Raw genomic sequence first — 56,761 nt, 5'->3', positions numbered from 1 at the left:
TCCAGCACCGATCAGCTGACAGGGCTGTACAACCGCGGTCATTGGGAGAGCAACCTGAAAGCCGCCTTCGCCCGGTACCAGCGCTACGGCCATGCGTTGAGCCTGGTCATGCTCGATATCGATCACTTCAAGCGGGTCAACGACACCTACGGTCACCAGGCTGGCGACAAGGTCATCGAGCACGTCGCCAGGCTGCTGCACGAACATGTGCGCGAATCCGACGTGGCCGGGCGTTATGGCGGTGAAGAGTTCGGCGTGGTGCTCTCGGACACCGACAAGGCCGGCGCACAGATTTTCGCCGAGCGCCTGCGCAAGGCTATCGAAGCGCTGGAAGTGCAGTTCAACGACCAGACTATCCGCTTCACCGTCAGCCTGGGAGTGGCGGACCTGAGCCAGCCCTCGAACGACCACGCCGAGCTGATCGCCAGGGCCGACCAGGCGTTGTATACCTCGAAGAAGACCGGGCGCAATCGGGTGACAGTGCATGATTAACGAACCCACTTTCTTCCAGGGTGACGGTGAGACTTGATGCCCCCACACCTCCCTTGTGGGAGCGAGCTTGCTCGCGATAGCGATGGTTCAGCAGCATTGAGGATGGCTGACGCCGTCATCGCGAGCAAGCTCGCTCCCACATGGGTTCATTGGCATTCACTCGCCAAGGTTTGAGGAAGTCTTGCCATACTTACCCAGCAACTTGAGCGTCACCCCATTCGTCCAGCCGAAGCCGTCCTGCAATTCATATTCGCCACCTCCCCCGCCGTCGCCCCGTCCGGACAGGTCGTATTTCTCCACCAACTTGTTTTCCTTGCGGTAGAGGTTCTCGACCTGCTGTAAAAAGCGGCCGCCTACCTGTTGCGCCAGCGCGGTGTGCCCGTAGCGATCCAGCCCTTCCACCGCGACCCATTGCAGCGGCGCCCAGCCATTGGGTTCGTCCCACTGCTGGCCGGTGCTGACCTGGGTGGTGGCAATACCTGCGGCACGCAACAGGCCATCACGGACCGCATCGGCGGTGCGATGGGCATGTTCGGCGCTGGCCAGGCCCGTGAACAGCGGGAAAAGCGTCGCGGCCGTGAGCTGCTGGCGTTGTTGCTGGCGTTGCCAGTCGTAGTCCACGTAAAAACCTTTGTCGGCATTCCACAGGTGCTGCTCGATGGCCCGCTGGCGCAATTCGGCGCGCCGGCCGTAAGCCTGGACGCACGGTGTGTTCTGCACCGTCTCGCAGGCTTTGGCGATGGTCTGTTCCAGATGATAGATCAGGCTATTGAGGTCCACGGGCACAATGGCCGTGGTGCGGATACTCGCCAGGTTCTGGCCATCGTCCAACCAGCGCGAACTGAAGTCCCAGCCACTTTCGGCGCCGGCGCGCAGGTCACGCCAGACTTCCTCCTTGGGCCGGTCCGGCGCCTGCTCGGCGGTGCGGACATCTTGCAACCAGGACTCCTGTCGAGGCGTCGGGCTGGCATCCCAATAGCGGTTGAGCACACTGCCATCGGCGAGTTTGACCACGTGCCGATCCGCAGCACCGGGCTTGAGTGCCTGGGCGCCCGCCATCCAATAGGCATACTCCTTCTGCAACTGTGGCAGGTATCGCCCATAGGCCTGGTCACCTTCGATACGCGCCTGCAACTCCACCATGTAGGCGAAGAATGGCGGCTGCGACCGGCTCAGGTAGTAGGTGCGATTGCCATTGGGAATGTGGCCGTAGGTGTCGATCATGTAGGCAAAGTTATCGGTCATCTGGCGGACCTGGGCCTTATCGCCGCTTTGCTCGAGACCCAGCATGGTGAAATACGAATCCCAGTAATACATCTCGCGAAAGCGTCCGCCAGGTACCACATAGGGCTGCGGCAAGGGCAACAAACTGCTGTAGGCCGGCACCTGGCTGTAGGATCGGCTCAGGATCGGCCAGAGGTTGTCGATGTGTTCCCGGATCGGAGCGCCGGGCTTGGGCGCCGGGCTTTCGGCTTGGCCAGATTCGATGAAGTTGGCTTTCACGAAAGCTTCGATATCGAAGCCGTCGTGGTCACGTCGGGCCAGGTAGTCGGCGCGGATCTGCGCCGGATCACGGTTGGGCAGTGCGTCCACGAAATGCTTCTGGTCGGTGAACACCTGACCACGCTGCACCGCCTCAAAGAGCTCGGGGTAGGCCTGGTCGGGGGGAAGATTGGCCCGTCCCTGGGCGTCGACGTAGCTCCAGGTGGCAGGCGGTTGGCTCGAACAGGCCACGCACAGCAGCGTGGCAAAGGAAAGGCTGGTGAGCTCAATAGGTCGCATCAAGGGGTCCGTCCTGTTTTTCGTTCCTGACGAACGAGTGACCTGCCGGGATGGACCTGGGTTCAGTCAATGATGCAGTGCCGGACGATGTCCAGACCAAACTGGTCAGTCCAATCTATATTTTTACTAATTGGTCTTGCCAATATTTTTTTCAGCCTGTAGTTTCGGGCCAAGGTCATGGGTGCAGGTCACCACTGGCCTACAACAAAAAAGAGAGCCCCGGTCCCGGCAGCCGCGCGCTCACAACCCTCCTCCCACCTGCTGGCAGCCACCGCCTGCAGGCCAGCCAAGGAGCATCGCCATGCTGACAGTCATCTGTAACGAACCCGGTTCGCTCACCCCCATCGAACGTGAACACCCCCTCAGGAAACCAGGGGAAATCCTGATCCGGGTCAAGCGTGTCGGGGTCTGCGGCACCGACCTGCACATCTTCACCGGTAATCAACCGTACCTCGAATATCCGCGGGTCATGGGCCACGAGTTCTCCGGGGTCGTGGAGGGCACCGACGAAGCCTGCGACCTGGCTGTCGGCGATGTCGTCTATGTGATGCCGTACCTGTCCTGCGGGACGTGCATTGCCTGCCGCCAGGGCAAGACCAACTGCTGCACCGCTATCCAGGTGCTGGGGGTTCACTGCGACGGTGCTTTCACTCAATACCTGAGCGTTCCCCATGCATTCGTGCACAAGGCCGTGGGGATTTCCCTGGACCAGGCCGCGATGATCGAATTCCTCTCGATCGGCGCTCACGCCGTGCGTCGCTCGAACATCCAGGCGCAGAAACACGCCCTGGTGGTCGGCACCGGCCCGATCGGCATGGCGGCGGCGATCTTCGCCAGCCTGCGCGGTGCGAAAGTCACCGTCCTGGATACCCGCGAGGATCGCCTGTCGTTCTGCAAGCAACACCTGAATATCCACGCCGCCGTGCACATCGGCGAAGGCGACAAGCAGGCCCTGGCCGAGCTGACCGAGGGTGATTTTTTCGACGTGGTCTTCGACGCCACCGGCAATGCCCGGGCCATGGAGCGCGGGTTCGAGTTCATCGCCCACGGCGGCACCTATGTGATGATCTCGGTGGTTCGGGACTCCATCACCTTCTCCGACCCTGAGTTCCATAAGCGAGAAGCCACGCTGATGGGCAGTCGCAACGCCACCCAGGAAGACTTTCGGCACGTCGAGCAATGCTTGCGCGACGGTTTGATTCCGGATGCGGCCCTGAACACCCACCGACTGACGCTGGCCGAGGTGCCCCACTCGTTCGCCACCTTGCTCGACCCCAAGCAAGGTGTCGTCAAGGCAATCATCGAGTGCTAGGAATCGGAGGACGCCCCCATGAACCCGCCTTCTTCTTTGCTTGTTCTGACACCCGGCGATGATGTCGCGGTGGCCCGAGGCGATATCGTCGAAGGTCAGCCGGTGAGTGCCGACGGCATCCGCCTGGTCGCCCGGCAGGCGATTCCGTCCGGCCACAAGATCGCCCTGCGCCCGGTGTTGGCCGGCCAGCGGGTGCTCAAGTACGGCCAAACCATCGGCCAGGCCACCCAGGCCATCGAGCCCGGCGATCACGTCCACGTGCACAACCTGGACATGCCCGCCAACACGGCCGAACACAGCGTACGGAACGTCTATGCCCCCACGTCGTTGAGCGAGAACCCCGCGACCTTCGAAGGTTACGTCCGCGAGGATGGACGCGTCGGCACACGCAATTACATCGGGGTCATTTCCAGCGTCAATTGCTCGGCAACCGTCTGCAAGCAGATCGCCAATGCCTTTTCTGCCGAGCGCTTGAAAGACTTCCCCAACGTCGACGGCGTCGTTGCAATCACCCATGGCAGCGGCTGTGGCATGGGTGCCCAGGGCGAAGGGATCGACATTCTCAAACGAACCCTGAGCGGCTATGCCAATCACGCCAATTTCGCCGGTGTGCTGTTGATCGGCCTGGGTTGCGAGGTCAATCAACTCACCCCGTTGATGAATGAACTGGCGGATCGCCCCGTGGCGCTCAAGGCCAGCCTGGTCATCCAGGACGAAGGCGGTACTCGCGAAGCCGTGCGACGTGGCATCGCCCACATTGAAGCGATGCTGCCCCTCATCAACCAATACCAACGGACGACCGTCGCCGCCAGCCACTTGTGCGTCGGTTTGCAATGCGGCGGCTCGGATGGCTACTCCGGTATCACGGCCAATCCGGCGCTCGGCGCGGCCGTGGACCTGCTGATGCAACAGGGCGGCACGGCGATCCTTTCGGAAACCCCGGAAATCTACGGGGCCGAACACTTGCTGACTGCCCGCGCCGCGTCTGCCGACATCGCGGCAAAATTGATGGCGCGCATCCATTGGTGGGAAGCCTACGTCCGCCACAACGACGGTGACATGAACAACAACCCTTCGCCGGGCAACAAGGCCGGGGGCATCACCACCATCCTGGAAAAATCCTTGGGCGCCGTGGCGAAAGCCGGTGCGACCGGGCTGATGGGCGTATACCAATACGCGGAAACGGTCGATGCCCGGGGCCTGGTGTTCATGGACACCCCCGGTTACGACCCGGTGTCGGCGACCGGCCAGGTGGCGGGTGGCGCCAACCTGATCTGCTTCACCACGGGCCGTGGCTCGACCTACGGGTGCAAGCCCACGCCCTCGTTGAAAATCGCCACCAACACCCGGCTGTTCCAACGCATGGAGCTGGACATGGATTTCAACGCGGGCGGCATTGTCGATGGCGTGGAATCGGTGGCCCAGGCGGGTGAGCGGTTATTCCGACTGATGCTGGCGACCGCGTCCGGGCACCGCACCTGCAGCGAGGAAAACGGCTTGGGCGATAACGAATTCCTACCCTGGCAGATCGGTGCGGTGATGTGAATGGGGGGAGTCGTTGCCCCCCCTTTCCCTGTGGGAGCGAGCTTGCTCGCGCCCACCATCAAGCGCCTATGGTAGCCTTTGCCGACTCTCCGATGGACGTCCACCCATGGTCTCACCGATCAACGCCGCCGAACGCAAGCCCTACCAGAAAATCGCCGATCAACTGCGCAACTACATCGCCCAGGGGGATTTCAAGGCAGGTTCCAGGCTTCCCCCCGAGCGCGACCTGACCCAACTGTTGGGGGTTTCCAGGCCGTCGCTTCGCGAGGCGCTGATCGCCTTGGAAATAGACGGCGACATCGAGATCAAGATGGGCTCCGGCGTGTATGTGCGTGCCCGGTCCAAGGACGGAAAAAACCCGAGCATGACTTTGGGCGAGAGCCCTTCGGAACTGATGCAGGCGCGTGCGTTGATCGAAGGTGAGTCGGTGATCCTGGCCTGTCTGCATGGCAAGAAAAGCGACTACCGCTATCTGCAGGACTGCATCGATGCCATGCGCGCGAGCATCGCCAACGGCCTGCCTCCGCTGGAGGATGACCGTAAATTCCATCAGCGCCTGGCCAAGATGAGCGGCAACTCGGCCCTGGTGCGGATCATCACCGCCCTGTTCGATGAACGACACAACCCGATTTCGGCTCACCTGAGCAAACACTCGGAGAATGCCCTGACGTGGGAAGCCGCAGTCGCCGAACACGAAGCGATCCTGCGCGCCGTAGCCCTCAAGGATGTACTGGGTGCCCAAACCTCGATGCGCCAGCACCTGAGCCGTTCGGAAAACCGCTGGCTGCGAGCGCTGGAGCCGGAAGACACGGGCGACTAGGCCTGCGGTCTTGAAATTTTGGTGGCCTGATCAAGTGCCATCGCGAGCAAGCTCGCTCCCACGGTTTGATCGGGGCGCACCTCGATTTTGCGACCAGCCCAAGCCTGCTGTGGGAGCGAGCTTGCTCGCGATGACGGCAGCACAGCCACCATCGCTGTCACAAGGCTTGCCAAACCTGATGGCCGGTCATACGTCCTCCGGCGAGTTCGGGAGCAATCGCCGACAAAATTCGTACGCCTTTGGCCACTGATACCACCCGCAAACCACCCAGAATCCAGTGGGTGATCGTCCACGCCAAAAGCAAATCAAAGCCTTGGTTGCGTTGCGCTTCGCTCTGCTTGGTCAGCGTCAAGCATTCGCAATTTGACACCACAACGCTGTCACCTATCGTTCCTCTCGAGACCGCACCCAGGGACCGGGTGGCCCGGACGCCTTTGCAGGCGCGGTCGTCAATGTCATTCCCTCAAGGAGCAACAAAATGTCTGGAGCGACCCAAACCATTGATGTGCTCGTCAATGTTGACGCCGATTACCTGCTCGCCCATCCCAACGACGTAGGCGGCGCGATTGCCATGCTGGTGACCCGCAGTGCCATCGACAGCCATGCCAATATCACCAGTGGCGAAGGCGAAGGCGGTAACGAGTTGTGGCTCGACGTAAAACCCGGTGACACCATTCGCTGGCGCGCCACCACGCTGTCGCGCAACTTCGACCGAATCGCCTTGATCAAGGACATCGAGATCGGCGACCCCCACCAGGGCGGCGATTACAAGGGCACCATTTCGAAGCCGACACCGTACAACATCCCCGGTATCCCCGTGCCTTATCTGGACAACGGCGCTCCCGGCGGCATCTCCAAAACCGACGTGACCTATACCTTCTGGCAGTCCACTGCGCTGAGCCCAGGAAAGCTCTGGTACAAAATCTACTTCGTTCTGCTGGACCGTAACCTGAACCAGATTGGCCCGACCAACACGTGGGACCCCTACATCACCGTCAATAACCAATAACTGAAAGGCAAACAGCCCTGTGGGAGCAGAGCTTGCTCGCGATTGGGTTAGCCAGTCGACAACGCCATTGCCGGTCTGCCGCCATCGCGAGCAAGCTTTGCTCCCACAGGTTTGAGGCTTATTTGAGGCTTAACTGACTGGCATTACCCTCCTAGGCCGCTTTTTCAAACTCCATCAATGCCGCCAACACCAACGGGTGCAGGACAGCGTCAGGATGTTTCGTTTGCCAGGCCATCAAGTCGCGACACATGGTTGGCGTCCAGAAGCTCTTGATGTGCTGGTACACACCCCGCACCGCCACCGCATGGTCCGGCTCACTGGCGAAATACTGACCGATCTGGTTGGCCATCTTGATCAAGCTGTCAGAACTCATCGACGCACCTCGGCTTTTTCGGCATGGCGGCGTTCCCTCAGCAGGCGGCCTTGTTCATCACTGAAGGCCTGGTAACGCTTCTGCCATTCCGAAGGCTGGCTGACCCGCACGACCTCCACCGCTGTCACCTTGTACTCCGGGCAGTTGGTGGCCCAGTCGGAGTTGTCGGTGGTGATCACATTGGCGCCCGATTCCGGGAAGTGAAACGTGGTGTAGACCACACCCGGCGCCACCCGCTCGGTCACCCTGGCGCGCAGTACCGTCTGCCCGGCACGGCTGCCGATACCCACCCAATCTTCGTCGACGATCCCGCGGTTCTCGGCATCGGTCGGATGGATTTCCAGACGGTCCTCCTCGTGCCACGCGACGTTTTCGGTGCGCCGGGTCTGGGCGCCGACGTTGTACTGGCTGAGGATACGGCCGGTGGTCAGCAGCAGCGGGTAGCGGTTGTTGACCTTCTCTTCGGTGGGCACGTAACCAGTGAGCATGAAGCGGCCCTTGCCACGCACGAACTGCTCGATGTGCATGGTCGGCGTGCCGTCCGGCGCGGCATCGTTGCAAGGCCATTGCAGGCTGCCGTGGCGCTCCAGTTCGGCGTAGCTGACGCGGGTGAAGGTCGGCGTCAGGCGGGCGATTTCATCCATGATTTCCGAGGGGTGGTTGTAGTGCATCTTGTAGCCCAGGGCATCGGCCAGGGCGATGGTGGCTTCCCAGTCGGCCTTGCCGGCCAATGGGTCCATCACCTTGCGAACACGGGAGATGCGGCGTTCGGCGTTGGTAAAGGTGCCGTCCTTCTCCAGGAACGAGCTGCCCGGCAGGAACACGTGGGCAAACTTGGCCGTCTCGTTGAGGAAGATGTCCTGGACGATCACGCATTCCAGCGCGGACAGCGCGGCCGTCACATGCTGGGTATTGGGGTCGCTCTGGGCGATGTCTTCACCTTGGCAATAAAGCGCCTTGAAGGTGCCGTCCAGGGCCGCTTCGAACATGTTCGGGATACGCAGGCCCGGGTCGGGTTGCAGGGTGACGTTCCAGGCCTGCTCGAACTCGGCGCGGACCGCTTCGTTGGAGATGTGCCGATAGCCTGGCAACTCGTGGGGGAACGAGCCCATGTCGCAGGAACCCTGGACATTGTTCTGCCCACGCAGCGGGTTCACCCCGACACCTTCGCGACCGATGTTGCCGGTCGCCATGGCCAGGTTGGCGATGCCCATGACCGAGGTGCTGCCTTGGCTGTGCTCGGTGACGCCGAGGCCGTAGTAGATGGCCGCGTTACCGCCGGTGGCGTAGAGCCGTGCCGCGGCGCGGATCTGCCCGGCAGGTACGCCGCAAACCGGGCCCAGGACCTCGGGGGAGTTTTCCGGCAGGCTGACGAAATCGCGCCAGCGGGCGAAGTCCGACGCCTCGCAGCGGGCTTCGACAAAGGGCTGGTCGATCAAGCCTTCGGTGGCAATGACATGGGCCAGCGCGTTGAGCATCGCCACGTTGGTGCCGGGACGCAGTTGCAAATGCAGTTCGGCGCGGGCGTGGGGCGAATCCACCAGGTCGATGCGCCGTGGGTCGATGACAATCAGTCGCGCCCCCTGGCGCAGGCGGCGCTTGAGCTGGGAGCCGAACACCGGGTGCGCGTCGGTGGGGTTGGCGCCCATCACCAGGATCACGTCGGCCTTCATCACCGAGTCGAAATTCTGGGTCCCGGCGGATTCGCCCAGGGTCTGCTTGAGGCCGTAACCGGTAGGCGAATGGCAGACCCGGGCACAGGTGTCGACGTTGTTGTTGCCGAATGCGGTGCGCACCAGTTTCTGCACCAGGTAGGTTTCTTCGTTGGTGCAGCGGCTGGACGTGATGCCGCCGATGGAGTCGCGCCCGTACTTGAGCTGGATCCGGCGCAGTTCGCTGGCGGCGTAGGTGACCGCCTCGTCCCAGCTGACCTCCTGCCACGGGTCGTTGATGTGCTTGCGGATCATCGGCTTGGTGATGCGATCCGGGTGCGTGGCGTAGCCCCAGGCGAATCGGCCCTTGACGCAGGAATGGCCATGGTTGGCCTGGCCGTTCTTGTCCGGGACCATGCGCACCAGTTGTTCGCCTTTCATCTCGGCGCGGAACGAGCAACCCACGCCGCAGTAGGCGCACGTGGTGATGACGCTGCGCTCCGGCTGGCCGATTTCCACGACGCTCTTGTCGATCAGGGTCGCCGTCGGGCACGCCTGTACGCAGGCGCCACAGGACACGCATTCGGAATCGAGGAAGTTGTCACCCCCGGCCGCTTCCACCCGGGAATCGAAGCCGCGCCCGCTGATGGTCAGGGCGAAGGTGCCCTGGATTTCCTCACAGGCACGCACGCAGCGGCTGCAGACGATGCACTTGCTCGGGTCGTAGTCGAAATACGGGTTGGAAACGTCCTTGGCCTCGTCCAGGTGGTTGGCGCCTTCGTAGCCATAACGCACTTCGCGCAGGCCCACCTGCCCCGCCACGGTCTGCAATTCGCAGTTGCCATTGGCCGAACAGGTCAGGCAGTCCAGCGGGTGGTCGGAAATGTACAACTCCATCACGTTGCGTCGCAGCGTGGCGAGCTTGGAAGTTTGCGTGCGCACCACCATGCCCTCGGTCACCGGCGTGGTGCAGGACGCGGGATAGCCGCGCATGCCGTCGATTTCCACCAGGCACATGCGGCAGGAGCCGAAGGCCTCAAGGCTGTCGGTGGCGCAGAGCTTGGGAATGGTGGTGCCGAGCAAGGCCGCGGCACGCATGACCGAAGTGCCGGAGGCGACGCTGATTTCGCGCCCGTCAATGGTCAGGCTGACCTGCACGTCGCTTTCACGCGCCGGGGTGCCCAGGTCGATGTCGGTGCTGGGATCGAAGATGGTAATCATTGGTCGGCCTCCGTGGTCGCCAGACCGAAGTCGGCGGGGAAATGCTTGAGGGCGCTGGCGACAGGGTAGGACGTCATTCCACCGAGGGCACAGAGCGAACCGTATTGCAGGGTGTCGCACAAGTCCTGCAGCAACAGGGCCTGTTCCTGACGGGCACCGGCTTCAGTGCTGGCGATCAAGCGATCCACCACTTCCACCCCACGGGTGGAGCCGATCCGGCACGGCGTGCACTTGCCGCAGGACTCCTCGGCGCAGAACTGCAAGGCGAACCGGGCCATCTGGGCCATGTCCAGGCTGTCGTCGGCGACCACCACACCACCGTGGCCGAGCATCGCCCCCATGGCGGCGAACGCTTCGTAGTCCAGCGGCGTATCGAACTGCGAAGGCGGCACCCAGGCACCCAACGGCCCACCCACCTGCGCGGCCTTCAGCGGGCGTCCGCTGGCGGTACCGCCGCCGTAACCTTCCACCAATTCTCGCAGGCTCAGGCCGAAGGCGCGTTCCACCAGGCCGCCGCGACGGACATTGCCAGCCAGTTGGAACGGCATCGTGCCCAGGGAGCGGCCCATGCCGAAGTCGCGATAGAACTGCGCGCCCTTCTCCAGGATGATCGGCACCGAGGTCAAGGTCAGCACGTTATGCACCAGCGTCGGCAACCCGAACAGGCCTTGCAGCGCCGGCAGCGGCGGCTTGGCGCGCACCGTGCCGCGCTTGCCCTCGAGGGATTCCAGCAGCGCCGTTTCCTCGCCGCAGATATAAGCGCCGGCACCGACCCGCACTTCCAGCTCGAACGCGCGGCCACTGCCGGCGACGTTCGCGCCCAGGTAACCGGCCTCACGGGCGATGTGCAGCGCGTCGTTCAGCGTACTGACGGCATCCGGGTACTCCGAGCGCACGTAGATATAGCCCATCGTCGCGCCTACGGCGATGCCGGCGATGATCATGCCTTCGATCAGCAGGAAGGGGTCGCCTTCCATCAGCATACGGTCGGCGAACGTGCCGGAGTCGCCTTCGTCGGCGTTGCAGACCACGTACTTCTGCGGCCCCTGGGCATCACGCACCGTGCGCCACTTGATGCCCGCCGGAAACGCCGCGCCACCCCGGCCACGCAGGCCGGAGTCCAGCACGCTGGCGACGACATCCGCGCCGTCCATCTGGATGGACCGGGCCAGGCCCAGGAAGCCGCCCCGGGCACGGTAGTCGTCCAGAGACAGCGGTTGCGTGATGCCGGCGCGCGCGAACAGCAGGCGCTGCTGGCTCTTGAGGTAGGGAATCTCCTCCACCGGCCCCAGGGCCAGTGGATGGCTGACAGGATCGCCTGCCAAGGCATCCAGCAGGCCCGGCACATCGGCCGGCGTGACAGGGCCGAAGCCCAGCCGGACGCCGGCGCTGTCCAGCTCCACCAACGGTTCCAACCAGTAGAGGCCACGGGAACTGGTGCGCAACACCGTCAGCGGCAGCTGGCGACGTTCAGCCTCACGGACCAACGCATCGGCCACCTTGTCCGCGCCCACGGCACGGGCTACCGAATCACGGGGGATACAGAGCGTCAGCATGCGCCCTCCTCCATGCAATCGTTCACCAACTGACGCAGACGCTCGGGCGTGATCCGGGCATGCAGCTCCCCGTCCAACTCCAGGGCCGGCGAGCAGACGCAGGCACCCAGGCAATAGACCGGCCGCAGGCTGATACTGCCGTCGGCGCTGGTGCCGTGATCGTCCAGCGACAATTGCTCGCGCAACTGCGCAGCCAGGGCTTCGGCGCCCATGCTTTTGCAGGACTCGGCCCGGCACAGGCGAAGCGTATGGCGCGCCGGCGGCGTGGTGCGAAAATCGTGGTAGAAACTGATGACCCCGCGCACTTCAGCCAGGCTGAGGTTCAGGGCGTGGGCGATCTCCGGGACGGCGCTGTCGGGGACATACCCGCAGCCTGCCTGGATGGCATGGAGGATAGGCAGCAAGGCACCGGGGGTGTCCTTTTCGCGCGCAAGCACGCTATGGATCAAAGGCAGGTGAAGCGTCTCATCGGGCATAAACGTACCTCGGCATCTCGAACGACACCGCCGCATGGCGGCAGCCGTCCGGAGTCTTGGCTGCGGCGTCCGGCCCACGTCACGGTAGCGTGGCACATCCGATCGCCATTCTCGCTCTCCGGCCAGGTGTCTTTGGCGCACCTGGTCCGGGGCATCTTCACAGCTTGCCACTCCCGGGGGTTGGCGATTGCACATGGACGACGAAACGTGTTCTGAAAGCGACTCCTTGAAAGCCGTCCCCGTTAATCAGCGTGCCTGAGCAAGTATAGACATACGCCGTATCCGCTTATTCGAACCGTCACTCCGCCTTAATGGGCTTGGCGCAATGCATTGGCAACCAGCGTAAATGCAGGCGAAGGTTGCCGCCGGCTGGGATAGTACAAATAGTAGCCTGAAAACGGCGGACACCAATCTTCCAGCACGCGCACCAGCCGCCCCTCTTGAAGATGGGGTTCAAACTCCTCCTCGGGCAGATAGGCAATGCCCAGCCCGGCCACCGCCGCCTGCACGATATGAGTCGACGTGTTGAAAATGAGCTGGCCGTCCACTCGCACGTTGACCTGTTTGCCTCGCCGTTCGAAATCCCAGACATAGAGCCCACCCGATGTCGGCATGCGCTGGTTGATGCAACGATGGTTCATCAAGTCGCGCGGATGCCCGGGAACGGCGCGAGTGACGAAATACGCTGGCGAAGCCACGGCCGCCATCCGCAGCGGCGGGCCGATCGGGACCGCAACCATGTCCTTGTCGATGGTATCGCCCAGGCGCACGCCCGCATCGAAACGATCCGCCACGATGTCTCGAAACCCGTAGCTGACGTCGAACTCGACATTGATATCCGGGTAGTCGTGTAGCAGCCCGATCAGTTTGGGTAGCAAGGTCGTGCGCAGGACATGGTCACCGCAGGTGATGCGTACAGTGCCTGCGGGTTTGTCGCGCATGTCCGTGAGCATATCCAGCTCGGCTTCTATCTCATCGAAGCGATTACCGATGGCCTGCAACAGCCGTTCACCGGCAATGGTCGGCGAAACGCTGCGGGTGGTGCGCGTCAGCAACCGGATCTGCAGGCGTGCTTCCAGGCCACTGATCGCCTGGCTCAGCGCCGATTGTGTGACACCCAGCACCCCGGCAGCTCGCGTGAAGCTGCCTTCGCGCGCCACGGTGACGAAAGACAGCAGATCGTTGAGATTTCTTTTGACCATGGCAAGAGCACTTCAAGCAGATTGATTAGCCCTGCTTATAGCCTTGTTAAGCACTCATTAGCTAGTCGCATAACTGCTCCCAGGTCACCATGAACCCCATGAACAGAAAAACATGCACCGTTGCGATGAGATGGGCCCGGCTTGGTTTGCTGACCGTAATGCTCGTGCCTGGCAGCTATGCAACGCCCAATGCTGCCGCGTCGGCATCTTCAAAAGGGGAGAACACGGCTATGTGGATGACCGTCGGCGAACAACGCTTCGCCATCGCCCTGGCCGACAACGCTGCCGCCCGCGCGTTTGTCACGTTATTGCCGCTGACGTTGCAGATGAGCGATCTCAACCGTAACGAGAAATACGCCCCCCTCCCCCAAGCGCTGCCTGCCGAAGCAAACAAGCCGGGAACGATCCGCACCGGCGACTTGATGCTGTACGGCACGGACACCCTGGTCGTCTTTTACACGAACTTCAACTCGACCTACGCCTACACGCGCCTGGGACAAGTGGACGACACCGCGAAACTGGCTCAAGCGCTGGGCCGGCGGGATGTGAAAGTGACGTTTTCCCAACATTGATTACCCCGCAACGACAGGATTCCCAATGAAAAAGATCATCGTTTTACTCACCCTTCTTGTCTGTTCAATCTCAGCAACAGGAGCCGATATGTCCAACGGCGCAGATAACTTTTATACCAGCGACGACGTGACCGTACAGAAGGTCAATTTCAAGAACCAATATCAAATGAACGTGGCAGGTAACCTGTTCATCCCGAAAAAACTCACTGGCAAGACAAGAAGTCCGGCGATTGTCGTAGGCCACCCGATGGGCGCGGTCAAGGAGCAGAGCGCCAACCTCTATGCCACGAAAATGGCGGAAAGAGGCTTCGTGACCCTCTCCCTGGACTTGTCATTCTGGGGCGAAAGCGAGGGGCGACCGCGCAATGCCGTCTCGCCGGATATCTATGCCGAGGACTTCAGCGCCGCGGTGGACTTTCTCGGCGCCCAGCCTTTCGTCGACAAGGAGCGCATTGGTGCCATCGGCATCTGTGGCAGTGGCAGCTTCGTGATCAGCGCAGCCAAGATCGACCCACGCATGAAAGCCATCGCAACGGTGAGCATGTATGACATGGGTGGCGTCAACCGCAACGGATTGAAGCACTCCCAAACCCTCGAACAACGCCGGGCGATCATCGCCCAAGCCACACAGCAGCGTAACGTGGAGTTCGCGGGCGGTGAAACGCTTTACACCAGCGGTACAGTGCATCAGTTGGATGAAAACACCCACCCTATCCAACGTGAGTTCTATGACTTCTACCGCACCCCGCGCGGTGAGTTCACGCCCTCCGGCTCGTCCAGAGACCTGACCACGCACCCGACGCTGACCAGCAACATCAAGTTCATGAATTTCTATCCGCTCAATGACATCGAGACCATTTCGCCTCATCCGATGTTGTTCATTGCCGGAGCCGATGCTCATTCCAGGGAGTTCAGCGAAGAGGCTTACAAGCTCGCCGGTCAACCCAAGGAACTTGTCATCATTCCTGGGGCTGGCCATGTCGATCTTTATGATCGGGTCAACCTCATTCCATTCGATAAGCTGACAACCTTTTTCCAGAGCAATCTGAGGTGACAAGGGGGTAGTTTTTCCCCCTTCATCCTACGCGACTACTTGATCTTGTTCTGGGCGCACAACTCCCGGAGTTCCGCGGTAAACGGCAGCAGTTCGATATTGCTGCCCACGACATACGCCGACGGAGAGGTGCTGCCGGCGCTCGAACTTGATGACGCGCCATCCATCGCCCTTAACCCACTACCGTGATAGGCCTTGTAATAGAACACGGTAAACTGCGCAAACGGATAACGCTTGGCCAGTTGCGTCAATTTGGCCGAGCAGGAACGCGGCTGTAACAAGGAACTAGCACGTGGGTCGTCGACCGTACAGGGCGAGTCTGAGTTGTAAATGGTGACCGTCGGAATCTGCCCTGACGCAACGGCATACTGGGTGTAAAGAGCGTCAAAGTTAAGCAGCATCCGCTCCTCGGCATGCCCCGTGAAGGTCCAGGTATTGACCTTCCATTGCTGGGCCAGCACATCGGCCACGTTGGCGCGCAAGGCTTTTGTCTTCGATACCGTTTGACGATTGATTTCGTTCTGCAGGTATTGAGCGCTGGACTTGTCTACGCCACCTTGTTTTTGTTGCGGCAGGCCTTTGTTAGGCAACACCTGTGGTACGGAGTCGGGGCTGGCCGGCAAGCCTTGGTTCAATATGCCCGCCACGATCTGACCGGCATTGGCCGCACTCCAGAACAGATGAAACTGGCGGCTGCCCGCAAAAGTGAGGACAGTCCATAATCGCTTCTTTTCCTTGTCCTGGGCGATTGCGGCAAAGGCTTCGTCCAGCGAATCGAAACATTCAGGCATCGTTGCCGTCTCCCGCAGGTTTTCCTGGGAGGACAGCTTAGTACAAGCGATAGCGGGCGTTGCGTCTTGAGCGGTTATCATGCCGACTTTGCCAGCTCTTCTGCCGTACCGCGCCCTGCGGGAATGACCTACACAATTCACAAGCAGGGAAGGTAAAGAGCTCAAGTCGCATGGCTACCGAGTCCGTAACGCTATTCTCACTGGAATCGCACCGGAACATATCGCCGGTTACCCCCTTTGAGCCCAACAGTCATGTCATATTCAGGCGCCTCCCCCAAGGCTCCAGGCAGCAGGAAATCAACAGAAACCATCGCTATGCTAACCACAGAGAGATGAGTCAGGAACGACCGTCCCAAGTGTAATATCAAGGAGGATTGGATAATGCGGGAAGCAACCACCGGACTCGAAAAACAGATAGAAATCGCGACAAAACTACTCTCCCTGTCGGCAAAAATCGGATTACTGATTGGCGGCACGTGCATTGTCAGTTATCTATTGAGCAACGGTCATTACCCGCAAGGCGTATCCGTTGGAGACAGTTTGTTATTCCTGGTCACGGCGTTTTGCTTTGGCCTGGTCTGCATTTATTTTTCTGCAGCCGTTACAGCGACCGGGATATTGCTTTCCCCGATCTTTATCCCCGTGCTTAGGGGCTTCGTCTGGCTGCATGGAAAATTCTCCGATAAAAACCCCATATTGGAATTCAAACGCCCAAAAATAACGTTCTTCTCAGTATTTTTTGGAATATGCGGCGCGCTGACCATTTATTTCCTGACCCATAAAAGCCCCTTGGAACACATTCAACTCATCCTCCTGCCGATTTTTCAGTACATCGTTTATTCAGCCTATCTGGAACAGAACAAAAAAATAAAAGCAGCGCAGCCATCGGCACCTGCCATCGTCGATTCCGAACATCCTGACCTGAATCCCCCTGACGAAATGAAACCCTTGAAAAGAACCAGGGCAATGATCGCGGGGGTCATCCTCCTGACGCCCCTTCTCATGGGTGGCGTGACTTCCGACTTGCTGCAAGCGGCCATGAGCTTCGCGCAGATACGCATAGAAAGGGCAACGATTCTGGTGAAACCGCCTTACGCCAACCTATTGCCAGCCCCCAAGGATTCCCCGCTGGAAAATTACAAACGATTTGAAAATGCGACGGTAATTTTCCGAGGCGTTGGCAATTCGACGCTCATTGAAATGCACACCGAGGAAACGGCGATCCGGTTGGAGATCCCCAATGACTCGATCATTGTCGAGCGCCGCGTGAAGCCCGTTGCCAAAATCAGGAAAAGTCCTGAGAAAACGGAAAGCTGATACCATCCGAACATTGACACGCCGAGCAGAACGACATGAATCGCCGCAAGAAAATAAACCAGTTACTGAAGGCTAACGCCAAAAAAGCCAGTGCCAAGCTGGCACCCAAAAGCAAGAATCAATACATCAGCAAGGCCGACCGCCTGAAACTGGCGGCTGAAGCCAGTGACGCGCCCATCACACCTGCGCAAGGCTGATCCACGTCACCGCCCCCCCTTGAAGCGCTGCGCCAAAACCGCCGCGCCTGGCTGCCGATCTCAAACTTGCGCTTCAGTCCTGCCGGGCTGGCTCCAGGCCGCCGCCCCTCCCCTTGAAATCATCTGCCCTCGGCGAAATTTCGGACCATCAGTCAAATTACGTCTTGCGCTAAATATATGGAAATACGAATATTCATTTTTCCATATATTATGTTTTCGACCGGACGGGAGAGGTGCAATGACTGAGTTTTCCAGCGAACCCCCAAATGACTTTCCAAATCTGGACCTGTCACTTTTCGATGTACCTACGCCGGAAAAGCTCGCGCAGAGCGCAGAACCACAGCACAAGCCGCGCATACTTCTACTGTACGGATCAACCCGCGAGCGCTCCTTCAGTCAGTTGCTGACCCGCGAAGCGGCACGCCTGTTGGAGCTCATGGGCGCCGAAACCGCAATCTTCGATCCCTCCGGGCTGCCGCTGCCGGACGATGCGCCCGTCGATCATCCCAAGGTGCAGGAACTGCGCGACTTGGTGATGTGGTCGGAAGGCCAGGTTTGGTGCTCGCCGGAACGCCATGGTTCGATGTCGGCGGTGTTCAAGGCCCAGATCGACTGGATCCCGCTCGCCCTGGGCGCGGTTCGCCCCTCACAGGGCAAGACGTTGGCGGTGATGCAAGTGTGCGGCGGCTCGCAATCCTTCAACACGGTGAACCAACTTCGCGTGTTGGGTCGTTGGATGCGCATGGTCACGATCCCCAATCAATCCTCCGTCCCCAAAGCCTTCCTTGAGTTCGACGAAGCCGGGCGCATGAAGCCGTCGTCCTATTACGACCGGGTTGTCGATGTCATGGAGGAATTGATGAAGTTCACCTTGCTGGTGCGTGGCAGAGAAGCCTATTTGGTCGACCGCTACTCCGAGCGCAAGGAAAGCGCCGAAGCGCTCTCCAAACGCGTTAACCAGACCGCTATCTAGACGCAGCGGCAGTGATGGGTGGAGAGCTTGCGCTGCCGCAGAATCAGGATGTGCTGCGTTTGGCTTTTCGAGGCAAAATACGCCCTTGAACCGCAAGGAACGCACGAGTGAGCGCTATTACATCCAAACCCTCCAGCCCAACCCTGAGTCAGGGATCGAAACACCATGGATGAACGACAAGCAGCCATCAAGAACAAGATCCGCGCCGTGGTGAGGAGTAGCGAATCCGACGAGATCACCTATCGATCAGAGTGGCTCGGTTACCTGCCCTTCCCGGTGTTTCAATGGGTTGAATATCAAGGCGAGAGCTTTTCCAGCGACTTCCCCTTCGATTGGACCCTTGAGGATTTGACGAGTCTTGAGCGGACGGGGTTCTTGGAAACGCTGGAAGCCTACGAAAATCCGGAGGACCATTTTGATCGGGATATCAGGTATCGCGTTCATGTGGGATGCGCATAACGGTTGGCAGGGGAAAATGGACAACCTGAGGAAAGGAAATGGGCATTCTTGATCGCTTGTTCGGCGGCCGCTTCAGCCTGCCGCCACCGGAGGAAACGACTGTCAGCGACGCGGCGATCATGCGGGAGTTGCACCCCTATCGCTCCGGGCTCAAGGCGTTTGCCCAAGCCCTGTTGGCCCGCATGCCGGAAGGCGAACGCGCCCGGCTGGTCAGGCGTGTGCTGCGCATTTACGGCTCGGGCCAGGAGCCGGCCACGGCCCTGGTGGAAGGCCTGTTGGATGCGGACAAGGGCCAGAAGCTCGACCACTTGGCTTTGCTAGGCGTCGACTGGAAAGGCTTTGATGGTTTCGAGTATCTGGTGCCTTACCTGGTCAGCGCCAGCGGGGTGAAAGAAACTTACCCCTACCGCCATGAGGGCACGCTGTCGATGTCGCAGACGCTGGCCAATTTCGACCGATGGCTGACGGCGTTCGATAAACGCTATCTGCACCTGGACTGCGGTGGCGACGAATATATAGGGTTCGTCGCCGAGGCAGACCAGGTCGAAGCCATGATCGAACTCGCGCGGCAGGCAGGTCTTGAAGCGCACATCGAGCGCTTCTGAACCAGAAGATGCATTCGCCGAGCATCGTTCTCCCGCTGAACGAAGCGAACAGCATGACAGTCGGAGCAACAGGACCCTCGACAAAGAAACCTGGCCCATGCTCCTACGACCCACTGCCCTCGCGACCTTGTTCACCCTGGCTGCCGGCACGGCAACCGCTGCGCCGGAACCACTGCGCCTGGAAAGCCTGAAACGCTGTGGCGACCTGCTGGAAAGCCAGCATCAGGACTGGTGCCTGACAGCGCGCGGGTTGGGCGACCGCACGCCACAACTCAAGTTGGGCGCAAAGGCGCTGCCCGCGGACACGGTCCAGCGTGAAGGGGAAACCCTGCGCTTGCGCCTGGACAGCGCCGATTACCAGAGTGGCCCGCTCTGGCTGGAAGACGGCCCCCGCACCAGCAATGCCGCCTGGCTGACCTTGCGCAACAGTCATGTGCTGGCCGCCGGGCCGGACGAAGTGGCGAAGAACATGGACGGCCTGACCACCTACGTCGACCTGGTCAGCGTGCTGATCGAGGAAGACCGTGATGGTCGTCAGGAAGCCGAGCGTCTGGCCCAGAAATACGGAGCGAAAGTGGTCGGTAGCATCGCGCCGCTGAACCTGTACCAACTTCGCCTGCCGGCCAAGGACCTGGTGCAGCGTGACGCCTTGGTCCTGCGTCTGGGCAGCGAGACCAGCGTGGATGCCGTGGTCACCGAGGAGTCCTCGGCCGAAGAAACCGAGCAGGCCCCTGCCCAGCCTGAAGAACCGAAGAAACCGGCCCTGGACTCCGACGAATGGGCCGCGAATCGTTTTCTCGACGCGGTGAATTATTACCAACGACGCATCCCCGGGCGACAGCCGCCCATCCAGCCGCAACCGGTGCGCATCGGCCTGATCGAGCGCGATGTGGATTTCGACACGACGGATTTCGCGGACTACCTCGGTGCGTGCTCGCCACCGCGCACCTGCGTCTACGCCCGTGATGCGGACAAACCGGACAACCACGGCACAACTGTCGCCGGCATCCTCGCCGCACGCTGGGACGACAACGGCAACACCGGTTTTCTCCGTGGCCTGGACAAGGCCAGCGGTGGCTTCGAGGTCATCGTCGAACGTAATTCCGATGCCGGGATCACCGCCAACATCGCCGCCTCGGTCAACCTCGTGGAAGATGGCGTGCGCGTGCTCAATTGGAGTTGGGGCATCCATCGCGTCGGCACCAAAGATATCAAAGGCGATGACGTCGACTCGCTGCTGCGCTCGGGCCTGGCCATGGGTGGCTACGAAGAACTGCTGGAAGAATTTTTCCTCTGGCTGCGCAAGGCGCACCCCGACGTGATCGTGGTGAACTCCGCCGGCAATGGCTCCTCGTTCTCGGGCAGCGATGAATACCGCCTGCCCTCCTCCTTCATCACCGAGCAATTGCTGGTGGTCGGTGGGCACCAGCGCAGCGAACGCTCCGGCGTCGCCGTCGACGACCCGGCTTATGCGGTCAAGCGCAGCTCCTCGAACATCGACATGCGCGTCGACATCACTGCCGCCGCTTGCGCCCACGCCTCGACCACCAATGCCGGCCAGGACAGCGCGGTGCATTGCGGCACGTCCTACGCCACGCCCATGGTCGCGGGCCTGCTGGCGGCGATGCTGTCCATCAACCCGAAACTGCAACCCGAACAGTTGCGCATGCTGCTACGCCGCAGCGCCATGACCATCGGCGACAACCACGACTTCGAACAGATGGACGCCGAAGACCTCACCGCCCCTATCCTGCCGTCGGAGCGTCGCTACCAACTCAACGACAAGGACGTCGGCCGCTCGGCGCGGCTGGACATGCAAAAGGCCCTGGACCTGGCCGCGCAAAGCCGTGACCGGGTGCGCTGAACCGGTGGGTCATGGGGCCAGTCGGTGGATGGAGCGCACCGAGCTCGAAGGAAAGTTGCAAGCCGTTACCTGCCGATGCCATTCGCCTTGAAGAGCCAGTCCAGCGCCTCTTGCACCGTTGGGGCAGCTACATCGGATGGGCTCGATTCAATCTGCCCGGCGGTGCGTTGAAACAGGTCCCTCACACCGGGAAGCACCGCTACAGGCATGTTGGCGGCACGCAACTGACGCTCGGCCTCTTCGACCTCTTTCAGGCGGCGCGGAGCATGGACAACGTGCGTGCGGATCAGGGCACCGAGAAAGTCGGGCAGACTCGCTTGATCAATGTCGCTCAAGGCGTCGTGCAGCTTGCCAGTCACCCCTTGTTTTTCAGCAGCCATGAAGCATTCAATCGTCAGGGCTTCCAGCCCTTTGGTAAAAACGCTACGCAGGATCTTCAGCGCCGCCGCGTCACCCGCGACACCGTCTTCCACGGCCTTGAGCGGTGCTCCAGCGGATGCGAACAGCGTAATCGCCCGATCCAGCCCCACCCCCGCACCGAGCAGATTGGTTTTCTCGTGGGTCAGGGCAATAGCGCCAAGAATGGCGACGTCAACATAGGCAATGCCCAACGCCAAGGCGTGTGCGGCGGCGATTCTGATCTGAGCGGGATCGGCGGTGGTCATATCCACGAACAGCGCGTTCTTGCGCATGCTGCCGAGCGCCTGTTCGGCAACCGACAGGGAGACCGTTCCGAAGACACACGACACCACCACATCGCACTCGGGCACTGCATCGGGGATGGACGTCGAAATATCCAACCCCAACTGCGTTGCGAACGCCTGGGCACGAGGGGACGGCTTCAAATCACACAAAACGATGTCATGTCCCGCGCTTGACCAAGGCCGCGCGTAGGTGAGGCCGACTTCGCCAGCTCCGATAATTCCGATTTTCATTGTCGAGGTTTCCGATTCAGTGCGCCGCATAGGCGCCTTTGTAAGTGCCGGCAGCAATTTGTGCCAACATCTCTGCCTCTTTTTGCTCGGTCGCCCAGCACCGTTGCAGCAGGCTTTCTGCTTCCGATGCCGGGAACGCCACGATGCCATCGTGATCACCCACCACGATATCGCCAGGTGAAACGAGCATGCCTGCGATGCTGACCGGCACGTTGATTTCACCAGGGCCGTTCTTGTACGGGCCACGATGGAATCCCGCTCGCGCGAACATTGGGAATGTTCCTTTCCCTATTGTCGCCAGATCACGAATGGCACCGTCCACCACAACACCGGCCGCACCGCGCTTTTCGGCGATTGCCGCCATGATGTCCCCCATCAAGGCCCGGCTGATATCGCCTCCGCCATCGACCACCAATACCTGGCCGGGACTGAGGATTTCCAGCGCTTGATGAATCGCGCGGTTATCCCCGCAGGGGACTCTCACGGTCAGCGCGATACCCGCCATGGTGCCTTCTATTCGATGGAATGGCTTAAGCAGCGCGCCGGGTAAACGGTCCAGGCAGTCGCTGATAATGGAAGTGGACGTGCGGGTATAGGCCGCCAGCAGGGTGCTGATGTCGGACGATGGAGCGATAGCGTTCATGTGGACTCCTCGGGTGTCTGATAGCTCCGAGGATAAAGAGGCTGCCAAATAGAAAAAGCGATATTATTCTATGACCATACATGCATTAAAGGAATGAACGTGATCACGCTTCGGCAACTCACTGCGCTTCACTGGATCGAGCGACTGGGAACCTTTGAGCGCGCGGCGGAACACCTGCATACCACCCAGTCCGCCATTTCCAAACGGGTTCAGGAGTTGGAATCGACCACGGGTCTTCAGCTTTTCGATCGCACGCAGCGGGGCGCACGGCTCACTGCAACCGGCGAGGAGCTACTGGTCATTGCCCGGGAAATGCTCAGCCTCGCCGACCGGATCTCTTCATTGAAAGATGGCACGCATGTGATGACCCGGCGCCTGAGACTAGGCGTAACGGAACTCACCGCCCTCACTTGGCTGCCCCGATTGATCGCACGGCTGGTGGAGGATTTTCCAGGGCTGACGGTTGAGCCGGAAGTAGACATGAGCCGCAATCTTCACGAGAAACTCATGGACGACCTAGTGGACCTCATCATCATTCCCGACACGTTCACAGCGCCAGAAGTGACGGCGGTCCAGTTGGCCATCGTGGAGAACGCCTGGATGGCTGCGCCCGGTCTGATCGCAGATTCAGGGGTCATGGCATTGGCCGAACTCGCCAAATATCCGGTACTGGTGCAGGGAAAGCGTTCAGGCTCCGGACTGTTCGTGAACAAGTGGCTGGGAGCACTGGGCATCGACCTTCCCAAGACACTTTCCTCCGACAGCCTCACTGCAATGCTTGGCTTGACTGCCGCCGGGCTAGGCGTGACCTACCTGCCGCTTGAATGCTTTCGCCCACTGGTCGACGAAGGAAAGTTGGTCATCATCAAGACAGACCCTGAGCTGCCGACTGTGCCCTATATGGCCATGTACCGAAATGACCGGCCCTCGGCCTTCGTTACCGAGGTGGTTTCCCGGGCGACAGCATTGTGCGACTTCTCCCGCCAACTGCAAAGCTGATGAGGAGCGCTGAATGGCTTCAATGCTCCTTGTTTGCTGGATCAGCAGGATCGCCAACGGGTCGCGAACCTAGTTCGTGGTGTTCTGCTCGCTGAGTCCGGCAGGCTCGTAAATGGACAACACGAAAACCAGCGCCGCCAAGGAACATACACCGAGGAAGACGAAAACGGCTGTCCAACTGTAGCTGTCCAGCAGCATGCCGGTGATCAGGGGGGCCATGGCCCCGCCTGCCTGTCCGGCGCTGTTTACCAGCGAAGCCGCTACCGGGTAAGTGCTCCGCGTGGTCAGGCCCATCGAGTAGACCGAGAACGACGAGTAGCCGATGTTCAGCAGGAAGCCCGTACCAAACAGCAGCAGACTGACGGAGAGCAGATCATTCGGCGCGTAGACCAATGCGACCATCATCAGGCAGGTGGCTACGGCGCTGATCATCATGGTCGGTTTTCTACGACGATCCAGAACCGTATCGGAGAGCCAGCCGCCGACTATGTTGCCCAATACGCCGCCAGCGAAGGGCAACGACGCCACGAAGCCGATCTGCATCAGTTCGAAATGCTTCACTTCACCCAGGTACTTGGGCAACCAGGCCAGCAGCACGTTGACCACGCCGGTCATCAGCAGATAACCCAGACCGCATCCCCAGATATTCCACGATGCAAACACTGAGCGCGAGGTCGCCAGGGGTGCGGTGCGCTTGTATCGCAGAAACGTGTCCAGCGCTCCAAAGCTCTTCTGTGTGCGCCCAGGCTCATTGTCGCTGCTGCTTTGATCCTCGATATGAATCGCCTCTGCCTCGTTGACCCGTTGACTGGCGCGAGGATCATTGGGCACTAACCACCACCAGATCAATGCGAGCAGCAAACCGGGAATGGCGAAGGCAAAAAACATCGTACGCCAGCCATCGAGCATGATCAGCGCAGCACCGATGGGCGGAGCCAGGACTGCGCCCATTTTCGCAGCGGACAGGAACGCCCCCGTTGCCAGCCCCTTCTCACGCGCCGGAAACCAACGATTGATCGTACTGAGCATCGATAAAGGCAATGCCGCTTCGGCTACGCCGAGAGCGGAGCGATAGACTTTCAACAAACCGAAGCTATGGGCGGTCCCGATGAGCAGGGTGACAACCGAAGTCAGCGCAATCGACACCGGTGCCACCAAGCGAACACCGACCTTACTGAGCAGGAAGCCAGCGGGAATCTGCCCCAAGGAGTAGAACAGGAAGAACGCGCTGACGAGCAGGCCGGCCTGCGCGTTACTCGCGCCGAACTCCTTCTGGATGTATGGCAGAGCAATACCGATATTGGCGCGATCCGCAGCCGCCAGCATGTACACAACCACGATGACCGAGAGAACAACCCAACGATATTTGGAGCGTGCCGCTTGCGCGGCAGCGTCAGTGGTGGCGATTGAAGTCATGGGGCCTCCTTTTTTTATGCTTATTGGAGGTGTCATGGTCGACATTCCACAAAGGGATAAAAAGCGATAAATAAGAAACCCTAATCATGCCGAAGAGGAATGATTAATCCCATGGGTCCCCCTCCACCTGCATGAGCAGAACCGCATCCACCTCTCATTGTTGCAGCGTGGACTTGAAGACAGGGTCGTTCAGATACGCCACATTGAGTCTCGTCCATGGATTGATACGTGATTGCTCAGGCGAAAAAATATGTCCGGGAGCGATCATGAACCCCTTCGGCAACAGCAGCCGAGTCAACTCCCTGGCATCGTCGAAATGGGGAAACCTGGCCCATAAATACAGGCTTTGCTCAGGACGACAGAACACCTCGGCCCCCATCTCATCCAGCATGTGCAACGCTGCGGCGGTAGCCGATTTGACCCGCTCCTGAAGCCGAATCAAGTGCCTCAGGAAATGCCCCTCCATTAACACCACGTCGACCGTTCGCTCGCAAAGCTCGGAAGAACTGGTGTGCAGCAACATTTTCAGGTCGCCCAACTCATCGATAACTTCCTTGCTGCCCGCGATGAACCCCACTCTCAGGGCTGCCGAAACGGATTTCGAAAAGCTCCCCACGTACAGCGAACGCTTCAGTTGGTCCAATGCCGACACTCTGATGGCTGCGGCGGGCTTGAAGTCAGCCAACGCGTCATCGTCCACCAAAATGAAATCATGCTCCTGTGCCAACTGAACCAGTCGATGGGCCTTAGCCGGCGAAATGTCAGACCCGGTCGGGTTATGGCCAACGGACTGCAGGAAAAACAGTTTCGGTTTATGCCGGCGCAGGTGTGCTTCCAGCGCATCAAGATCCGGGCCATCGGGCAAGCGCGGCACGGACAGCATTCGAGCACCCTGCAATTGCAACTTGCCGAACAAAGGGTAATAGCCTGGATCCTCGACAAGTACCGTGTCCCCCGACGCAAGGAAGCGTCGGATGATCAGGTCCAGCCCATGATTCGCACCGTGAGTCGTGACGATTTGCCGAGGATTCGCGCTAATGGCGTAAGACGCCAGCTTCTGCACCAGATGCTGGCGCAGGCTGGCATTGCCCAGGCGATTTCCGTACCTGAACAACGTGGTAACCCCCATCCGCATGATTTGCCGGGTGAACTTGTCCAGGCGCATGTCCATTAACCACTCGACGGGAGGGAATCCTTCCCCAAGAGGCGAATGCCCGGGCTCACGGACGAATTGCTGGCGCATTAGCCAAATGGTATCCATCGCCCTGGCATAGGGCGGCGGTTCCTCAGGTTCGTAGTGACCGCTGGTGCCTTGTTTGACGAAAAAACCCTGCCCATGCCTGGCTTCAACCAAGCCTTGAGAGGCCAGCGCTTCATACGCCGTGATGACCGTATTCTTTGAATGTCCCAACAAACGCATGCATTCACGAAGTGACGGCAAACGGTCGCCCACACGATAAGTCCCGTCGTCGATCCGGGCTGCCAACGAAGCGGTGAGCTGCTGAGCCAGGGTCATTCTGCTCATATCGAGAATCCTTCCAGGGCCAGCGTCAAGGGTACAGCTTAGGTACTGTCCGTCCAAACTGTACCTTCTTTACAGGCACAGAGCGGAATAGTGTGACTTCAACTTAAAACAACAACCGCGACAGGACTTTCCAGATGAGCATCGACTCTCGCCTTCCCAATTTTCGCAGCCTGACGCCTGCCGAGCGCCTCAATCACCTTCAAGACCTGCTCGACCTCCCGGCCGCTGACGTTGCCCTGCTTGGCGAGGAAGGCGCGCTCCGGCTCGAAATAGCCGATGGCATGATCGAGAACGTGATCGGCAAGTTCGAATTACCGTACGCCGTCGCCAGCAATTTCCAGATCAATGGCCGAGACGTCATTGTCCCACTGGTCGTGGAAGAGCCTTCCGTCGTTGCCGCTGCCTCTTTCATGGCCAAGCTTGCCCGTGACGCGGGGGGATTCCTGACGTCCAGTTCGCAACCGCTGATGCGCGCACAAGTCCAGATCGTCGACATTGAAGACCCCTTCAATGCCCGCCTCAGCCTCCTGCGTCGCAAGGACGACATCATTGAATTGGCAAATCGCAAGGATCAATTGCTCAATAAGCTGGGGGGCGGTTGCCGGAACCTCGAAGTCCACACCTTTGCCCAAAGCCCGAGAGGCCCCATGCTCGTGGCTCACTTGATCGTGGACGTGCGTGATGCGATGGGTGCCAATACCGTGAACACGATGGCGGAAGCGGTCGCCCCGTTGATGGAGGACATCACCGGCGGGAAGGTACGCCTGCGCATTCTCTCGAACCTCGCCGACTTGCGCCTGGCCCGTGCCCAAGTCCGCATCGCCCCAGCGTTGCTCACCACTGCCGCTTATAAAGGTGAGGACGTAATCGAAGGCATTCTCGACGCCTACAACTTTGCCGTCATCGACCCCTACCGTGCCGCGACCCACAACAAGGGCATCATGAATGGGATTGACCCGCTGATCGTCGCCACAGGTAACGACTGGCGCGCAGTGGAAGCGGGGGCTCACGCCTACGCTTGCCGCGATGGGCACTACGGCTCGCTGACAACGTGGGAAAAAGACAGCGAAGGGAATCTGGTGGGCACTCTCGAAATGCCGATGCCTGTCGGGCTGGTCGGCGGCGCCACGAAAACCCACCCACTGGCGCAACTCTCCTTGCGCATTCTGGGGGTGAAAACCGCTCAGGAACTCGCCGAAATCGCGGTCGCTGTCGGCTTGGCCCAAAACCTCGGCGCATTGCGAGCGCTCTCTACGGAAGGCATCCAGCGTGGCCACATGGCGCTGCATGCACGCAATATTGCGCTGTCAGCCGGCGCGAAAGGCGATGAAGTGACTTGGCTGGTCAAAGAGATGGTCGATGCACGGGACGTTCGCTCCGACAAAGCGGCTGAGCTTCTCAAGCAAAAGCGGGCCGAGTGATGAATAGCCATCTCGGACTGCCCGTTCGATTATTGGTTGATGCCAGGGAGTTCATTGACGCTCATCCGGGTCGTGAAACGGCGTCCAGGGTTGCGCGAGCACTCTTGGCAAAACGACGACGAGAGGCCTGACTCCGCTACGTTCCTTGATGTTCATAACAATAAAAGCTCGCAAGGGCAGTAGGAGAAATCCTTGAAATCCGATCTCTATGAATTATGGGGTGACACCGTGAACGGTCGTCACCTGATTTACGCCATGGCCATAGGCGCAGTCGTCAGCCTGGGGTCTTTTTTCCTGGCGAAGCACCTGCTCGTGGGGTGGGTAGACAATGTCCAGATGGCCAAGGCCTACGCCATGCTGGTGGGCATCGTCGGCTGCCTGGTGGGGGGAGCCATCAGTGCAAAGCTCTTCAAACCCAAGCGCAATGTGGTAGAGCACCAGGCAGATCCTGCGTGGCGGGCAAAGGTTTTGGCGGAATTGCAGGAGGAGTTCGCGGACCTTGGAAACCTGTCGGATCTACCCGCAAAAGCACTCGCTGAACTGCACGAAATGGATCTTTATGAGGTGTTTGCAGATTACGAGACAAACCTCACGCGTGCCGCTAACGCACAAAAAGACGCAACGGTAGCCCCGGTCGCTCCGATCCGGGCCAACGGTGGCCGGTCATGATGACACCCCTGTTGGAGCAGATTCTCATTGCGTTCGGGATGGGCATATTAGGTGCAGTGATCTTCGCCGGGATTGGCCTCATCTCGGGCAGCGATGAAACCACCACCCTCGCCCCGCTTACATTACTCGTGGTGCTGTTGGGTGTACCTGCGCCCGGTGTCCTGACGTTCTTTCTCGCAGGTGCAGTGGCCAAACACATGACTCACGCCGTACCCACGGCATTACTGGGCATCCCCGGCGACACCCTGGCAACACCCCTGATGCGCGAGGCCAACTTCCTGCGCAACCTGGGCGTACCGCATGTAGCCCTGCGCAAGATGATTTCAGGCGCTGTGATCGCGGCACTGATTGCAGTGCCCACGGCGGTGCTTTTCGCCGTGATGCTCGCGCCTTTTGGCGACACGATCAAGCGCGCCGCCCCCTGGGTCTTCCTGCTCGCTGCGATCGCCATTGCATGGTTTTCCAAGGGGCGGCTTGCGGCGGTGTTCGCGCTTGTCCCCTTCGTGATGGTCATCGTCGGCCTGCAAAGCATCACCGGACAATACGGCGTCAAGCTGAGCGTCAGCTATTTCCTCGGTATCGCCATTGGCCCGCTGATTGCCGCGCTATTTTCAATGCTCGCCCCCGCTGAACGGGAGACGATGAGACGCCAGCACGTGCGCACCTTCTCGCTGTCTGCGGATGTGAAAGGCTGGGGCGGTTTTTTCCCCAACCCGCTCAAGGTGCTGGACAGCAGACAAAGCCTGTGGACTGCGATCACGGCCATTATCTCCAGCGCAACGTTCGTCTTCAGCCCCGTGGCGATGACCGTGATCATGGGCGAACTCGTCGGGTCACGGGTCAAGCATGTCTACCATCGGCTGACAACAGTGATCACGGCCCGTAACGGTGTCACTGAAGCGACATACATCGCTGAAGCCTTGATCCCGTTGATCGCGTTTGGCTTGCCGTTGAGTCCGGTCGCCGCAGGGCCGGCCGCACCGCTGTTCAACGCCCCGCCTCGCTTCAGCGTTGACACCGCCACCGGACAGGTCAACAACCTCCATACCCTGCTCAGCACGTGGGAGTTTCTGGGTTATGGGATGCTGGCGGTGATCGTGGCGATCCTCATTGCCTACCCCTTCACGATGAATTACGCCCACCGGGCAGCGTCCTTCGTCTCACGCAAAATCAGTCACGAAGCGGTGATCTCGACGTTTGTCGGCCTGATCCTGGTGATCGGCATCTGGGAGGGCGGAGCACTCGGCCTACTGGTCATTGTCACCGTCGGCCTGCTGGGTGGTTTTCTATCGCGCTTCCTTGGCTTCAACATCGGCGTGCAGTTCATGGGGTACTACACCGCCGTACTGACGGTGCCGGCCATCGTCGCCCTGTTGAGCGTATGAGCCACTTCAACATAACAACAAACGAAGGTAACCAACATGCGCAAAAACCACTTGGCTTCCCTGTGCCTGGCCTTCAGCGCTGGCATCCTGCAAGCCCACGCGGACGCTATCCCCACGCTGAACTACCCGGCAGAGGGCCAGCAACTCCAGGCCATTGGGTCACCCGAAAAAGAGTTGCCGACGGTGACAGCCGATCTGTGGCTGAAGGTGTCCGACGGCCCCCTGCAACTGGAAGGTCCATCGTTCGACAGGGCCGGCAATCTGCTGTTTGTCGAGGTGTTCGGGGGGCAGGTTCTAAAGGTCGATCCCGAAAAGAAACTCAGTGTCGTCGTGCCGAAAAACGCGCTGGGAAGTGCGGGACTGGCTATTCATAAAGACGGCAGATTGTTTGTGGCAGGGCTGGGTAATTTCAAAAATACCGGCAACCTGACAGCCTACAAACCGGACGGCTCGGGAAAACAAGTCATCATCCCGGCAAGCAAAAACCATCTGGTGGATGACCTCGTGTTCGACAGCACGGGGGGATTTTACTTCACCGACTTCAAGGGCACATCGACTCAGCCCACCGGCGGCGTCTATTACGTCCCTGCTGGCGGCAAGACAATCGTCTCGATCCTGCCCAATCTCGCGATCGCCAACGGCATTGCGCTCTCTCCCGACGGCAAGACCCTTTGGGTCACGGAGTTCGCGACGGGGCTGCTGCACCGAATCGAACTGAAAGATGCCAAGACAATCGCGCCCTTCGGGGAAGCCGTTGTCTACCGGTTTAGCGGCCCATCACCTGACTCAATGCGTGCCGATCAAGATGGCAACCTGTACGTGGCCCTGTACAGCCAAGGCCGCGTGCTGGTACTCAACCCTAACGGCTTGCCCATCGGCCAGATCTTGATTCCAGGACGGGAAAAGGGTCACTTTCTTCGCTCGACGAGCATGGCGCTCAAGCCCGGTACCAATGAGGTTTATCTCGTGAGCAATGACGGCAGTCTCGGCGAAGGCAGCGCTATTTTCAGAGCCAAAGGCTTTGCCAATGCTGCGAAACTGTACTCCCATCAATAGCGAAATCCCGACGCATTCCATCACGGCTGCGCCCCTATCCGAGAGTCTCACTGATCCGGGCGCACTCTTCCCTGATCGGCCGCCCTTGTGACGTTTGATAACCGACTTCAGTAACCCCCCGCTCCGCGCCTGCCAGGCACTTCTTCTCCCCCCGCTACGCACAGGCAACGCCTGGAAAAATCCCGCCGCATCAGCTGCGTCGAACCCGTTTACGGCGCTTGACAGCATTCTTCATAGGTCACTACCATCGACTCATCGAGAGAAACAATATTTCTTTCAGAGATACAAATGAATTTAACTCCTGGCCCGCACCCATTTGTGCGAAGAGGAATGACTGAGCCCATTATTTTTTCCCATCCGCCAATCAAATAAGGAGCTTCCATGAAAACCTAAACGATAAAAGACCGCCCCTTCACTGGCAGAACGCTGCACGCCCATAACAACAATTACAGCGCCGACTGTTTCCTGACCAAAGGAAATGGCTGGACGCTTGCGCACGCCTGGAACATGACTCATATGAACAATAAACATGTTTTGACTGTTGCCCTCACCTGCACGCTCCCCCTGAACGCGCTCGCCGACAACGGCGGCTTTGTCGAGGATTCTCACTTCTCGATCAAAGCGCGCAACTTCTACATGAACCGCAACTTCCTCGATGACCGCACTGCGCAGAATTATTCCGAAGAATGGGCGCAGGGTTTCATCGGTATCTTCGAGTCCGGTTTTACACCGGGAACGGTCGGGTTCGGTGTGGATGCCATCGGCTTGTTGGGGATCAAGCTCGACACCGGCAACGGGCGCAAGGGCGGCGGCACGCTCCTGCTCGAAGAAGATAGCGACGGGGCCAAGGACGAGTACAGCAAGGGCGGTATGGCGCTCAAGGCGAAGCTATCGAAAACAGTGTTGAAGTACGGTGAGCAGTTGGTGAACCTTCCGGTGCTGGCGACCAGTGATAACCGTCTGCTGCCGGAAACCACCCAGGGCTGGCTGGTCACCAGCAAGGAACTGCCCGGCCTCACCCTCAACGCAGGGCATTTCACCGCCCTGCGCGGGCGCGATCAGAGCGGGCACGACAGCGGCCGCCTGACCGACCTTGACCTGATCGGCGGCACCTACCAATTCACCCCCAACCTCAGCGCGCGAGCCTACCACTCGGACGTCGATGACTACTGGCGCAAGAGCTACGTGGGCGCTACCTCAATCCTGCCACTGGGCACGGGCTACAGCGCAACCTTCGACTTCAACGGCTACGACACCAAGAGTCAGGGCCAGCAACGAGGCGGCGTCCTGGACAACCGCATCTGGAGTCTGTCGGCATCCCTGACGGCCGGGCCTCACACATTCCTGATCGCTCACCAGCGGGTCACCGGCACCGGCAATTACACCTACGGCGTGGACGGTAACAGCACAGTGTTCCTGGCCAACTCGGTTCAGTATTCGGACTTCAACTATGAGAACGAACGCTCGTGGCAGGCACGCTACGACTTCAACTTCGCTGCCCTCGGCGCACCGGGACTGACGTTCATGGCCCGCTACCTCAAAGGCACCGATTTCCACACGGCGCTGACCGACGACGGCCATGCGTGGGAACGGGACATCGAGATGAAATACGTGCTGCAATCGGGCCCGGCCAAGGACCTGTCGTTCCGGGTGCGCCAGGCCAGTTTCAGAAGCCCGGATCGCGGGCTGAACTTCAACGAAGTCCGGCTGATTACCGAGTACCCGATCAACGTTTTCTGATCGTTATCGCCTTGAAAAATAAAAACCCCAGACCTGAATCAGGCTGGGGTTTTGTTGTGAGGAGCAGGTGCGGGACATCACAGGCGCTGGTAAGTCCCCGCGTGAAGGCGCTCGCTGATTTCTGCCGCAGCCGATTGCAATTCGCGCAGCATGGCCGCTGGCGGAGGCGAAGGAATGGCCGCGCTTGGCCCGACGATACCGATGGTACCCACGATCACATCGTTCTCGCGAAAGATCGGGCAGCACAGGGCGTTGATGCCCATGGTCACTTCGCTGTCGGCGTCGTCGTACAGACGCTGACGAATCAACTCCAGACGCTGCGCCAACAACTCAGGCTCATGCAGGGTGCGTTCCGTCAGTCGCGGCATCTTGCGACGCATCACTCGCTGCTGACTGGCGGCATCGGCGAACGCCAGCACTGTACGGCCCTGAGCCGAGCAGTAAGGCAATACGCGGTTGCCCGGCTTGACCGAGATGCACACGTTGGCCTTGGACTCGACGCAGGACACGACCAGAGCGGTGTCATGGGTGGCGACAGCCAGCAAGGCCGACTGCCCCGTGGCATCGCGGATACGGGTCAGGTATGGGTCTGCGATTGCGCGCAGGTCGAACTGCTCGCCCGCAGCCTCGCCGTACGCCACCAGGCGAGCGCCCAGCAGGTATTTCTCAGTGACGGGATCCTGCTCGAGGATCCCGAGCTGGCGCATCGAAGCCAGATGCCGGTAGGTCCTGGGCTTGGCGGTTTGCAGCTGATGCGCCAGTTCGGTCACACCCAGAGGACGGCGCGCAGCCGTCAATTCATCGAGCAGACGGAACACCATTTCGACAGACTCGAGCAATACCGGTCCGGTGGTGGGCTTTTCGTCATCCTGTTCCAAGAGGTCACCTCAGATCGATCACTGGAAAAGCCCGATTGTATCTCCTGCCGAAACGCTTGTGTTGTTCTGCGATATCAAATTGCAGAAGGCTCCGGCATGGCCACCACGGCTTGCGCGCTGGTCGGCTTGACTCTCGACATCACCCACGCGCCGATCAGCGTCATGACTGCCAACACGTACAGGCCATACTCCAGATGCCCGCTGCTTTGCTTGATCCAGCCCATCATGAACGGGCTGGCATAGCCGCCCAGATTGCCGACGGTGGCGATCAGCGCGATACCCGCAGCTGCGGCCGTGCCGGTCAGCAGCACGCCAGGCAAGGCCCACAGCACACAGAAGCCCGCCAGGCCGCCGGACATCGCCAGGCTCAGACCGGCCAGCGACAGTACCGGCTGATCATGAAAGAACGCAGCAATCGCCAGGCCCAGTGCCGAGGCGAGGTTGCACAACGTGCCATGCCAGCGGCGTTCCCGGGTTCTGTCCGAATGGCGGCTGACCAGCACCATGATCACCGACGCCACGGCAAACGGAATCGCCGCAATCAAGCCGGTGTGAAACAGGCTCTTGACCCCCAGGCTCTGCACGATCTGCGGCAGCCAGAACGACACACCGTAGGTACCGCACAACAAGGCGAAGTTCACATAGATCAGGCACCACAGCCCCCTGCTGACGAATGCCGCACGAAAGTTGTGCCCCGCCCCTGCCGCCTCGTGCTCCTGCCGTTGCTCGGCCAGATGCTGCACGACACGCGCATTCTGCGCCGGGGTCAGCCAGTGAACGTTGCCAGGGCGGTCATCCAGATAGAAGAACACCACAATCCCCAACAGCACGGCAGGCATGCCTTCGAGCAGGAACAGCCATTGCCAGCCCGCGAGCCCATGGACCCCAGCGAAGGTCTGCATGATCCAGCCGGACAACGGACTGCCCAACACGCCCGCCATGGCAATCCCCAGGTTGAACCAGGCCATGCCCTGTGAGCGGGCGTAGGACGGAAACCAGTAAGTCATGTAAAGGACGACGCCGGGATAGAACCCCGCCTCCGCCATGCCCAGCAGGAAACGCAGGATGTAGAACGACGTCGGTGTCTGGACGAACATCATCGACATCGACAGCAGCCCCCAGGTGATCATGATCCGGGTGATCCAGTACCTCGCCCCGACCCGCTGCAGCATCAGGTTGCTGGGGATTTCACACAGGCAATAGCCAAGGAAAAACACCCCGGCGCCAAACCCGTAGGCCATGTCGCTGAGGCCGACGTCGGCCGCCATCTGCAGCTTGGCGAACCCCACGTTCACCCGATCGAGGAAGGCAATGATGTACAGCACGAAAAGGAACGGCAGCAGGCGCCAGGCGATGCGATTCCAGAGGAGACTGTCCTGTTCGTTGTTGAAGGTGTTACGGGAGATAAGATTCATCGCTGTACTCTTGTAATTGTTGTGCATGCGAAGAGAAACCGATTCCGAAAACCGGCTTGTTTCAAGACATCCGAAGTTCAGGAAATCAGGCAGCGCTCCCCAGGATGAAGTCGGCGCAACGTTCGCCGATCATGATACTGGGCGCGTTGGTATTGCCACTGACGATCGTCGGCATGATCGAAGCGTCAGCCACACGCAGCCCCTGCACACCGTGCACTTTCAGGTCCGGGCCGACCACGGCATCGGCGTCGGTGCCCATTCGGCAGGTGCCTGCGGGATGGAAGACCGTCTTGGCCACGCTGCGCACATAGTCCTCCAGCACATGATCGGGGATGTCGTCGTGGTTGGGCAGCAGCAGCATGTTTTCCACCACGCTGGCCAACGCCGGCGCGCGCAGAATACGACGGGCAAACCTGACACCGGCGACCATGGTGCGCAGATCGTGTTCGTCGCTCAGGTAGTTGGCCTTCAGCGCCACGTCCTGCATCGGGTCTGCGCTCTTGAGGCGCAATTGGCCTCGGGAACGTGGCCGCAGCGCACAGGGGTTGATGGAGATGCCGTGGCCGCCGGGCGGCAAACGATCGATGTCGCCGACCAACGCCGGCACCACGTGGAACTGCACGTCGGGGCGGCCACAGCCGGTGGCATCGACGAACGCACCACTCTCGACCACGTTGGAACTCAGCAGTCCCGAACGATTGGCCAGGTACTTCAACCCATGGCCCACGGCACGCAGGCCTCGATCATGGCCCAGCAAACTGACCGGTTCGCGGGTCTGGGCGTAGACCGAGGCACTGAGGTGGTCCTGAAAGTTCTCGCCCACCCCCGGCGAATGCACCCGGGTGGCGATGCCCATCGCTTGAAGATGACTCTGCGGGCCGATACCCGACAGCATCAGCAACTTGGGCGAAGCGACCGCACCGGCGCTGACAATGACCTCGGCCCGTGCCGTAAATTGTGTCGCAGCGCCACCACGACCCAGCGCCTGCACGCCTGTGACACGGCTGCCATCGAACAGCAGCCCCGTCACATGGGTATCGGTCATGACGGTGAGATGAGGATCGCGTCGCATCGGCTTGAGGTACGTGACAGCGGAACTGGCGCGACGTCCTTGTGAGGTCGTGGTCTGGTAGAAGCCTGCACCTTCCTGCTTCGCACCGTTGAAATCGTCGGTCTCGGGCACGCCGGCCTGCACCGCTGCCTGAACGAACGCGCGACTCAAGGCATGCCGGTGATCCGGGTCGCTGACCTTCAGCGGGCCGTCCTGGCCATGCAGCTCGCCACCCAGGCGAGCATTGGACTCGCAGCGGCGGAACACCGGCAAGACATCGTTCCAGCCCCAGCCAGGGCAGCCGCTGGATTGCCACTCGTCGTAGTCCTCGGCCTGGCCGCGAATGTAGATCATGGCGTTGACCGAGCTCCCGCCTCCCAGGGTACGTCCCTGGGGAATGTAGATACGACGCTGATTGACGAAAGGCTCAGGCTCGGTGCGGTACATCCAGGTCCGCTGCGAACCGTGAACGCGAATGAAAGTGCCGGGAATGTGGATGTAGGGATGATTGTCGGCAGGACCGGCTTCGAGCAGCAGCACCTGCTTGCCCGCCTGTGCCAGCCGTGCGCTCAACGCACAGCCGGCCGAGCCGGCACCGACCACGATGTAATCGAAGGTTTTCATTGTTATTGTTCTCGTTAGTGGCGTCTTCTCAGCCGATCTGGCTGACGAATTTGGTGGTGAAATAGGCGTCCAGCCCTTCGCTGCCGCCTTCGCTGCCGTAGCCGCTGTCCTTCACGCCACCAAACGGTGTTTCCGGTGCTGCCAGGCCAAAGTGGTTGATGGACACCATGCCCGACTCCAGCTCGTCGGCCAGCAAGGTGGCGCGCTGGATCGAGCGGGTGAACGCAAAGGCGGCCAACCCGAACGACAGACCGTTGGCTTTCTCGATCACCTCTTCGACGGTGTCGAAGCGAACGATCGAAGCGATGGGCCCGAACGGTTCTTCATTCATCACCCGGGCGTTGTCCGGAACATCGGTCAACACCGTGGCCGGGTAGAAAAAGCCGGCGCCTTGTGCCGGTTTGCCGCCTAACATCAACTGCGCACCGACAGCCAGTGCGTCATCGACGTATTCCTGTACCGCGCTGACCCGACGCGGGTTGGCCAGTGGTCCCAGGTGGGTCGAAGCGTCATGACCATCCCCCATCTTGATCGCCGCTCCGGCCTGGCAGAATGCGTCGACGAACGGCTCGTAGATCGACGACTGCACGTAGAAACGCGTCGGCGACGCGCAGATTTGCCCGCCGTTGCGAAACTTCAGGCCGGCCCCCAGCGCCGCCACGGCCTTGACGTCCACATCGTCACAGACGATGAACGGCGCATGCCCGCCCAGTTCCAGGGTGCAGCGTTTGAGGTACTGCCCGGCCAGCGCGCCCAGTGCACGGCCAACTGGCACGGAGCCGGTGAACGACACCTTGCGAATGACCTCGGAGCGAATCAGGTAATTGGAGACTTCGGCAGGCACGCCGAACACCAGGTTCAGAACGCCGTTCGGCACACCGGCATCCTGAAACGCCCGGCACAATTCGATGCACGACGACGGCGTTTCTTCCGGTCCTTTGGCAATGATCGAGCAGCCCGCGGCGAGTGCTCCGGCGATCTTGCGCACCAGTTGGCTCACCGGGAAGTTCCATGGACTGAATGCCGCGACCGGGCCCACCGGTTCGCGCAGGACGGTCTGCCGCACACCACGGGCACGGGGCGGAATCACACGCCCATAGGCGCGACGTCCTTCCTCGGCGTACCAGTCGATGTGATCGCCAGCGCCGAACGCTTCAAGCTTGGCCTCTGCCAGCGGCTTGCCCTGCTCCTGAGTGATCAATGCAGCGATCTCGTCCGAACGCTGACGCACCAGATCGGCAGCTCGACGCAGAATCTTCGAACGCTCATAGGCAGACGTCTTGCGCCAGGCCTGGAACCCACGTTGCGCGGCGGCCAGCGCTCGGTCCAGGTCGACCGTCGAAGCCAGGCTCAGCTTCGCGATGACCTCGCCGGTGGCAGGGTTGAAGACATCCGCCTGGCGCTCGTGAGCACCGGTGGACCACTGGCCATCAATGAGCAGGGATTCAATAACTCGCATATCACGGGCCCTTCAGAAATTAATCACATTTGATTTCATTGAGAGAAATAGTGTTTCTCTGAATGACGCCATCCTAGATTTCCAGAAGAACGGGTGTCAAGCCAAAAAAGTCACTTGACCGCCTATTTGCGTGGGCGTTAGCTTTATCTCAGAAAGAAACACAATTCTTACAAAAGAAACAAAGGAATCACCGATGAGCCTAGCCAACGCATTGCTTCACAACTGGAATGACCTGCCACGCGAGACCGTTCGCAAAGGCGTCGAGCGCGTCGCGTTCCGCGGGGACGACACGCTCTGTGTCATGAACTGGCTGACGCCGGGGATGGACGTGTTTCCCCACAGCCACACCTTCGAGCAGCTCGTCATCATCGTGCAGGGTCGGGTGCGCTTTCATCTCGGCGACGACGTCGTGGAAGGTGGCCCGGGCAGCATGATTCGCATCCCGCCCCACGTGGTGCATTACGCAGAACCTGTGGGCGATGAGGTGGTGATGAATCTGGATGTGTTCTCGCCGATTCGCGATGATTACCGCCACCTGATCGAATACCAGGCGGCCGAATTTGCGGGCGCCGGGCACCAGCCGTCATGAGCCGCACGGATTTCGCGGCCAGGCTGCGCGGCGGCGAAGCGCTGATCAGCACCTTCATCAAGACGCCGAGCCATGCCGTGATCGAGATCGCCGGTGACTGCGGCCTGGATGCGGTGGTGCTGGATGCCGAACATGCGCCCTTCGACCAGGGCAGTCTCGATCGTGGGTTGCTGGCCTGCCGCGCCAGCCATGTCGCAGGCTTGGTGCGCGTGGCCGACGATCGCGCCACGACTCTGCTGCAAGCGCTGGATCTGGGGGCCGATGGCCTGGTGCTGCCGCATATTGTCCATGCCGCCCAAGCCAGGCAGGTCTTGCAGGCCACCCGCTACCGCAGTGGCAACCGCGGTTTCTCCAACTCGCCAAGAGCGGGCGGTTATGGCCGCGCGAATCTGGCAGAACACCTGGCCGCCGAAGACGGTCGCCACGGGATCATCGCGCAAATCGAAGACCGTGAAGCGCTGGACAACCTCGCGGCCATCGCCAACGTCGAACAGATCGACTGCCTGCTGGTGGGCCGTGCGGATTTGAGTGTGTCGCTGGGCGTCAGCACGCTGGATGACCCGCGCGTGGAGTCCGCTGTCAGTCGGGTGATCGACGCGGCACAACAGGCCGGCAAGGCGGCCGGCATTTTTGTCTCCAACAGCGAAGACCTGGCGCGCTTCCGCGCCATGGGCGTGCGCTTTTTCATTCTGGGTGCAGACCAGGCGGTGCTGCGCGCCGGCTGGACACAACAGGTCCGGCATTTTCACGGCCAGGTTCGCTGAGCCCTATCCAAAACAACAAGAGGTAACGTCATGAACGCCATTGTCAAACCCACCACCGAGGACCGCCGGGCCCACATCGACAGCCTGATGCGCGGCGCCATCGACCTGCACTGCCACAGCGGCCCGTCCGTGATGCCCCGCTACTGCGACCATCTCGAGGCCATGCGTGAAGCCAGCGAAGCCGGGCTCAAGGCTGTGCTGCTCAAGGATCACTACTACAGTTGCACACCGGTCACGACCTTGCTGAACAAGCATTTCAGCGAGCTTGACGTGCACATGCTTTCCGGCGTGCCGCTGAACAACGCGGTCGGCGGCCTGAACGTACATGCGGTCGAACATGGTTTGAAACTGGGAGCGAAACTGGTCTGGATGCCGACTTTCTCTTCGGCCAACCACATCGCCCACCACCATCAGGACGCCAGGTTCACCGAGAAATTTCCACAGACCACCCAGCGCATGCTGCAACCGATTCCGCTGACCGTACTCGATGACGACGGCCATCTGAAAGAAGAAGTCAAAGCGATTCTGGACCTGATCGCCGCCGAAGACATCGTGCTTTCCGCCGGTCACCTGAACATCCGGGAAATCTGGCCGCTGTTCGAAGAGGCTCGCAACCGCGGGGTCAAGCGTCTGTTGGTCAACCATCCGACCTACGTGGTCGACGCGACCCTCGATGACATGCGTCAACTGGCCAGGGACGGTGTGTTCATGGAGCACTCGATGTGCATGTGGGTACCCGGTTCGAAGTTCAAATTCTACGATGATCAATTCCTGCGACAAGTCATCGAAGCCGGCACGGTCGACCTGACCATCCTCGGCTCCGACCTCGGGCAACAGGGCAACCCGAGCATTGCCGAAGGCTTTCGCAACGTGATCGGCCAACTGCTGGACCTGGGCTACAGCGACGAGGACATTCGCAAAATGACCTCTGGCAACGCCTCCCGTCTGATGAACCTGTGAGTGGAACGACCATGACGCGACTCACCACGCCCATCGCAAGGCTGACGCTGAAAAACCCGGTCATCTGCGGCGCCGGCGAACAGACCATGACCCGCGAGGCCATTCGTGCCGCCCTCGCCAGCGGAGTTGGCGCGGTAGTGGCCAAATCCACCAACGAATCCCAGGCCGCCAAACAGCAACTGGACAAGACCGACTACGTGCTGCTGGATTCGAACTGGAACCGTTTGCCGTGGGACTTCTCGCCACCCGCCGATGCCAGCCTGTTCGGTCGCTCCGGCCTGGTTCAGCGCGAGTTTTGCGAATGGCTCGATGAGCTGGCGGTATTGGACATCGAAGCCCGACGGCAAGACGCCTATGTCATTCCAAGCCTGATCCTCAGTGACCTTGAGCAATGCGCCGAGTACGCCCGGCAGATCGAACAGGCCGGTCTGCGCGTACTGGAGCTGAACATCGGCGCACCTCACGGCGAAGAAGCGGCCAAGGGCGCCATCGTACTGGAACGGGGAGCGGCGCGAATCGAGGCGATTGTGTCGCGCATTCGCAAGGCCACCACCCTGCCCTTATGGATCAAGCTGACCGGACAGAGCGAGGACGTGGTCGGCCTGGCTCAGGCGGCACGTCGGGGAGGCGCGGACAGCGTGGTGATGATGGGTCGCTTCATGGGATTTCTGCCGGATCTGGACACCGGCCTGCCGATGCTTGGGACCAGTGCAGCCATCGGTGGCGGCTGGGCGCTGCCACTGACCGCACGCTGGCTGATGATGACCCGCAAGGCCATGGGCGACAGCTACCCGCTGATCGCCACCAACGGTGCCCGTAACGGCCTGGATGTCGCGCGTTTTCTACTGGCGGGGGCCTGCGCCACCGAGATGACGTCGGCGGTATTCGCCGGCGGTTACCCGGTCCTCTCACGCGCCGTGCAGGAGCTGGACGACTATGTCCGCCGGCGCGGCCTGAACGTGGAACAACTGCTGGGCAGCGCAGCCGATCAGGTGCAGACCTATCAGCAACAGGTTGACCGTCCCGACTGGTGGAAACACTTCGCCCCGGAGTGCCCAGGGTCTCCAGGCTGAAGCGGCTTGGCCGGGAGATCACTGAAAGCTGGCGATTGATGTTGCCGTGAAAAGGCCCCCGCCTGGGGGCTTAGCGACAACACAGGCAACCACTGATCAAACAGAGTATTCCCACTCCCCACTGAAGTCAGGGCACCACGCTGATTGGCGCGGTCATGCGCCTGCCAGCATCAGGTCCAGATTCTGCACCGCCGCGCCCGCGGCGCCCTTCCCAAGATTGTCAAACACCGCGGCCAGCAAAACCTGCCCGGTCTCATCGTTCTCGAACACCGACAATCGCAAATCATCTGTGCCGTTCAGCGCTTGGGGATCAAGGAACGTCAACTCTTTAGCTTCCTGCATCGACATCACGTGTACATGGCGCGCATCGGCGTAGTGCTGGGTCAGACACGCATGCAACTGCACCGCGCTCACGCCAGGCGCCAACAAGCGGGTTTGCACAGGTATGGTCAGCGCGATCCCCTGCCGAAAAGCGCCATAGGCCGGCACAAACATCGGCCGTTCCGTCAGCCCGCTTTGCTGCTGGATCTCCGGAACGTGCTTGTGTGCCAACCCCAGCCCATAGACCTGAAACGCCGGCGCCTGCGATGCGCCCTCCCCCTCATATTCTTCTACGCCGGCACGCCCTTTTCCGGAATAGCCCGACACGGCGTAAATATTCATCGGGTAGTCCGTGGGCAGTAGCCCAGCCTCCAGCAGTGGACGTAGCAGCCCTATCGCGCCCGTGGGATAGCAACCAGGATTGCTGACCCGCCGCGCCGTGGCGATTCGCCTGGCCTGCCGCGAGTTCATCTGCGCGAAACCGTAGACCCAGTCTGGATGGGTGCGGTGCGCGGAACTTGCATCGATCACGCGTACAGCCGGGTTTTTGATGCTCGCTACCGCATCGCGCGCAGCCGGGTCGGGCAGGCAAAGCATTGCGATGTCGCAGTCGTTGATGGCTTCAGCGCGGCGTTGCGGATCCTTGCGATAGTCGGCGCTGAGGGTGAGCAGCCGCAGATCGCTCCGGTCGCGCAGACGTTGATGGATTTGCAACCCGGTGGTGCCTTGGTCGCCATCGATGAATACAAGGGGACTTGCCATGGCATGCTCTCGAACATTGAAAATCAGGAGCTCCAATGTTCAGCGAGGCGCTAAGATAGGAAAAGTTGAATTTATTAACGCTGTAATTCAGTTTTCCTGAACAAGGGCTCACTTATGCGGGAAATCAGCCTGGACCGGCTGCGTACGTTGGTGGCGATTGCCGACCTGGGATCGTTTGCCGAAGCCGCGCGCGTGCTGCACCTTGCGCCCCCCACTGTCAGCCTGCATATCGCCGACCTGGAGTCGCGGGTGGGTGGCAAGCTCTTGTCGCGCACACGTGGGCGCGTTCAGCCTTCAGCGATAGGAAATACCCTGGTGGAGCGCGCGCGGCGCCTGTTGGCGGATGCGGAGCAGGCGCTCGAGGACGTGGAGCGTCAGGTACAGGGATTGGCCGGACGTGTGCGGCTAGGCGCCTCCACCGGGGCCATCGCACAGTTGCTGCCGAACGCTTTGGAAACGTTGAGCCAACGCCACCCCGCTATCGATGTGCAGGTCGCGGTGCTCACCTCCCAGGAAACCTTGAAGAAGCTTGCCGAGGGCTCCTTGGAGATCGGTCTGGTCGCGCTGCCGCAGTCGCCGGTGAAGGGCCTGCGGATCGAGCCGTGGCGACGGGACCCGGTCATGGCCTTCTTGCCGGCTCGCTGGGAAAGCCCGGATACCGTGACACCCGGTTGGCTGTCCGCTCAGCCGTTGATTTTGAATGACACCACCACTCGCCTTTCGCGCTTGACGTCGGAGTGGTTCGCCAGTGACGGCCTGCAGCCTGTGCCGCGCATCCAACTGAACTACAACGATGCGATCAAAAGCCTGGTGGCGGCGGGATATGGCGCGACGTTGTTGCCCCATGAGGCCTCCACGCCATTGCCCGATACCCGGATCGTCATGCGGCCATTAAAGCCCTTGTTGTGGCGTCAACTGGGTATCGCCCACCGCAGTCTGGACATCGAGAGGCCTACGCAACATGTACTGGATGTGTTGTGGGAGTTGAGTGCGCAGTGATGCCCTCGAATGCGTCTGCGCACGGCGATCCGGCGCCGGATGAGTGCCAATCCCTGAGAGCGCTCGATTCGACCACAGCGCCACAGAACCCTCAAGGCAGCCTTTAAGTGGCAGAATCTCCTGATCGATCGTTTCGGAGACCCCCATGCTTCGCGTATTTGAACAAAGGCTCGACCCTTTCCCGCCCGACGAGGTACCGCCGCCGCCCGAAGGCCTGGCTCGGTTTCTCTGGGCCTGCACACGGGGCGCCCGCGGTTACATCCTCGCGTTTGCGCTGCTCAGCGCCGGTGTGTCGATCTATGAAGCCTGGCTGTTTTCCTTCCTCGGCCAGGTCGTGGACCTGCTCTCGACCTGGCAGGCCGGCGGTGAGGCGGCGGCGCAGGAAAGTCGCGTGCTGTGGGGCATGGGCCTCGTCATGCTGGCCAGCATCGGGCTGGTAGCGTTGCGTACCATGGTGCAGCACCAGATATTGGCGATCAATCTGCCGTTGCGGCTGCGTTGGGACTTTCACCGCCTGATGCTGCGGCAAAGCCTGTCATTTTTTTCCGACGAGTTCTCAGGCCGGGTCACCACCAAGGTGATGCAGACTGCGCTGGCCGTGCGTGACGTGCTGTTCACCCTGATCGAGATCGCCCCCGGAATCGGCGTGTATTTCATCGCGATCATCGCATTGGCCGGTGGCTTCGCCCTGAAACTGATGCTGCCTTTCGTGGCCTGGATCGTGCTGTTCGGGCTGGCCATGCTCTACTTCGTACCCCGCCTGGGGAAAGTCGGGCAGGAACAGGCCAATGCGCGCTCTTCGATGACCGGGCGTATCTCGGACGCCTACACCAACATCACGACCGTGAAGCTGTTCTCCCATTCCAATCGTGAAGCGCACTTCGCCCGCGCGGCCATGGAGGATTTCAAACAGACCGGCTTTCGCCAGATGCGTCTGGTCAGCCAATTCGAGATCGTCAACCAGGCGTTGGTGGTGGGCTTGATCATGGCGGCAGGCGGTTATGCCCTCTGGCTGTGGCACCAGGGCGACGTCGGCGCCGGTGCCGTGGCGGCGATCACCGCCATGGCGTTGCGTATCAACGGCATGTCGCACTGGATCATGTGGCAAATGACCTCGCTGTTCGAGAGCATCGGCACCGTGCAGGATGGCATGGCCACCCTTACCCGCGGCCCCAAGGTGCAGGATGCGCCGGACGCGGGGGTGCTGGTGACCTCAGGCGGAGCGGTCACCTTCGACAATGTGAGCTTCAACTACAATGGCGAACGCCAGGTGCTCGATGGCTTGAGCCTGAACATTCGCCCGGGAGAGAAAATCGGCCTGGTGGGCCGCTCCGGCGCGGGCAAATCCACGCTCATCAACTTGCTGCTGCGCTTCTATGATGTCGACAGCGGGCAGATCCGCATTGACGGGCAAGACATCGCCCGCGTGACGCAAGACAGCCTGCGCAGCGCTATCGGCATGGTCACCCAGGATACGTCCCTGCTGCACCGCTCCATTCGCGACAACATCGCCTATGGCCGACCCGATGCGAGCGACGCACAAATCCGCCGTGCCGCAGCCAATGCCCAGGCCGATGAGTTCATCAGCCAACTGAGCGACCGCCAGGGTCATACCGGCTACGACACCTTGGTCGGCGAGCGCGGCATCAAACTGTCGGGCGGCCAGCGCCAGCGCATCGCGATTGCCCGAGTGATGCTCAAGAACGCCCCGATCCTGCTCCTTGACGAGGCGACCAGCGCGCTGGATTCGGAAGTCGAAGTGGCCATCCAGGAAAGCCTAGATGAAATGATGCAGGGTAAAACCGTCATCGCCATCGCCCATCGGCTGTCCACGATTGCGGCGATGGATCGACTGATCGTCATGGATGATGGACGCATCATCGAACAGGGCACCCACACCGAATTGCTCGCCAAGAACGGCATCTATGCGCGGCTGTGGCACCATCAGAGTGGCGGGTTCCTGGGTGAGGACCGGTGGGTAGGCGAGGCGATGGATCAGGTATGAGCCTGGATGGCCCGGGGGACAACGCGACTTACCTTTTTTCTACCAATCGCAGCGACTGCGCCCCCTCCAGCGATAGGTGAATCACAGCAGCCCTGCTCGGGAAGTTCGGCGCATCGTCATCGGTATTTTCCATCACAGGAATGTCGATCAGCGTCTGCTCACCCGTCGGGTCGCTGACCAGCCTGGCATCCAGTTTGTCGATGGCACGCCAGCTGTCGCCGCCGATGCGCATCACGTCCAACAGGCTGTAGTGCGGCACGCCTTCTTCGTTCTCTTCGGGCGTAAAGGCCGCCAGGTATTGGCTGTAGTTGTTGCCCATACCGAAACCCTCGATGGTGAAGACCGCGAGGGTGACCTGGCTGTCCTCACCAGTGTCCAGCGTCTGCACCAGCGTCGCTTCCGGGTAGCCGGTGGCATAGCTGTCCTTGATCAGCGCTACCAAGTGCCCGATCTGTACTTCCAGGGCTTTCGGAACGGCTTTCGATTCAGCGGCGTGAGTCAGGGTGCAGGTGAAAAACAAGGCAGCGGTCAGCAGGCGCAATTTCATGAAAGTGAATGTCCAGGGGCGTCGGGAGGTCTGCGCCCAATGGTAGCGGTTGCCAAGGGATTTGGTAGCCCAGTGTCGATAGGTTTTGTGCTTGGGTGCACAACCTTGCTCACCAAAACCCTGGGTCAGTATGTACTGCCGCCATCGCAAGCAAGCTCGCTCCCACACTGGATTTGTGGTGCTGCACAGTATTTGAAACCTGTGCAGGCCCCTTGTGGGAGCGAGCTTGCTCGCGAAAGCGGTGGATCAGTTCGCAATCGATGTTGGATTCGATGCGCTGGCAGCAGCCTGCGCAACCCCCCGCCGCAAGTCCTCGATCAACACCTCGACATCCTCCAACCCCACATGCAAGCGCACCACCGGATTCAATGCCCGGTCCTCGGCGCGTTGCCGATCCTGGGTATCAGCAACGGTCACCAGGCTCTCGAATCCCCCCCAGGACGCGCCCAACCCAAACACTTGTAACGCGTCGATGAATCGCTCCAAGTAAGCGCCGTCATGTTCGCGAAGCTCAAAGGACAGCAACCCATTGCTGCCCTTGAAATCCCGCAGCCACAACCCGTGGCCGGGATGCTCGGGCAGCGCGGGATGGAAGACCCGCTTCACCTGCGGTTGCGCCTGCAACCAATGGGCGATTTCCAGGGCCTGGCGCTCATGGGTGTCCAGGCGGGGCACGAGGGTGCGCGCGCCACGCAGGACCAGGTAGGCGTCGTCGGGGCTGACGGTGTTGCCGAAGCTGTCGCTCATGGCCGCCAGTGCCGGCCAAGCCTCCTGGCGCGTACACACGCTGCCCATGACCACGTCGCTGTGGCCGCTCAGGTATTTGGTCAGGGCCATGATCGAGATGTCGGCGCCTAATGCCAGCGGCCGGTACAACACGCCCGAACCCCAAGTATTGTCCACCGCCAGCAAGATGCCGCGCGGCTTGCAGAGTGCGGCGATGGCCGGCAAGTCGCAGAGCTCGTACAGCAATGAACCGGGCACTTCGGTGTAGACCATTTTGGTATTGGCCTGCAACCGTCCGGGCAGGTCGCTGCCGTCGGGGGCGAAGTAGTCGACGGCTATGCCGAAGGCCTCGAGGAAGTCCCGGGCCACACGCCGTACCGGGGCATACACCGCATCGGTGATCAGCATATGATCGCCAGGCCGCAGGTAGGCCAGGAAGGTTTGCGCCACGGCAGCCAACCCGGTGCCAAACAGCCGAGTGCGGTAGCCACCTTCCAATTCAGTGACGAGGTCTTCCAGGGCGAAGGCCGTCGGATTGCCCCGGGCGCCATAACTCAGGACTCGCTCGCTGTCGCGCCGGGCACGGGCGTCACGCATCTGGGCCAGGTTGTCGAACAGCACCGTGCTCAGGCGGCTGACCGGTACGTTGACGGGCCTGGCACCGACGCCCTTTGCAGTGCGCGCGCCATGGACCAGACGAGTCCGCAGCTGCTCAGCGACAGTGCCTTGAGGCTGTTCGTGCAATGGCTTGAGGCTGGCGACCTCCTCCTCGCTCATTTGCGCCAGCAGACCGATTTCCCACGCCAGGTATTGGCGCGCCGCGTCTTTGTTGCCAGCGTGGCGGTCGTGGGTGAAGAACAGGAAATCGATGCACTGTGCATCCGGCAATGTATCGGCGCCTTCTTGCAGCGCCAGGCCCGCCCGGCGCCAGGCATCTGGACCGCCGTCCAGCAAACGGACCTCCGCTTGAGGCAGCTCCAGTGCCGCCAGGGCGGCGAGTCGATCGTCATCGGCCACCAGCACCAGCGGCCGCTGCTCACCCGCCAGCGCACGGGCCAATAATGGCCGGATCGACCAACGCGCCCCGGCGATATGACCTTTGCGATACGCCCGGCTCGAACGCAGGTCGATCAAGGCCACTGCGTCATCCTTCAGGGCATCGGCCAAGGCCTGCACGCTGATCAGCGGCAGCTTTTCAGGCGCGACGCCGGCTGGAGCCGGTAATGCCAGGCCACTGCTCAACCCACCGGACAACACAAAGGCCTCGTGCCCCAACTGCCGCAGCCAACTGGCGATGATCGGTGCGCGCACGCCGTCGTTGTCGAACAGCACCACCCGCGCCTGGCGCACGCCCACGTACAGATCGGTGGATTGAATCAACTGCCCACCCGGTGTGTGTTGCGCGCCCGGCAACGTGCCAGCGGCGAACTCCTCGGCGGTGCGCACGTCGCAGAGGAACAGACTGCGCCCGCCCTCCGCGGCCCACTGCTCGACCTGGGCAGCCCCGACGGCGGGCGCTCCGGCCCGCTCGGCCAGGCGTGCCGCCGCCAGGCGCTGCCCCGGCAACGTGCTGCTCGACACCTCATCGGCATAGCGACGCTCGCTGCCGTGTTCCAGTTGAAGATCTTCCAGGTGCCAGCCTTGCGTACCGTTTTCCAGGGCATAGATCGGGTTTTTCAGACCCAGGTCGATCAACGTCTGCGCGCCGATGATGCTGCGGGTCCGGCCGGCGCAATTGACCACGATGGGGGTCTGCTCGTCCGGCACCAGGTCGTGCACGCGGTAGCCCAGTTCGCCATTGGGGCAACAGATCGAACCGGGAATGGTCATCTTGCGATACTCCTCCAACGGTCGGCCGTCGAGTATCACCAGCGGCTCACCCCGGGCCTGCCACTGCGCCAGTTGACGGGCGCTGACGTGAGGCGTGTGACGGACCGCTTCCACCTGCTCGCCAAAGGCCTTGGACGGCACGTGCACACCAGCGAACAGCTGATAGCCGGCGGCCTGCCAGCCATCGGCGCCGCCCTCCAGGATGTGCACATTGACATAGCCCAACGCTTGCAAGCGTTGCGCCGCACGGGCGGCCAGATCCCCGCCATCCTGATCATGGAGCACCAAGCGCACCTGGAGGTTCGGCGCCAGCCGCCACACTTCCAACTCCAAACGGCTATAGGGCAGGTTCACCCCGAAAAACAGATGGGCTTCGCCATATTGGCCGTGCTCACGCACATCAAACAGGGCGATTTCCTGCCCGTCGAACAACCACTGCTGCAGTTGCTGGGGAGTTAGGGTCTGGCTCATGGGAGTCCCGCTGGAAAAATGGAGTGACTGGAACGCAAGGTTGGCGTCAGTGGGCATAGGCCTTGATCGACGGGGCCATTTGCGAGGCGTTGTAATTGAGGATGCGCCCGTCGGCTTCGACGCCGTAACGGCCGTTGAGTGACTCCAGCGGCAAGCCATAGAGATGGAAATGCAGGGTCGGTTGCTCGCCTGCGACCCGAATGCCATGCAGGTCCTCACCCAGGAACGCGATGGATGTACCGGGCTGCACAATTACCTCTTTTTCCAGGTGCAAGGTGGTGTATCCCGGTTCGCGACCTTCGTCATCGCGTTGATAGACGTAGTTGATTTCCTGGCCTTCAATGGCGCTGATGATGGCCCAGGTCTCGTGGTTGTGGGGGATGGTGCTTTTGCCCGGTAGCAGCGAGTTCAGGTACAGCGTCGGGGTGTCGCCGTCGTCATTGAGGCGATAGCGAAACGCGGTGCTGCCCTGCCCCGGCTCCGGTGCCGGAAAGGCCTCGAAGTTGAACAGGTCGCGGCGCTCGGCCAGGGCTTCCAGCAGCACGACAATCTGCTTGAGCGCGGCTCGGTCGACGCCACGCTGGTGAATGACGCGCACTTGCTTGAGGAAGTTCTCGATGATATCGGCACGATCAGGGGGGGTCATGGCAGGCTCCTTTAGACGGACAGGCTGTAGCGACTCAGGTTGGTCAACAGGTAAGGATCATCGGCGATGGGCGGCCGTCGCCCCGGGTCACCCAAGGCATGGCGCAGAAACTCCCGGGTGCGCTCGCTGGTGGGGTGCTGGAAAATCCGCGCGGCGCTACCGTGCTCGACAATCACGCCATTCTCGGTGAAATAGACGACATCACTGATCTCCTCGGCGAAACGCATTTCGTGGGTCACCAGCACACAGGTCATGCCCTCTTCGGTCAGCTCGCGAATCACCGTCAACACCTCGCCGACGGTTTCCGGATCCAGGGCCGAGGTCACTTCATCGAACAGGATCAGCTCTGGTCGCATCGCCAGGGCGCGGGCAATCGCCACCCGTTGTTGCTGGCCACCCGAGAGTTGTCCCGGATAGGCATCGGCCTTGTGCTCCATGCGCACCTTGGCGAGCAAGGCGCGGGCATCTTTCTCGGCGTCGGCCCGATTGCGCCCCAGGACCTTGCGCGGCGCAATCACCAGGTTCTCCAGCACCGACAGATGCGGGAACAGGTTGTACTGCTGGAATACGAACCCCACGCGCTTGCGCAATTCGATGCGCTGGGCTTCCTGGGCCAGGGTGTGAACCTCGGTGGCACCGACACGGATGCTGCCCCGCTGGGGTTGCAACAGGCCGGTGATGCAACGCAGGATCGTCGATTTGCCCGAGCCGGACGGGCCGATGATCGACACCGCTTCGCCACGGCGCACGTCCAGGTCAATGCCCTTGAGCACCGGGTTGCTGCCGAACGACAAGTGCAGGTCGCGCAGGCTGACCAGGGGTTCGGCGACGGTTTCAGTAGAAGGCATAACGTCGCTCCAGGTATTGGGTAAGGCGGGAAATCGGGTAGCAATAAGCAAAGAACAGCACCAGCAGACTCAGGTAGATCACCACGGTAAAGCCGGTCAGGTTCACGGTGTTGCTGGCGATCTGCGCGGTGTCGATCACGTCGTGCACACCCACCAGGGAGGCCAGTGCGGTGCCCATGGTGATCACCGCGTAGAGGTTCATCCACGGCGGCAACATGCGCTTGAAGCACTGCGGCAGGATGATCGAGCGGAAAATCTGCCCACGGGTGAACGCCAGGGAACGCGCCGCCTCCCATTGGGTGCTGGGAATCGAGGCGATGGCGCCACGGAAGATTTCCGCGACATTGGCGCTGGCGGGCAAAGCCAGGCCGAGGGTGACCTTGACCCAGTCGGGGAACGCGACGTAGGCACTGCCGATACGAACCTCGAACGGGAACACATACGTAGTGAAGTAGATCAGCACCAGCCAGGGCGCGTTGCGGAAGACCTGCACCCAGATCCGCGCCGGCCAGCGCAGCAAGCGCAGGGGCGACAGGACCATGGCGCCAACCAGCAGCCCCGCCGCGGAACCCAGCCCAATGGCCAGCAGGCTGATGAGAATGTTCTGGCCGAACCCCGCGGCCAGGGCCGGCGACCATTGCAACAAGGCCTTGAACACCGGACTGTGCGGGGCGACATACACCAGCCAGGACAACGTCGCCAGCCCCAGCAGCACTTTGCCGAAATGTCGCCGCGGCCAGGCCAGTGGCGCGATGACGGACGAATCAATGGCCATAGCCGGGCATCCTCAGGCGCGCTTCGAGGTAGCGCCCCACGCAGTTGACGGTGAAACTCAGCAGGCCGAAAAAACCCAGGATCAGGATCATCAGCTCCAGCACGTTATCGCTCTGGGTCCAGATCATGATGGCCGCATAGGTGATGTCGCCCACGGCGATGGCCGAGGCCACGGCGGTCATTTTCACCAGGTCGATCAGGTTGTTGATCAGCGACGGCAAGGCAAAACGCAGGGCCAGGGGCAGTTGAACGTTCCATAACAATTGGCGGCTGTTGAAGGCCAGCGAACTGGCCGCCTCCAGGGTCACCGTGGGCACGGCCTCGATACCGGCCCGCAGCGCCTCGGCATGAAACGCGCCCTTGTGCAGCGAGATCACGATCACCACCCAGGCGAAGGGGGTCAGCGGGTTGGCCGCACCGACGGCCTCGGTCAGCAGCATGTTCAGCACCAGGAAGGCGCAATACAGCTGCACCAGGGTCGGCGTGTTGCGCGTGACTTCGACAAACACCCGCGCAGGCCTTGCAAGCCAGGCCTTGCCCGACGTCAACAGCGCCGCCAGGCCGACGCCCGCCAGCAGGCTGCCGACGATGGTCAGCAGGCACAGCAAGACCGTGGTCAATGCGCCCTGCTCCAGCGTGCCGCGCTGATAGGCATCGAGCAGAAAGTTGTAGTTGAGGCCGAGGCCGGCGCTCCAATGGACGAATTGCTCCAGCCAATGGGTCATGGTTCGCCCCTCAATTGGCCGCAGGCGTGGGCAATGCGGCGGCCCGCTTCGGCGACGGTTTCGGTCGCCGTGGCGATGGACAGGCGAAACCACGGCGACAAGCCATAGGCACTGCCTGCAACACCAGCCACGCCCTCGTCCAGCAGGTACGCAACGACATCGGCATCGTGCGCCAGCCGCTGACCGTCCGGGCGATAGCGCCCCAACAACCCGGCGCAGCACACAAAGACGAAAAAACCACCGTGAGGCTCGAGGACTTCAAGGCCCTCGACATTGCGCAAGGTGTTCACCAGCACATCACGGCGCTGACGATAGGCCGCGACCTGTTCCGGCAAGAAATCCAGCCCGCCCTCGAACGCCGCCAAGGCCGCCGCCTGGCCGACCGAGGACGCCCCGGAGGTCGATTGCGATTGCACCACGGTCATGGCATCGGTCAGCGCTTGTGGCCCGGCACCGAAACCGATGCGCCAACCGGTCATGGCATAGGTTTTCGACACCCCGCCCACCAGCAGGCAGCGCGATTGCAGATCCGGCGCGACGTTGAGCAGGTTCTGGGACGGGCGCCCGTCAAAGCGAATATGTTCGTAGAGTTCATCCAGCAGAATCAGTACGTGGGCATGCCGGCGCAGCACCTGGGCCAAGCCTTGCAGTTCTGCCTCGCTGTACACCGCGCCACTGGGGTTGCCGGGGCTGTTGAGGATCAGCCAGCGCGTGCGTTCGCCGATGTGTTGCTCCAGTTGGCGAGGCGTGAGCTTGCAGCCTTGGTCCAGCCCACATTCGATGAACACCGGCTCACCACCGTTGAAGCGCACGCTGTCCGGAAAGGACGGCCAGTATGGCGTCGGTACCAGCACTTCGTCGCCGTCATCGAGGGTCGCGGCGAAGGCATTGAAGATGATCTGTTTCGCGCCGTTGGCCATCACAATGGATGCCAGCGGATAGTCCAGCCGGTTTTCGGTGCTCAGCTTGCGTTGCACCGCCACTCGCAAGGCCTTCACCCCCGGCGTCGGCGTGTACTTGGTGGCGCCGGCGGCAATGGCGGCATAGGCGGCCTGCTTGATGTGCGCCGGCGTATCGAAGTCCGGCTCACCGGTGGTCAGGTCGAGAATGTCGCGACCGGCTTCACGCAGGGCCGTGGCCCGGGACTTGGCGGCGGCATTGGCGGACAGCGAGACACGCTGCACGCGCTTGGACAGGTAAAGCGTCATGGCTGAATTTGCTCCAGGACCTTGCCCGGATTGAGCAGATTGCGCGGATCAAGCGCCTGCTTGATCCGGTGCATCAGGTCCAGTTCCACGGTACTTTTGTAGCGCCCCAACTCGTTCGCCTTGCGCTGGCCGATCCCGTGTTCGGCACTGATCGAACCGCCATGGGCGTGGGCGCTGTCGTGGACCAGTCGGCTGAGGGCGGCGTAATAGGCCATGTGCGCGTCGACCGTGGAGTCCAGCGGATGGGCGACGTTGTAATGCAGGTTGCCATCCCCCAAGTGACCGAAGGTGTAATGCCGCACGCCGGGAAACCGCTCCTGCAACAGCGCGTCGGTATGGGCAACGAACGCCACGACCTGGGAAATCGGCACCGAGATATCATGCTTCATGTTGCGACCGGCACGCTTTTGCGCATCGCTCATGTTTTCCCGCAGTTGCCAGAATGCCTGGCTCTGGACGAGGTTTTCGGCAATCAGCGCATCGGCCAGCAGGTGCTGCTCGAAGGCTTCACCCAGTACCTGCTCGAAGACTTCCCGTGCATGGCTTTCACTGCGGTTATCGGACAGTTCCAACAGCGCAAACCAAGGCTGGCGAGCACTGGCGAAGGGACGCGGGCCGTCGGGAAACTGCTCGCGCAATAGCGCAAGGCACTCGGCACTGAGCAACTCGAAGGCCGTCAGGCTGGCACCAAAGCCGGCGCGGGCATGGGACAACAAGGCCACTGCCTGCTCCAGGGAGTCGAACGCCAGAAGCGCGGTGGCCTGGGCCTTGGGCAGCGGAAACAACTTCAGGGTCGCGGCGGTGATGATGCCGAGCGTGCCTTCGCTACCGATAAACAGGTCCCGCAAATCGTAGCCGGTATTGTCCTTGCGCAAGCCGCGCAGGCCATCCCAGACTTCACCCTGGGCGGTCACGACTTCCAGGCCCAGGGTCAATTCACGGGTATTGCCGTAGCGCAGCACCGCGGTGCCGCCGGCATTGGTGCCCAGGTTGCCGCCGAGGGTGCAACTGCCTTCGGCACCGAGGCTCAAGGGGAACAAGCGACCGGCTTGGCGGGCAACGTCCTGGACGGTTTGCAGGATGCAGCCCGCCTCGACGGTCAGGGTGTCGTTGTCGGTGTCCACGGCGCGTACCCGATTCATTCGGTCGAGCAACAGCAACACGGCACGGCCGCTGGCGTCCGGGGTGGCGCCGCCCATCAGCCCGGTGTTGCCGCCCTGCACCACCACCGGTGTGTCAGCCGCGGCGCAAGCCCGGACCACCGCCGCGACCTCTTCGGTACTGGCCGGGTGTACTGCGGCAATCACCTGGCCGACGTAACGGCCCTGCTTGTCGGTCAGGTACGGTGCGGCCTCCTCGCTGCCCTGCACATGCCTGGCGCCGACCAGTGCCTGTAACGTCAAAAACAACGACTGGCTCATGGTTGCGCGGCCAGGGGGGCCGTCTGACTGTACTTGGCATGCAGATCACGCAAAGCCTGGGACGGCGCCATGCCGGTGCGCTCGCCCAGTTCGATCAGCCAGCCGCTGCGGTGCCAGTCGCGCACGATGGCATCGAGTCTGGCCTGGGTGTCGTGCTCGCCCTTGCGCAGCCAGATCACCGAATTCGATGGGATCAGATCCCCCGGCAGCGGGATTTCATAACCGGCCCATTCGGCTTCGCTCAACAGCGCATGCAGGGTCGGGCTCACGTGGACCGCTGCCACGCAGCCATTGCCGCGCAACGACAGCAACGACTCGGACTGGCTGCGAAAAGCCTTGATCTGTGCGCCGTAGGTTTCCTGCAGGGGCTTGATGAAGTTGCTGCCCTGGGACACGCATACCGGCTTGCCTTTGAGGTCGGCCCACTGGCTGATGCCGGAACCCTTGCGAATCAGCGCCGCCCCACCGACCTCCTCATAAGGCGTCGGCACGTAGTCGAGAATCTCGCCACGCTCTTGGGTGAACTGCATGTTGGCGATCAGGATGTCGACTTTGCCCTGTTGCAGGAATTGCACACGGTTTGGCGCCAGCACCGACACGGTCTGGGTCTCCACGCCCAGCGCCTTGCCGATGCCCTGGGCCAACTCGATGTTGTAGCCCAGGTGCTCGCCTGTCTTGGGATCGATGGTGCCGAACGGCGCGCCACTGAGCATCACCCCGACGCTGATGGCATGCCGTTGCTCGATCCGGTCCAGCGTGGCATCGGCGTGGGCCAGGCCGGCCGCGCAGCCGACGGACCACGCCAGGCACAGGCTGACCAGGGTTCGTGGGGCGAAAAATGAAATCATGGGCAATGACCTTGAACGTCGGTGGTTGAAGATAGAAAACAGGCGCGACGATCCTCAGGCGCCGTTGGCCTGGAACTGTTTCTGCAGCTCCACCAAGGCGGGTGACGCCGGGGTGATGCGGTTACGGGTCTGGGCCTCGATCAGCCAACCGCTGCGGTGCAATTGCTTGATGATCGGGTCGAGCCTGGCCTGGGTATCGCTTTCACCCTTGCGCGTCCAGATCACCGAGGGCGCCGGGTTCAGCTCCGGGCTCAGGGCGCGGTAACCCTGCCATTCGGCGTTGTCGGCAATCAGTGGATTGATCAGCGTGGCATCGTGCACCGCCGCGACGCAGTTATTGCCACGCAGTGCCAGGAGTGATTCCGAGGAGCTCTTGAAAGCCTTGATCTGGACGCCCAGCTCGGTGAGCGGCTTGATGTAGCTGCTGCCCTGGGAGGTGCACACCGGTTGATTCTTCAGGTCTTCCCAGCGGCTGATCGTACTGTCCTTGAGCACCGCCGCGGTGCCGCCGACGCGGTAGAACGGCGTGGGTACGAACCCGAGGATTTCACCGCGCTCGGCGGTCCATTCCATATTGGCGATCAGCACATCGACTTTGCCCTGTTGCAAGAACTGCACGCGGTTGGCGGGCAATACCGGCACCAGTTGCACCTCGGCGCCCAGTTGCCGGCCCAATTCCTGGGCGAGCTCGACGTTCAAGCCGCGCGGTTTCTGGGTGGCGGGGTCGATGCTGCCGAACGGGCCACCGGACAGCAG

Annotated in this window: 53 protein-coding genes (2 of these 53 cut by a window edge); 25 read left to right on the top strand and 28 right to left on the bottom strand. The window is 61.1% G+C overall.

Translation table 11 applies throughout. The annotated features are described in order from the left end of the window. On the top strand, nt 1-492 hold the 3' portion of the coding sequence (locus tag BLU85_RS09150) for a sensor domain-containing diguanylate cyclase (protein WP_092198052.1). 462 nt of this gene lie to the left of the window's left edge; the window shows 492 of its 954 coding nt (coding positions 463-954); the start codon falls outside the window, past its left edge; its stop codon occupies nt 490-492. Between the two features lie 156 nt (nt 493-648). On the opposite strand, the gene treA is transcribed toward BLU85_RS09150, so the two are convergent. Then, the gene (gene treA, locus BLU85_RS09145) at nt 649-2,274 is read right to left on the bottom strand and encodes an alpha,alpha-trehalase TreA (protein WP_092198049.1); all 1,626 of its coding nucleotides are present in this window, start codon (nt 2,272-2,274) and stop codon (nt 649-651) included. Between the two features lie 301 nt (nt 2,275-2,575). Here treA and BLU85_RS09140 point away from each other — a divergent pair, with 301 nt between their 5' ends. The 3 genes from BLU85_RS09140 to BLU85_RS09130 all read left to right on the top strand — a co-directional run bounded on the left by BLU85_RS09140 (nt 2,576) and on the right by BLU85_RS09130 (nt 5,951). Continuing rightward, complete coding sequence (locus tag BLU85_RS09140; RefSeq protein WP_092198046.1) at nt 2,576-3,586, top strand: zinc-binding alcohol dehydrogenase family protein; 1,011 nt, start codon at nt 2,576-2,578, stop codon at nt 3,584-3,586. A gap of 18 nt (nt 3,587-3,604) precedes the next feature. Further along, on the top strand, nt 3,605-5,131 hold the full coding sequence (locus BLU85_RS09135) for a UxaA family hydrolase (RefSeq protein ID WP_092198043.1): 1,527 nt from the start codon (nt 3,605-3,607) through the stop codon (nt 5,129-5,131). Between the two features lie 106 nt (nt 5,132-5,237). Further along, nucleotides 5,238-5,951 (top strand): FadR/GntR family transcriptional regulator, encoded by a 714-nt coding sequence (locus BLU85_RS09130; RefSeq protein ID WP_092198040.1) that lies wholly within the window; start codon nt 5,238-5,240, stop codon nt 5,949-5,951. A 157-nt stretch (nt 5,952-6,108) separates the two neighbouring features. Here the strand turns inward: BLU85_RS09130 and BLU85_RS09125 are convergent, their stop codons facing one another. Further along, nucleotides 6,109-6,303 (bottom strand): hypothetical protein, encoded by a 195-nt coding sequence (locus BLU85_RS09125; protein ID WP_092198037.1) that lies wholly within the window; start codon nt 6,301-6,303, stop codon nt 6,109-6,111. Nucleotides 6,304-6,429: 126 nt separating this feature from the next. Between BLU85_RS09125 and BLU85_RS09120 the strand changes: the two genes are divergently transcribed. Continuing rightward, entirely contained in the window at nt 6,430-6,960 is a 531-nt protein-coding gene (locus BLU85_RS09120; RefSeq protein WP_092198034.1) for an AidA/PixA family protein, read from the top strand. Nucleotides 6,961-7,111: 151 nt separating this feature from the next. Here the strand turns inward: BLU85_RS09120 and BLU85_RS09115 are convergent, their stop codons facing one another. From BLU85_RS09115 to BLU85_RS09095, 5 genes are all read right to left on the bottom strand, one after another. Continuing rightward, entirely contained in the window at nt 7,112-7,333 is a 222-nt protein-coding gene (locus BLU85_RS09115) for a formate dehydrogenase subunit delta (RefSeq protein ID WP_092165271.1), read from the bottom strand. After that, nucleotides 7,330-10,206 carry a formate dehydrogenase subunit alpha gene (fdhF, locus tag BLU85_RS09110; RefSeq protein WP_092198031.1) on the bottom strand — a complete coding sequence of 959 codons (2,877 nt, stop codon included), beginning with the start codon at nt 10,204-10,206 and terminating at the stop codon, nt 7,330-7,332. Before fdhF ends, BLU85_RS09115 begins: the two co-directional genes overlap by 4 nt. Then, nucleotides 10,203-11,762, bottom strand: a complete 1,560-nt coding sequence (locus tag BLU85_RS09105) for a formate dehydrogenase beta subunit (protein WP_092198028.1) — start codon at nt 11,760-11,762, stop codon at nt 10,203-10,205. The genes fdhF and BLU85_RS09105 overlap by 4 nt, the downstream gene beginning before the upstream one ends. After that, on the bottom strand, nt 11,756-12,238 hold the full coding sequence (locus BLU85_RS09100; protein WP_092198024.1) for a formate dehydrogenase subunit gamma: 483 nt from the start codon (nt 12,236-12,238) through the stop codon (nt 11,756-11,758). Before BLU85_RS09100 ends, BLU85_RS09105 begins: the two co-directional genes overlap by 7 nt. A gap of 308 nt (nt 12,239-12,546) precedes the next feature. Further along, complete coding sequence (locus tag BLU85_RS09095) at nt 12,547-13,440, bottom strand: LysR family transcriptional regulator (RefSeq protein ID WP_092198021.1); 894 nt, start codon at nt 13,438-13,440, stop codon at nt 12,547-12,549. Between the two features lie 125 nt (nt 13,441-13,565). On the opposite strand from BLU85_RS09095, the gene BLU85_RS09090 reads away from it, so the two are divergent. Together BLU85_RS09090 and BLU85_RS09085 are read left to right on the top strand one after the other, a co-directional pair. Beyond that, nucleotides 13,566-14,012, top strand: coding sequence for a cyclophilin-like fold protein (locus BLU85_RS09090; protein ID WP_092198018.1), 447 nt, complete (start codon nt 13,566-13,568; stop codon nt 14,010-14,012). 25 nt (nt 14,013-14,037) lie between these two features. Then, nucleotides 14,038-15,066 (top strand): alpha/beta hydrolase, encoded by a 1,029-nt coding sequence (locus BLU85_RS09085; RefSeq protein ID WP_092198015.1) that lies wholly within the window; start codon nt 14,038-14,040, stop codon nt 15,064-15,066. Between the two features lie 35 nt (nt 15,067-15,101). Here the strand turns inward: BLU85_RS09085 and BLU85_RS09080 are convergent, their stop codons facing one another. After that, complete coding sequence (locus BLU85_RS09080; protein ID WP_092198012.1) at nt 15,102-15,938, bottom strand: hypothetical protein; 837 nt, start codon at nt 15,936-15,938, stop codon at nt 15,102-15,104. A 300-nt stretch (nt 15,939-16,238) separates the two neighbouring features. Between BLU85_RS09080 and BLU85_RS09075 the strand changes: the two genes are divergently transcribed. The 6 genes from BLU85_RS09075 to BLU85_RS09050 all read left to right on the top strand — a co-directional run bounded on the left by BLU85_RS09075 (nt 16,239) and on the right by BLU85_RS09050 (nt 21,272). Next, a complete protein-coding gene (locus tag BLU85_RS09075) occupies nt 16,239-17,174 on the top strand; it encodes a hypothetical protein (RefSeq protein WP_092198009.1) in 936 nt (311 codons plus the stop codon). Nucleotides 17,175-17,209: 35 nt separating this feature from the next. Then, nucleotides 17,210-17,371, top strand: coding sequence for a DUF2986 domain-containing protein (locus BLU85_RS09070; protein ID WP_092198006.1), 162 nt, complete (start codon nt 17,210-17,212; stop codon nt 17,369-17,371). Nucleotides 17,372-17,609: 238 nt separating this feature from the next. Continuing rightward, nucleotides 17,610-18,344: an arsenical resistance protein ArsH gene (gene arsH / locus BLU85_RS09065; protein WP_092198003.1), complete on the top strand. Its 735-nt coding sequence runs from the start codon at nt 17,610-17,612 to the stop codon at nt 18,342-18,344. Between the two features lie 165 nt (nt 18,345-18,509). Then, the gene (locus tag BLU85_RS09060) at nt 18,510-18,803 is read left to right on the top strand and encodes a hypothetical protein (protein WP_092198000.1); all 294 of its coding nucleotides are present in this window, start codon (nt 18,510-18,512) and stop codon (nt 18,801-18,803) included. A 38-nt stretch (nt 18,804-18,841) separates the two neighbouring features. Then, nucleotides 18,842-19,408, top strand: coding sequence for a DUF6630 family protein (locus BLU85_RS09055; protein ID WP_092197997.1), 567 nt, complete (start codon nt 18,842-18,844; stop codon nt 19,406-19,408). A gap of 97 nt (nt 19,409-19,505) precedes the next feature. Further along, nucleotides 19,506-21,272: a S8/S53 family peptidase gene (locus BLU85_RS09050; protein WP_092197994.1), complete on the top strand. Its 1,767-nt coding sequence runs from the start codon at nt 19,506-19,508 to the stop codon at nt 21,270-21,272. Nucleotides 21,273-21,337: 65 nt separating this feature from the next. Here BLU85_RS09050 and BLU85_RS09045 read toward each other — a convergent pair whose 3' ends face one another. Further along, the gene (locus BLU85_RS09045) at nt 21,338-22,207 is read right to left on the bottom strand and encodes an NAD(P)-binding domain-containing protein (protein ID WP_170847557.1); all 870 of its coding nucleotides are present in this window, start codon (nt 22,205-22,207) and stop codon (nt 21,338-21,340) included. 16 nt (nt 22,208-22,223) lie between these two features. Further along, entirely contained in the window at nt 22,224-22,850 is a 627-nt protein-coding gene (locus BLU85_RS09040; RefSeq protein ID WP_218189369.1) for an RraA family protein, read from the bottom strand. Between the two features lie 93 nt (nt 22,851-22,943). On the opposite strand from BLU85_RS09040, the gene BLU85_RS09035 reads away from it, so the two are divergent. Next, complete coding sequence (locus BLU85_RS09035; RefSeq protein WP_256326516.1) at nt 22,944-23,849, top strand: LysR family transcriptional regulator; 906 nt, start codon at nt 22,944-22,946, stop codon at nt 23,847-23,849. A gap of 69 nt (nt 23,850-23,918) precedes the next feature. On the opposite strand, the gene BLU85_RS09030 is transcribed toward BLU85_RS09035, so the two are convergent. Both BLU85_RS09030 and BLU85_RS09025 read right to left on the bottom strand, forming a co-directional pair. After that, on the bottom strand, nt 23,919-25,265 hold the full coding sequence (locus BLU85_RS09030; protein ID WP_092197985.1) for an MFS transporter: 1,347 nt from the start codon (nt 25,263-25,265) through the stop codon (nt 23,919-23,921). A 154-nt stretch (nt 25,266-25,419) separates the two neighbouring features. Beyond that, nucleotides 25,420-26,790 carry an aminotransferase-like domain-containing protein gene (locus BLU85_RS09025; RefSeq protein WP_092197982.1) on the bottom strand — a complete coding sequence of 457 codons (1,371 nt, stop codon included), beginning with the start codon at nt 26,788-26,790 and terminating at the stop codon, nt 25,420-25,422. Between the two features lie 134 nt (nt 26,791-26,924). Here BLU85_RS09025 and BLU85_RS09020 point away from each other — a divergent pair, with 134 nt between their 5' ends. The 4 genes from BLU85_RS09020 (at nt 26,925) to BLU85_RS09005 (ending at nt 31,321) form a co-directional block, all read left to right on the top strand. Continuing rightward, nucleotides 26,925-28,211, top strand: a complete 1,287-nt coding sequence (locus BLU85_RS09020; RefSeq protein WP_092197979.1) for a hydroxymethylglutaryl-CoA reductase, degradative — start codon at nt 26,925-26,927, stop codon at nt 28,209-28,211. Nucleotides 28,212-28,403: 192 nt separating this feature from the next. Then, nucleotides 28,404-28,880 (top strand): hypothetical protein, encoded by a 477-nt coding sequence (locus tag BLU85_RS09015; RefSeq protein ID WP_256326517.1) that lies wholly within the window; start codon nt 28,404-28,406, stop codon nt 28,878-28,880. Then, nucleotides 28,877-30,265 (top strand): tripartite tricarboxylate transporter permease, encoded by a 1,389-nt coding sequence (locus BLU85_RS09010; protein ID WP_218190011.1) that lies wholly within the window; start codon nt 28,877-28,879, stop codon nt 30,263-30,265. The genes BLU85_RS09015 and BLU85_RS09010 overlap by 4 nt, the downstream gene beginning before the upstream one ends. A gap of 36 nt (nt 30,266-30,301) precedes the next feature. Further along, nucleotides 30,302-31,321 (top strand): SMP-30/gluconolactonase/LRE family protein, encoded by a 1,020-nt coding sequence (locus tag BLU85_RS09005; protein ID WP_092197976.1) that lies wholly within the window; start codon nt 30,302-30,304, stop codon nt 31,319-31,321. 294 nt (nt 31,322-31,615) lie between these two features. On the opposite strand, the gene BLU85_RS31115 is transcribed toward BLU85_RS09005, so the two are convergent. Beyond that, nucleotides 31,616-31,930, bottom strand: a complete 315-nt coding sequence (locus BLU85_RS31115; RefSeq protein WP_170847554.1) for a hypothetical protein — start codon at nt 31,928-31,930, stop codon at nt 31,616-31,618. Here BLU85_RS31115 and BLU85_RS09000 point away from each other — a divergent pair. Beyond that, entirely contained in the window at nt 31,838-33,061 is a 1,224-nt protein-coding gene (locus BLU85_RS09000; RefSeq protein WP_092197974.1) for an OprD family porin, read from the top strand. The genes BLU85_RS31115 and BLU85_RS09000 overlap by 93 nt on opposite strands. A gap of 77 nt (nt 33,062-33,138) precedes the next feature. Here BLU85_RS09000 and BLU85_RS08995 read toward each other — a convergent pair whose 3' ends face one another. The 4 genes from BLU85_RS08995 to BLU85_RS08980 form a co-directional block, all read right to left on the bottom strand. Continuing rightward, nucleotides 33,139-33,939, bottom strand: coding sequence for an IclR family transcriptional regulator (locus BLU85_RS08995; protein WP_092168902.1), 801 nt, complete (start codon nt 33,937-33,939; stop codon nt 33,139-33,141). 74 nt (nt 33,940-34,013) lie between these two features. Beyond that, on the bottom strand, nt 34,014-35,354 hold the full coding sequence (locus BLU85_RS08990) for an MFS transporter (RefSeq protein ID WP_092197971.1): 1,341 nt from the start codon (nt 35,352-35,354) through the stop codon (nt 34,014-34,016). Between the two features lie 85 nt (nt 35,355-35,439). Further along, nucleotides 35,440-37,029 (bottom strand): GMC family oxidoreductase, encoded by a 1,590-nt coding sequence (locus BLU85_RS08985; protein ID WP_092197968.1) that lies wholly within the window; start codon nt 37,027-37,029, stop codon nt 35,440-35,442. 28 nt (nt 37,030-37,057) lie between these two features. Further along, complete coding sequence (locus BLU85_RS08980) at nt 37,058-38,488, bottom strand: NAD-dependent succinate-semialdehyde dehydrogenase (protein ID WP_092197965.1); 1,431 nt, start codon at nt 38,486-38,488, stop codon at nt 37,058-37,060. 193 nt (nt 38,489-38,681) lie between these two features. Between BLU85_RS08980 and BLU85_RS08975 the strand changes: the two genes are divergently transcribed. From BLU85_RS08975 to BLU85_RS08960, 4 genes are read left to right on the top strand one after another with little or no spacing between them, the layout of a single operon-like run. Continuing rightward, nucleotides 38,682-39,077 carry a cupin domain-containing protein gene (locus BLU85_RS08975; protein WP_092197962.1) on the top strand — a complete coding sequence of 132 codons (396 nt, stop codon included), beginning with the start codon at nt 38,682-38,684 and terminating at the stop codon, nt 39,075-39,077. Next, on the top strand, nt 39,074-39,841 hold the full coding sequence (locus BLU85_RS08970; RefSeq protein WP_092197959.1) for an HpcH/HpaI aldolase family protein: 768 nt from the start codon (nt 39,074-39,076) through the stop codon (nt 39,839-39,841). The genes BLU85_RS08975 and BLU85_RS08970 overlap by 4 nt, the downstream gene beginning before the upstream one ends. A 30-nt stretch (nt 39,842-39,871) precedes the next feature. Next, complete coding sequence (locus BLU85_RS08965; protein ID WP_092197956.1) at nt 39,872-40,801, top strand: DUF6282 family protein; 930 nt, start codon at nt 39,872-39,874, stop codon at nt 40,799-40,801. Between the two features lie 11 nt (nt 40,802-40,812). Next, a complete protein-coding gene (locus tag BLU85_RS08960) occupies nt 40,813-41,874 on the top strand; it encodes a beta/alpha barrel domain-containing protein (RefSeq protein ID WP_092197953.1) in 1,062 nt (353 codons plus the stop codon). 153 nt (nt 41,875-42,027) lie between these two features. On the opposite strand, the gene argC is transcribed toward BLU85_RS08960, so the two are convergent. Beyond that, nucleotides 42,028-42,957, bottom strand: coding sequence for an N-acetyl-gamma-glutamyl-phosphate reductase (gene argC / locus BLU85_RS08955; RefSeq protein ID WP_092197950.1), 930 nt, complete (start codon nt 42,955-42,957; stop codon nt 42,028-42,030). Nucleotides 42,958-43,071: 114 nt separating this feature from the next. On the opposite strand from argC, the gene BLU85_RS08950 reads away from it, so the two are divergent. Next, a complete protein-coding gene (locus tag BLU85_RS08950) occupies nt 43,072-43,956 on the top strand; it encodes a LysR family transcriptional regulator (RefSeq protein ID WP_092197947.1) in 885 nt (294 codons plus the stop codon). A 145-nt stretch (nt 43,957-44,101) separates the two neighbouring features. Next, nucleotides 44,102-45,961: an ABC transporter ATP-binding protein gene (locus BLU85_RS08945; protein WP_092197944.1), complete on the top strand. Its 1,860-nt coding sequence runs from the start codon at nt 44,102-44,104 to the stop codon at nt 45,959-45,961. Between the two features lie 28 nt (nt 45,962-45,989). On the opposite strand, the gene BLU85_RS08940 is transcribed toward BLU85_RS08945, so the two are convergent. The 10 genes from BLU85_RS08940 to BLU85_RS08895 all read right to left on the bottom strand — a co-directional run. Then, the gene (locus BLU85_RS08940; RefSeq protein ID WP_092197941.1) at nt 45,990-46,508 is read right to left on the bottom strand and encodes a hypothetical protein; all 519 of its coding nucleotides are present in this window, start codon (nt 46,506-46,508) and stop codon (nt 45,990-45,992) included. A gap of 246 nt (nt 46,509-46,754) precedes the next feature. After that, complete coding sequence (metC, locus tag BLU85_RS08935) at nt 46,755-49,535, bottom strand: cystathionine beta-lyase (RefSeq protein ID WP_092197938.1); 2,781 nt, start codon at nt 49,533-49,535, stop codon at nt 46,755-46,757. A 46-nt stretch (nt 49,536-49,581) separates the two neighbouring features. Next, nucleotides 49,582-50,181 carry a cysteine dioxygenase family protein gene (locus tag BLU85_RS08930; protein WP_092197935.1) on the bottom strand — a complete coding sequence of 200 codons (600 nt, stop codon included), beginning with the start codon at nt 50,179-50,181 and terminating at the stop codon, nt 49,582-49,584. 11 nt (nt 50,182-50,192) lie between these two features. Then, nucleotides 50,193-51,029: an amino acid ABC transporter ATP-binding protein gene (locus BLU85_RS08925; RefSeq protein WP_060741888.1), complete on the bottom strand. Its 837-nt coding sequence runs from the start codon at nt 51,027-51,029 to the stop codon at nt 50,193-50,195. Beyond that, entirely contained in the window at nt 51,016-51,804 is a 789-nt protein-coding gene (locus BLU85_RS08920) for an amino acid ABC transporter permease (RefSeq protein WP_092197932.1), read from the bottom strand. Before BLU85_RS08920 ends, BLU85_RS08925 begins: the two co-directional genes overlap by 14 nt. Beyond that, nucleotides 51,794-52,528, bottom strand: a complete 735-nt coding sequence (locus BLU85_RS08915) for an amino acid ABC transporter permease (protein ID WP_060741886.1) — start codon at nt 52,526-52,528, stop codon at nt 51,794-51,796. The genes BLU85_RS08920 and BLU85_RS08915 overlap by 11 nt, the downstream gene beginning before the upstream one ends. Then, the gene (locus BLU85_RS08910; protein ID WP_092197929.1) at nt 52,525-53,736 is read right to left on the bottom strand and encodes an aminotransferase class I/II-fold pyridoxal phosphate-dependent enzyme; all 1,212 of its coding nucleotides are present in this window, start codon (nt 53,734-53,736) and stop codon (nt 52,525-52,527) included. Before BLU85_RS08910 ends, BLU85_RS08915 begins: the two co-directional genes overlap by 4 nt. Then, the gene (locus BLU85_RS08905) at nt 53,733-55,157 is read right to left on the bottom strand and encodes an FAD-binding oxidoreductase (protein WP_092197926.1); all 1,425 of its coding nucleotides are present in this window, start codon (nt 55,155-55,157) and stop codon (nt 53,733-53,735) included. Before BLU85_RS08905 ends, BLU85_RS08910 begins: the two co-directional genes overlap by 4 nt. Next, entirely contained in the window at nt 55,154-56,005 is an 852-nt protein-coding gene (locus BLU85_RS08900) for a transporter substrate-binding domain-containing protein (protein WP_092197923.1), read from the bottom strand. Before BLU85_RS08900 ends, BLU85_RS08905 begins: the two co-directional genes overlap by 4 nt. Before the next feature lie 54 nt (nt 56,006-56,059). Further along, a protein-coding gene (locus tag BLU85_RS08895; RefSeq protein ID WP_092197920.1) for a transporter substrate-binding domain-containing protein crosses the window boundary here: on the bottom strand, nt 56,060-56,761 show its 3' portion. Its footprint extends 141 nt past the window's final position; only the last 702 of its 843 coding nucleotides appear in the window; its start codon lies off the right edge, out of view — the gene reads right to left on this strand; the stop codon is at nt 56,060-56,062.

Origin of the sequence: Pseudomonas sp. NFACC14 (assembly GCF_900106885.1) — a bacterium.
In the GTDB taxonomy this organism is placed as follows: domain Bacteria; phylum Pseudomonadota; class Gammaproteobacteria; order Pseudomonadales; family Pseudomonadaceae; genus Aquipseudomonas; species Aquipseudomonas fluorescens_AA.
Note: the sequence above shows the minus strand (reverse complement) of the source record. Positions and strands in the feature narration are given on the sequence as shown.

Excerpts from the sequence above, each read along its gene's own strand:
- treA (WP_092198049.1), bottom strand. The coding sequence starts at position 2,274 with ATGCGACCTATTGAGCTCACCAGCCTTTCCTTTGCCACGCTGCTGTGC.
- BLU85_RS09140 (WP_092198046.1), top strand. The coding sequence starts at position 2,576 with ATGCTGACAGTCATCTGTAACGAACCCGGTTCGCTCACCCCCATCGAA.
- BLU85_RS09135 (WP_092198043.1), top strand. The coding sequence starts at position 3,605 with ATGAACCCGCCTTCTTCTTTGCTTGTTCTGACACCCGGCGATGATGTC.
- BLU85_RS09130 (WP_092198040.1), top strand. The coding sequence starts at position 5,238 with ATGGTCTCACCGATCAACGCCGCCGAACGCAAGCCCTACCAGAAAATC.
- BLU85_RS09120 (WP_092198034.1), top strand. The coding sequence starts at position 6,430 with ATGTCTGGAGCGACCCAAACCATTGATGTGCTCGTCAATGTTGACGCC.
- BLU85_RS09115 (WP_092165271.1), bottom strand. The coding sequence starts at position 7,333 with ATGAGTTCTGACAGCTTGATCAAGATGGCCAACCAGATCGGTCAGTAT.
- fdhF (WP_092198031.1), bottom strand. The coding sequence starts at position 10,206 with ATGATTACCATCTTCGATCCCAGCACCGACATCGACCTGGGCACCCCG.
- BLU85_RS09105 (WP_092198028.1), bottom strand. The coding sequence starts at position 11,762 with ATGCTGACGCTCTGTATCCCCCGTGATTCGGTAGCCCGTGCCGTGGGC.
- BLU85_RS09100 (WP_092198024.1), bottom strand. The coding sequence starts at position 12,238 with ATGCCCGATGAGACGCTTCACCTGCCTTTGATCCATAGCGTGCTTGCG.
- BLU85_RS09095 (WP_092198021.1), bottom strand. The coding sequence starts at position 13,440 with ATGGTCAAAAGAAATCTCAACGATCTGCTGTCTTTCGTCACCGTGGCG.
- BLU85_RS09090 (WP_092198018.1), top strand. The coding sequence starts at position 13,566 with ATGAGATGGGCCCGGCTTGGTTTGCTGACCGTAATGCTCGTGCCTGGC.
- BLU85_RS09085 (WP_092198015.1), top strand. The coding sequence starts at position 14,038 with ATGAAAAAGATCATCGTTTTACTCACCCTTCTTGTCTGTTCAATCTCA.
- BLU85_RS09080 (WP_092198012.1), bottom strand. The coding sequence starts at position 15,938 with ATGATAACCGCTCAAGACGCAACGCCCGCTATCGCTTGTACTAAGCTG.
- BLU85_RS09075 (WP_092198009.1), top strand. The coding sequence starts at position 16,239 with ATGCGGGAAGCAACCACCGGACTCGAAAAACAGATAGAAATCGCGACA.
- BLU85_RS09070 (WP_092198006.1), top strand. The coding sequence starts at position 17,210 with ATGAATCGCCGCAAGAAAATAAACCAGTTACTGAAGGCTAACGCCAAA.
- arsH (WP_092198003.1), top strand. The coding sequence starts at position 17,610 with ATGACTGAGTTTTCCAGCGAACCCCCAAATGACTTTCCAAATCTGGAC.
- BLU85_RS09060 (WP_092198000.1), top strand. The coding sequence starts at position 18,510 with ATGGATGAACGACAAGCAGCCATCAAGAACAAGATCCGCGCCGTGGTG.
- BLU85_RS09055 (WP_092197997.1), top strand. The coding sequence starts at position 18,842 with ATGGGCATTCTTGATCGCTTGTTCGGCGGCCGCTTCAGCCTGCCGCCA.
- BLU85_RS09050 (WP_092197994.1), top strand. The coding sequence starts at position 19,506 with ATGCTCCTACGACCCACTGCCCTCGCGACCTTGTTCACCCTGGCTGCC.
- BLU85_RS09045 (WP_170847557.1), bottom strand. The coding sequence starts at position 22,207 with ATGAAAATCGGAATTATCGGAGCTGGCGAAGTCGGCCTCACCTACGCG.
- BLU85_RS09040 (WP_218189369.1), bottom strand. The coding sequence starts at position 22,850 with ATGAACGCTATCGCTCCATCGTCCGACATCAGCACCCTGCTGGCGGCC.
- BLU85_RS09035 (WP_256326516.1), top strand. The coding sequence starts at position 22,944 with ATGAACGTGATCACGCTTCGGCAACTCACTGCGCTTCACTGGATCGAG.
- BLU85_RS09030 (WP_092197985.1), bottom strand. The coding sequence starts at position 25,265 with ATGACTTCAATCGCCACCACTGACGCTGCCGCGCAAGCGGCACGCTCC.
- BLU85_RS09025 (WP_092197982.1), bottom strand. The coding sequence starts at position 26,790 with ATGAGCAGAATGACCCTGGCTCAGCAGCTCACCGCTTCGTTGGCAGCC.
- BLU85_RS09020 (WP_092197979.1), top strand. The coding sequence starts at position 26,925 with ATGAGCATCGACTCTCGCCTTCCCAATTTTCGCAGCCTGACGCCTGCC.
- BLU85_RS09010 (WP_218190011.1), top strand. The coding sequence starts at position 28,877 with ATGATGACACCCCTGTTGGAGCAGATTCTCATTGCGTTCGGGATGGGC.
- BLU85_RS09005 (WP_092197976.1), top strand. The coding sequence starts at position 30,302 with ATGCGCAAAAACCACTTGGCTTCCCTGTGCCTGGCCTTCAGCGCTGGC.
- BLU85_RS09000 (WP_092197974.1), top strand. The coding sequence starts at position 31,838 with ATGAACAATAAACATGTTTTGACTGTTGCCCTCACCTGCACGCTCCCC.
- BLU85_RS08990 (WP_092197971.1), bottom strand. The coding sequence starts at position 35,354 with ATGAATCTTATCTCCCGTAACACCTTCAACAACGAACAGGACAGTCTC.
- BLU85_RS08985 (WP_092197968.1), bottom strand. The coding sequence starts at position 37,029 with ATGAAAACCTTCGATTACATCGTGGTCGGTGCCGGCTCGGCCGGCTGT.
- BLU85_RS08980 (WP_092197965.1), bottom strand. The coding sequence starts at position 38,488 with ATGCGAGTTATTGAATCCCTGCTCATTGATGGCCAGTGGTCCACCGGT.
- BLU85_RS08975 (WP_092197962.1), top strand. The coding sequence starts at position 38,682 with ATGAGCCTAGCCAACGCATTGCTTCACAACTGGAATGACCTGCCACGC.
- BLU85_RS08970 (WP_092197959.1), top strand. The coding sequence starts at position 39,074 with ATGAGCCGCACGGATTTCGCGGCCAGGCTGCGCGGCGGCGAAGCGCTG.
- BLU85_RS08965 (WP_092197956.1), top strand. The coding sequence starts at position 39,872 with ATGAACGCCATTGTCAAACCCACCACCGAGGACCGCCGGGCCCACATC.
- BLU85_RS08960 (WP_092197953.1), top strand. The coding sequence starts at position 40,813 with ATGACGCGACTCACCACGCCCATCGCAAGGCTGACGCTGAAAAACCCG.
- argC (WP_092197950.1), bottom strand. The coding sequence starts at position 42,957 with ATGGCAAGTCCCCTTGTATTCATCGATGGCGACCAAGGCACCACCGGG.
- BLU85_RS08950 (WP_092197947.1), top strand. The coding sequence starts at position 43,072 with ATGCGGGAAATCAGCCTGGACCGGCTGCGTACGTTGGTGGCGATTGCC.
- BLU85_RS08945 (WP_092197944.1), top strand. The coding sequence starts at position 44,102 with ATGCTTCGCGTATTTGAACAAAGGCTCGACCCTTTCCCGCCCGACGAG.
- BLU85_RS08940 (WP_092197941.1), bottom strand. The coding sequence starts at position 46,508 with ATGAAATTGCGCCTGCTGACCGCTGCCTTGTTTTTCACCTGCACCCTG.
- metC (WP_092197938.1), bottom strand. The coding sequence starts at position 49,535 with ATGAGCCAGACCCTAACTCCCCAGCAACTGCAGCAGTGGTTGTTCGAC.
- BLU85_RS08930 (WP_092197935.1), bottom strand. The coding sequence starts at position 50,181 with ATGACCCCCCCTGATCGTGCCGATATCATCGAGAACTTCCTCAAGCAA.
- BLU85_RS08925 (WP_060741888.1), bottom strand. The coding sequence starts at position 51,029 with ATGCCTTCTACTGAAACCGTCGCCGAACCCCTGGTCAGCCTGCGCGAC.
- BLU85_RS08920 (WP_092197932.1), bottom strand. The coding sequence starts at position 51,804 with ATGGCCATTGATTCGTCCGTCATCGCGCCACTGGCCTGGCCGCGGCGA.
- BLU85_RS08915 (WP_060741886.1), bottom strand. The coding sequence starts at position 52,528 with ATGACCCATTGGCTGGAGCAATTCGTCCATTGGAGCGCCGGCCTCGGC.
- BLU85_RS08910 (WP_092197929.1), bottom strand. The coding sequence starts at position 53,736 with ATGACGCTTTACCTGTCCAAGCGCGTGCAGCGTGTCTCGCTGTCCGCC.
- BLU85_RS08905 (WP_092197926.1), bottom strand. The coding sequence starts at position 55,157 with ATGAGCCAGTCGTTGTTTTTGACGTTACAGGCACTGGTCGGCGCCAGG.
- BLU85_RS08900 (WP_092197923.1), bottom strand. The coding sequence starts at position 56,005 with ATGATTTCATTTTTCGCCCCACGAACCCTGGTCAGCCTGTGCCTGGCG.